General features: G+C 41.5%; 53 protein-coding genes and 1 pseudogene (2 of these 54 running past the window's edge). 31 read left to right on the top strand and 23 right to left on the bottom strand.

The window, feature by feature from the left end; translation table 11 throughout:
* The 3 genes from F2B13_RS09600 to F2B13_RS09610 form a co-directional block, all read right to left on the bottom strand.
* A protein-coding gene (locus F2B13_RS09600) for a TonB-dependent receptor (RefSeq protein ID WP_149274867.1) crosses the window boundary here: on the bottom strand, window positions 1-555 show its 5' portion. The gene continues 1,965 nt to the left of window position 1, outside the view; only the first 555 of its 2,520 coding nucleotides appear in the window; the start codon lies at window positions 553-555; its stop codon lies beyond the left edge, outside the window.
* On the bottom strand, window positions 536-1,447 hold the full coding sequence (locus F2B13_RS09605) for a FecR family protein (RefSeq protein ID WP_149274868.1): 912 nt from the start codon (window positions 1,445-1,447) through the stop codon (window positions 536-538). Before F2B13_RS09605 ends, F2B13_RS09600 begins: the two co-directional genes overlap by 20 nt.
* A gap of 134 nt (window positions 1,448-1,581) precedes the next feature.
* Window positions 1,582-2,094: an RNA polymerase sigma factor gene (locus tag F2B13_RS09610; protein WP_149274869.1), complete on the bottom strand. Its 513-nt coding sequence runs from the start codon at window positions 2,092-2,094 to the stop codon at window positions 1,582-1,584.
* Window positions 2,095-2,201: 107 nt separating this feature from the next.
* Between F2B13_RS09610 and F2B13_RS09615 the strand changes: the two genes are divergently transcribed.
* The 5 genes from F2B13_RS09615 (at window position 2,202) to F2B13_RS09635 (ending at window position 8,005) form a co-directional block, all read left to right on the top strand.
* A complete protein-coding gene (locus tag F2B13_RS09615; protein WP_149274870.1) occupies window positions 2,202-3,575 on the top strand; it encodes a hypothetical protein in 1,374 nt (457 codons plus the stop codon).
* A 33-nt stretch (window positions 3,576-3,608) separates the two neighbouring features.
* The gene (locus F2B13_RS09620; protein WP_232625213.1) at window positions 3,609-4,067 is read left to right on the top strand and encodes a hypothetical protein; all 459 of its coding nucleotides are present in this window, start codon (window positions 3,609-3,611) and stop codon (window positions 4,065-4,067) included.
* 219 nt (window positions 4,068-4,286) lie between these two features.
* Window positions 4,287-5,624, top strand: a complete 1,338-nt coding sequence (gene ffh / locus F2B13_RS09625) for a signal recognition particle protein (protein WP_149274871.1) — start codon at window positions 4,287-4,289, stop codon at window positions 5,622-5,624.
* A 138-nt stretch (window positions 5,625-5,762) separates the two neighbouring features.
* A complete protein-coding gene (gene folD, locus F2B13_RS09630) occupies window positions 5,763-6,647 on the top strand; it encodes a bifunctional methylenetetrahydrofolate dehydrogenase/methenyltetrahydrofolate cyclohydrolase FolD (protein WP_149274872.1) in 885 nt (294 codons plus the stop codon).
* 302 nt (window positions 6,648-6,949) lie between these two features.
* The gene (locus F2B13_RS09635) at window positions 6,950-8,005 is read left to right on the top strand and encodes a sensor histidine kinase (protein ID WP_149274873.1); all 1,056 of its coding nucleotides are present in this window, start codon (window positions 6,950-6,952) and stop codon (window positions 8,003-8,005) included.
* A gap of 14 nt (window positions 8,006-8,019) precedes the next feature.
* Here F2B13_RS09635 and F2B13_RS20395 read toward each other — a convergent pair whose 3' ends face one another.
* Window positions 8,020-8,166: a hypothetical protein gene (locus F2B13_RS20395; protein WP_198439731.1), complete on the bottom strand. Its 147-nt coding sequence runs from the start codon at window positions 8,164-8,166 to the stop codon at window positions 8,020-8,022.
* A 119-nt stretch (window positions 8,167-8,285) separates the two neighbouring features.
* On the opposite strand from F2B13_RS20395, the gene F2B13_RS09640 reads away from it, so the two are divergent.
* The 10 genes from F2B13_RS09640 to F2B13_RS09685 all read left to right on the top strand — a co-directional run bounded on the left by F2B13_RS09640 (window position 8,286) and on the right by F2B13_RS09685 (window position 18,494).
* The gene (locus tag F2B13_RS09640; protein WP_149274874.1) at window positions 8,286-9,590 is read left to right on the top strand and encodes an MFS transporter; all 1,305 of its coding nucleotides are present in this window, start codon (window positions 8,286-8,288) and stop codon (window positions 9,588-9,590) included.
* A gap of 69 nt (window positions 9,591-9,659) precedes the next feature.
* Complete coding sequence (locus F2B13_RS09645) at window positions 9,660-11,387, top strand: alpha/beta hydrolase-fold protein (RefSeq protein WP_232622935.1); 1,728 nt, start codon at window positions 9,660-9,662, stop codon at window positions 11,385-11,387.
* An 8-nt stretch (window positions 11,388-11,395) separates the two neighbouring features.
* Window positions 11,396-12,013: a DUF2306 domain-containing protein gene (locus tag F2B13_RS09650; RefSeq protein ID WP_149304062.1), complete on the top strand. Its 618-nt coding sequence runs from the start codon at window positions 11,396-11,398 to the stop codon at window positions 12,011-12,013.
* A 218-nt stretch (window positions 12,014-12,231) separates the two neighbouring features.
* Entirely contained in the window at window positions 12,232-13,029 is a 798-nt protein-coding gene (locus tag F2B13_RS09655; RefSeq protein WP_149304063.1) for a 3-keto-disaccharide hydrolase, read from the top strand.
* A complete protein-coding gene (locus F2B13_RS09660; protein ID WP_149274877.1) occupies window positions 13,030-13,689 on the top strand; it encodes a 3-keto-disaccharide hydrolase in 660 nt (219 codons plus the stop codon).
* A 22-nt stretch (window positions 13,690-13,711) separates the two neighbouring features.
* Window positions 13,712-15,157 (top strand): Gfo/Idh/MocA family protein, encoded by a 1,446-nt coding sequence (locus F2B13_RS09665; protein ID WP_149274878.1) that lies wholly within the window; start codon window positions 13,712-13,714, stop codon window positions 15,155-15,157.
* Between the two features lie 29 nt (window positions 15,158-15,186).
* Window positions 15,187-16,236 carry a glycoside hydrolase family 43 protein gene (locus F2B13_RS09670; protein WP_232625214.1) on the top strand — a complete coding sequence of 350 codons (1,050 nt, stop codon included), beginning with the start codon at window positions 15,187-15,189 and terminating at the stop codon, window positions 16,234-16,236.
* 212 nt (window positions 16,237-16,448) lie between these two features.
* Complete coding sequence (locus F2B13_RS09675) at window positions 16,449-17,309, top strand: alpha/beta hydrolase (protein WP_232625215.1); 861 nt, start codon at window positions 16,449-16,451, stop codon at window positions 17,307-17,309.
* A 28-nt stretch (window positions 17,310-17,337) separates the two neighbouring features.
* The gene (locus F2B13_RS09680) at window positions 17,338-17,523 is read left to right on the top strand and encodes a hypothetical protein (protein ID WP_149304065.1); all 186 of its coding nucleotides are present in this window, start codon (window positions 17,338-17,340) and stop codon (window positions 17,521-17,523) included.
* The gene (locus F2B13_RS09685) at window positions 17,523-18,494 is read left to right on the top strand and encodes an aldo/keto reductase (RefSeq protein WP_149304066.1); all 972 of its coding nucleotides are present in this window, start codon (window positions 17,523-17,525) and stop codon (window positions 18,492-18,494) included. The genes F2B13_RS09680 and F2B13_RS09685 overlap by 1 nt, the downstream gene beginning before the upstream one ends.
* Window positions 18,495-18,514: 20 nt before the next feature.
* Here the strand turns inward: F2B13_RS09685 and F2B13_RS09690 are convergent, their stop codons facing one another.
* The 10 genes from F2B13_RS09690 to F2B13_RS09735 all read right to left on the bottom strand — a co-directional run bounded on the left by F2B13_RS09690 (window position 18,515) and on the right by F2B13_RS09735 (window position 29,068).
* Window positions 18,515-19,024 carry a DUF3124 domain-containing protein gene (locus F2B13_RS09690; protein ID WP_149304067.1) on the bottom strand — a complete coding sequence of 170 codons (510 nt, stop codon included), beginning with the start codon at window positions 19,022-19,024 and terminating at the stop codon, window positions 18,515-18,517.
* A 188-nt stretch (window positions 19,025-19,212) separates the two neighbouring features.
* The gene (locus tag F2B13_RS20400; protein WP_198440101.1) at window positions 19,213-19,638 is read right to left on the bottom strand and encodes a VOC family protein; all 426 of its coding nucleotides are present in this window, start codon (window positions 19,636-19,638) and stop codon (window positions 19,213-19,215) included.
* 6 nt (window positions 19,639-19,644) lie between these two features.
* The gene (locus F2B13_RS09700; RefSeq protein ID WP_149304068.1) at window positions 19,645-20,433 is read right to left on the bottom strand and encodes a polysaccharide deacetylase family protein; all 789 of its coding nucleotides are present in this window, start codon (window positions 20,431-20,433) and stop codon (window positions 19,645-19,647) included.
* Window positions 20,434-20,756: 323 nt separating this feature from the next.
* Window positions 20,757-21,482: a LicD family protein gene (locus tag F2B13_RS09705; protein ID WP_149304069.1), complete on the bottom strand. Its 726-nt coding sequence runs from the start codon at window positions 21,480-21,482 to the stop codon at window positions 20,757-20,759.
* On the bottom strand, window positions 21,479-22,846 hold the full coding sequence (gene tagD, locus F2B13_RS20765) for a glycerol-3-phosphate cytidylyltransferase (RefSeq protein WP_149274885.1): 1,368 nt from the start codon (window positions 22,844-22,846) through the stop codon (window positions 21,479-21,481). Before tagD ends, F2B13_RS09705 begins: the two co-directional genes overlap by 4 nt.
* Before the next feature lie 395 nt (window positions 22,847-23,241).
* Window positions 23,242-24,060, bottom strand: a complete 819-nt coding sequence (locus tag F2B13_RS09715; RefSeq protein ID WP_232625216.1) for an alpha/beta fold hydrolase — start codon at window positions 24,058-24,060, stop codon at window positions 23,242-23,244.
* A 31-nt stretch (window positions 24,061-24,091) separates the two neighbouring features.
* Window positions 24,092-25,066, bottom strand: coding sequence for a YitT family protein (locus F2B13_RS09720; RefSeq protein WP_149304071.1), 975 nt, complete (start codon window positions 25,064-25,066; stop codon window positions 24,092-24,094).
* 94 nt (window positions 25,067-25,160) lie between these two features.
* Window positions 25,161-25,748, bottom strand: coding sequence for a hypothetical protein (locus tag F2B13_RS09725; RefSeq protein WP_232622939.1), 588 nt, complete (start codon window positions 25,746-25,748; stop codon window positions 25,161-25,163).
* A gap of 8 nt (window positions 25,749-25,756) precedes the next feature.
* The gene (locus F2B13_RS09730) at window positions 25,757-27,256 is read right to left on the bottom strand and encodes a helicase HerA-like domain-containing protein (protein WP_149304072.1); all 1,500 of its coding nucleotides are present in this window, start codon (window positions 27,254-27,256) and stop codon (window positions 25,757-25,759) included.
* A gap of 147 nt (window positions 27,257-27,403) precedes the next feature.
* Window positions 27,404-29,068 carry a PQQ-dependent sugar dehydrogenase gene (locus F2B13_RS09735; RefSeq protein ID WP_149274889.1) on the bottom strand — a complete coding sequence of 555 codons (1,665 nt, stop codon included), beginning with the start codon at window positions 29,066-29,068 and terminating at the stop codon, window positions 27,404-27,406.
* 140 nt (window positions 29,069-29,208) lie between these two features.
* Here F2B13_RS09735 and F2B13_RS09740 point away from each other — a divergent pair, with 140 nt between their 5' ends.
* A complete protein-coding gene (locus tag F2B13_RS09740; RefSeq protein WP_149274890.1) occupies window positions 29,209-29,841 on the top strand; it encodes a 7-carboxy-7-deazaguanine synthase QueE in 633 nt (210 codons plus the stop codon).
* Between the two features lie 13 nt (window positions 29,842-29,854).
* Here F2B13_RS09740 and F2B13_RS09745 read toward each other — a convergent pair whose 3' ends face one another.
* Together F2B13_RS09745 and F2B13_RS09750 are read right to left on the bottom strand one after the other, a co-directional pair.
* The gene (locus F2B13_RS09745) at window positions 29,855-30,778 is read right to left on the bottom strand and encodes a hypothetical protein (RefSeq protein ID WP_149274891.1); all 924 of its coding nucleotides are present in this window, start codon (window positions 30,776-30,778) and stop codon (window positions 29,855-29,857) included.
* 50 nt (window positions 30,779-30,828) lie between these two features.
* On the bottom strand, window positions 30,829-31,536 hold the full coding sequence (locus tag F2B13_RS09750; RefSeq protein ID WP_149274892.1) for a class I SAM-dependent methyltransferase: 708 nt from the start codon (window positions 31,534-31,536) through the stop codon (window positions 30,829-30,831).
* Between the two features lie 76 nt (window positions 31,537-31,612).
* Here F2B13_RS09750 and F2B13_RS09755 point away from each other — a divergent pair, with 76 nt between their 5' ends.
* The gene (locus F2B13_RS09755; protein WP_149274893.1) at window positions 31,613-32,110 is read left to right on the top strand and encodes a YkgJ family cysteine cluster protein; all 498 of its coding nucleotides are present in this window, start codon (window positions 31,613-31,615) and stop codon (window positions 32,108-32,110) included.
* Between the two features lie 74 nt (window positions 32,111-32,184).
* Entirely contained in the window at window positions 32,185-33,015 is an 831-nt protein-coding gene (locus F2B13_RS09760; RefSeq protein WP_149304073.1) for a sterol desaturase family protein, read from the top strand.
* 51 nt (window positions 33,016-33,066) lie between these two features.
* Here F2B13_RS09760 and F2B13_RS09765 read toward each other — a convergent pair whose 3' ends face one another.
* Window positions 33,067-34,329, bottom strand: a complete 1,263-nt coding sequence (locus F2B13_RS09765) for an exo-beta-N-acetylmuramidase NamZ family protein (RefSeq protein WP_149274895.1) — start codon at window positions 34,327-34,329, stop codon at window positions 33,067-33,069.
* A 3-nt stretch (window positions 34,330-34,332) separates the two neighbouring features.
* Between F2B13_RS09765 and F2B13_RS09770 the strand changes: the two genes are divergently transcribed.
* The 7 genes and pseudogenes from F2B13_RS09770 (at window position 34,333) to F2B13_RS09795 (ending at window position 41,051) form a co-directional block, all read left to right on the top strand.
* On the top strand, window positions 34,333-35,574 hold the full coding sequence (locus F2B13_RS09770; protein ID WP_149274896.1) for an ABC transporter permease: 1,242 nt from the start codon (window positions 34,333-34,335) through the stop codon (window positions 35,572-35,574).
* 26 nt (window positions 35,575-35,600) lie between these two features.
* Window positions 35,601-36,183: pseudogene (locus F2B13_RS09775) on the top strand (pyridoxal-phosphate dependent enzyme); the annotation flags it as partial.
* Between the two features lie 190 nt (window positions 36,184-36,373).
* Window positions 36,374-37,165, top strand: a complete 792-nt coding sequence (locus tag F2B13_RS09780) for an aldose epimerase family protein (RefSeq protein WP_149304074.1) — start codon at window positions 36,374-36,376, stop codon at window positions 37,163-37,165.
* 280 nt (window positions 37,166-37,445) lie between these two features.
* Complete coding sequence (locus F2B13_RS09785; protein ID WP_232625217.1) at window positions 37,446-38,483, top strand: cytochrome-c peroxidase; 1,038 nt, start codon at window positions 37,446-37,448, stop codon at window positions 38,481-38,483.
* 112 nt (window positions 38,484-38,595) lie between these two features.
* Complete coding sequence (locus F2B13_RS09790) at window positions 38,596-40,332, top strand: SulP family inorganic anion transporter (protein ID WP_149304076.1); 1,737 nt, start codon at window positions 38,596-38,598, stop codon at window positions 40,330-40,332.
* A gap of 242 nt (window positions 40,333-40,574) precedes the next feature.
* The gene (locus F2B13_RS20405; RefSeq protein WP_198439732.1) at window positions 40,575-40,712 is read left to right on the top strand and encodes a hypothetical protein; all 138 of its coding nucleotides are present in this window, start codon (window positions 40,575-40,577) and stop codon (window positions 40,710-40,712) included.
* Window positions 40,713-40,868: 156 nt separating this feature from the next.
* Window positions 40,869-41,051 carry a hypothetical protein gene (locus F2B13_RS09795; protein WP_149274900.1) on the top strand — a complete coding sequence of 61 codons (183 nt, stop codon included), beginning with the start codon at window positions 40,869-40,871 and terminating at the stop codon, window positions 41,049-41,051.
* Between the two features lie 91 nt (window positions 41,052-41,142).
* Here the strand turns inward: F2B13_RS09795 and F2B13_RS09800 are convergent, their stop codons facing one another.
* A complete protein-coding gene (locus F2B13_RS09800) occupies window positions 41,143-42,534 on the bottom strand; it encodes an exonuclease domain-containing protein (RefSeq protein ID WP_149304077.1) in 1,392 nt (463 codons plus the stop codon).
* A gap of 127 nt (window positions 42,535-42,661) precedes the next feature.
* Here F2B13_RS09800 and F2B13_RS09805 point away from each other — a divergent pair, with 127 nt between their 5' ends.
* Window positions 42,662-44,275, top strand: a complete 1,614-nt coding sequence (locus tag F2B13_RS09805; protein WP_149304078.1) for a sulfatase family protein — start codon at window positions 42,662-42,664, stop codon at window positions 44,273-44,275.
* A complete protein-coding gene (locus F2B13_RS09810; RefSeq protein ID WP_149304079.1) occupies window positions 44,272-45,825 on the top strand; it encodes a sulfatase in 1,554 nt (517 codons plus the stop codon). Before F2B13_RS09805 ends, F2B13_RS09810 begins: the two co-directional genes overlap by 4 nt.
* Window positions 45,826-45,845: 20 nt before the next feature.
* On the opposite strand, the gene F2B13_RS09815 is transcribed toward F2B13_RS09810, so the two are convergent.
* Entirely contained in the window at window positions 45,846-46,280 is a 435-nt protein-coding gene (locus tag F2B13_RS09815; protein ID WP_149274904.1) for a hemerythrin domain-containing protein, read from the bottom strand.
* Window positions 46,281-46,695: 415 nt separating this feature from the next.
* On the opposite strand from F2B13_RS09815, the gene F2B13_RS09820 reads away from it, so the two are divergent.
* A complete protein-coding gene (locus tag F2B13_RS09820; RefSeq protein WP_149274905.1) occupies window positions 46,696-47,982 on the top strand; it encodes a DUF2254 domain-containing protein in 1,287 nt (428 codons plus the stop codon).
* A 148-nt stretch (window positions 47,983-48,130) separates the two neighbouring features.
* Entirely contained in the window at window positions 48,131-48,811 is a 681-nt protein-coding gene (locus F2B13_RS09825; RefSeq protein ID WP_149304080.1) for a head GIN domain-containing protein, read from the top strand.
* A 326-nt stretch (window positions 48,812-49,137) separates the two neighbouring features.
* On the opposite strand, the gene F2B13_RS09830 is transcribed toward F2B13_RS09825, so the two are convergent.
* The 4 genes from F2B13_RS09830 to F2B13_RS09845 form a co-directional block, all read right to left on the bottom strand.
* Window positions 49,138-51,036, bottom strand: a complete 1,899-nt coding sequence (locus F2B13_RS09830) for a CHAT domain-containing protein (RefSeq protein ID WP_149274907.1) — start codon at window positions 51,034-51,036, stop codon at window positions 49,138-49,140.
* Between the two features lie 3 nt (window positions 51,037-51,039).
* Complete coding sequence (locus F2B13_RS09835; protein WP_149274908.1) at window positions 51,040-51,789, bottom strand: hypothetical protein; 750 nt, start codon at window positions 51,787-51,789, stop codon at window positions 51,040-51,042.
* Between the two features lie 189 nt (window positions 51,790-51,978).
* Complete coding sequence (locus tag F2B13_RS09840) at window positions 51,979-53,544, bottom strand: toll/interleukin-1 receptor domain-containing protein (RefSeq protein WP_149274909.1); 1,566 nt, start codon at window positions 53,542-53,544, stop codon at window positions 51,979-51,981.
* A gap of 2 nt (window positions 53,545-53,546) precedes the next feature.
* Window positions 53,547-54,704 carry a tetratricopeptide repeat protein gene (locus tag F2B13_RS09845; RefSeq protein ID WP_149274910.1) on the bottom strand — a complete coding sequence of 386 codons (1,158 nt, stop codon included), beginning with the start codon at window positions 54,702-54,704 and terminating at the stop codon, window positions 53,547-53,549.
* Between the two features lie 408 nt (window positions 54,705-55,112).
* Between F2B13_RS09845 and F2B13_RS09850 the strand changes: the two genes are divergently transcribed.
* A complete protein-coding gene (locus tag F2B13_RS09850; protein WP_149274911.1) occupies window positions 55,113-56,261 on the top strand; it encodes a patatin-like phospholipase family protein in 1,149 nt (382 codons plus the stop codon).
* Window positions 56,262-56,264: 3 nt separating this feature from the next.
* Window positions 56,265-57,671: the 5' portion of a tetratricopeptide repeat-containing protein gene (locus tag F2B13_RS09855; RefSeq protein ID WP_149274912.1), read on the top strand. 597 nt of this gene lie beyond the right edge of the window; only the first 1,407 of its 2,004 coding nucleotides appear in the window; the start codon lies at window positions 56,265-56,267; its stop codon lies off the right edge, out of view.

The following is a 57,671-nucleotide window of genomic DNA, read 5'->3' on the forward strand; positions in this document are numbered from 1 at the left end:
CTCTTCTAATTGTTGATAGAATTGAGCCAATAGTAGGGTGGCACAGGAATCTCTTGAAATGAGCGCTTCGACTGCGACGAATAATGTCTTAAACCCCATAAATTTGATTTGAACATAGGCGTCTCTAGGTACGTTGGTTAGATAAAAATTACCATTTTCATCAGTAACCGTAGCTTTTGCCGTGCCCAAGATCTCTACGGTGGCACCGCTAACCGTATTCTGTTCAAAATTGTCCAATACCTGGGCACAGATATTTACGGTCTTGGTCTTGGTCACCGCATAATAGCGATCGTTAAGTTTTTGAATTTGAAGCTGTGTCTGATATTCGATGTCGTTTAAGGTGGCATCCAAGGTAGAGGCCTTAGGGACACTGATCCAAATATTCTTCAAGTCATTGTCGGCATAGGAAAATTTGACATCGAAATTGTGTTCCAGTTCTTGGATGAAATCAATAAGTGGAGTTCGGGAGCCGTTTTCTTGGCCTTTCACGATGGTAACGAGAAAAAGCGCTATACCCAGAAGGGGAAGAAAAAAATTATGGTTTCTTATCGCCATAGAAGAGCACTTTGCCACCCTCTAAGGTGTACTTAATTTGCGAGGGTGCCGCTATACTCTTTAACGCAAGATTTTTATCGGTATTGCTAAAAGTACCTGTAAACAGTTGGTCTGTATCTACATTTTTTGTTTCTACCGAAATATTATGTTGACGCTCAAATTCATCGATAACAAATCGAAGCGGAACGCTTTTAAATGAGCTTTCATGGTTAACCCATGAGGGTTGTGTGGTATTTGGTGCGGCGCTTTCCACAATTTTACCGCTGATGGCCATAAACGAAGTGCCTGCAGGTAATTTGGTTTCGTTGCCATCGAAGGTTACACTCACCAAACCTTCGAAACAAGTGACTTCAAAGAAATCCTTTCTATACACTACATTGAACTGGGTGCCCAAAACGGCTATAGTACCGGCCTTTGTGTCAACCGTAAACTTTTTGCCCTTGGCCACTTTGAAAAACGCCTCTCCCTTCAGTTTGACATTTCGTTCTTCATCCCATTTTCCATCGCTATAAGACAGTTCGGAATCAGCATTCAACAATACGGTCGAGGTGTCGGGGAGTTCAATTTGTTCATTCTCTGCATACTGCGTAGTATAATGTTCATCAAGTGTGTTCAGATAAAAATAGGAGGCTGTAATAATAACCGCTATAGCAGCTGCGATTCGCAAGAACTTTTTGAAAGGATGCAATTGTACCACTTTCTTACTATGCAAGGTTTGCTTGTTTTTAATAGCACGTAATGCCTCCTCCATATCGTAATCGGGGGGCTCCAACGTACCTGTGACTTGTAGAATTCGCTGATAGGAGGCATACTCTTCGGATTTTTTGAATTCCGAAAGCTCCTCTTCAGTGAGTTCGTTGTTCAGCCATTTTGCCAAGTAATTTTCTTGCATGATCTCTACCTTTGTACCTTAATAACAACTCATTATGAAAAAACCCTACCCAAATTCGTTTTTGAAAGTTTTGGGATTATATCTCTAAATGCATTTTAACTAGGGGCAAGGTTTACTATTTAATCTTGTAAAGTCTAAATGCCATCGATTTGTTCCCGTAAGGCTTTTAAGGCCAGATGCATTCTTTTTTCGATGGCCTTTATACTTACACCCTCCATTTCCGCAATTTCCGCATACTTCTTTCCGTCGATACGGTTTAACAAAAAAGTGCTTCGCTGGTTTTCGGGGAGACTGTTCAGCGCTCGGTCCAACTTCTCTTTGAACTCATTTTCTTCCATAATAAACTCTGGTGATTCATGAGTCGTTTTTAAGGTTTTGTCGGCATACTTCAAACGCACCTTTTCAGCCTTAAGTACATTTAAATACAGATTGTTCGCTACCGTATATACATACGCCTTAGCCTTCTCGGGTGCAACCTTTGCACAGTTTTCCCACAATTTAAGAAAAGCCTCCTGAACGGCATCATGGGCTTTTTCTTCGTTTCCGAATTTATAATATATGTAGTTGAAAACCGTTTTAGAATTACTTTTGAAGATGGTATCGAACACCAGTTCTTCACAAACATGGTCTGTTTTTTCGGTTTTCAAAGACGTGGTTTTCCCCAAAGATATTTGAAAAAACCCAAACAAGGCAAGTAGGGTATTTTAAAATTGGGTTGTTTTAGGGTTGAAGTAATAATAAATTCCAAATCATTATGAAAAAGTATTTTAAATTTTCGCTGTTTGCCTTCCTACTGGGTACAGCATTGACATTTATCGCATGCCAGAAAGAAGAGCCTTTTCAGGAAGACTTTGATGAAGAGCAAACGCTAACCGCCACCTCGGCCACCGTTAACTTGATGAAACGTACCGTGGCCAATGACGGATCATACGATAATATTATTGATGGTGCGAGTTGTTTTGATATCCGATTTCCCTATACCGTTGAAGTTAATGGCCTAGAGGTCAAAATTAACGAAATGGAAGATTTGGAAACCGTAGAGAAAATTATGGATGCTGTTGACGGTGTCGAAGCCGTAATGGAAATATTCTTTCCTATCACCATAACGATGGCTGACTATACAGAGCTTACAATCAGTGGTATCGAAGAGTTGGAAAAACTTGCCGAGAATTGCGTCGAAGGGGGGAGCGATGATGATATTGAGTGTATTGATATCATCTATCCCGTAACACTCTTCACTTTCAATACCGGCTTACAACAGACTGGAAGTGTAACTGCAGAGAGTGACCTACAGATGAGACGTTTCTTTGCCGGGCTCGGGGAGAATGAGCTGGTAAGCTTCGATTTCCCCTTGTCGTTTGAATTGTACGACGATACAAAGGTGACGGTGAACACTAACGCAGAATTAGCGGCGGCAATCGAGCGGGCCAAGGAGGCCTGTGACGAAGATGATGATAACGATCATAATGACGATGATTTTACCGAGGAGCGTTTAGACAATCTGCTGATGGAATGTCCTTGGGAAGTTGCCAAGTTGGAACGGAAGTATTATGATAATTCGGACCAATATAGGGAATATATACTCTTATTTAAGGAAGAAGGTGTAGTACTTGCCGACAACGGATATGGCCACACTATGGAAGGGCACTGGAGTACTGAAGTTTCAGATTTTAGGGTCGTCCTTAATGTCGAATTCGAAAATGCCCCTGATTTTAATGAGAACTGGTACGTCTATGAGATGGATGAAGGAAAAATCAAACTCTTTTCAGGAGACGAAGACGGAATCGTATTGGAACTATACTGTGAATATGAGCCTGAAATATGTACGGCCGACGCCATTCGAGATCGATTGAGCTATTGCCGATGGAAAATTACCGACCAGGAAGGTAGTTTCTTTGAGGACCTCAATATCGATTTTTCAAATAACAATATTCATGTGCACACTACTACTGACGTCGTGGTCGATGAAGGAAACTGGTCGCTCTCAGGTGAAACGGTAACCTTTGCCGATTTAAGTATGACCCTTTCGAATTATATCGGTGATTGGATCGTTATCGAATGCGCGCTCGAACATTTGAAATTAAAGCGTGGCGATGAAATTATTATGCTGATCAGAGATTGCGAGTAAATACTTGCTAAACCTTAATTTAAATCGAATACGATGAAAAAAATAATTTATTTGACCCTTGGAGCCATTTTGTTTCTCGGATGTTCCAAAGATGATAACGATACACAAGGAGAGATTACCTCGGGAGATATCGATGCGATAAAATCTACGGCCCAAAGTGGTGAATGGCATGTTTCCAGTTATTTGGATTCCGGTAATGACGAAACCAACGCATATGCGGGGTATCGTTTCACATTCGGACCCAATGGTGTTTTGGGCGTAACCGATGGAAATACTGCACTTTCAGGGGCGTGGTCGATTACTACATCCGATAGCGATGATGATAGTAGCGAAGATGATATTGATTTCAACATCATCTTTAACGGCTCAGAGCTTTTTGAGGAACTCAGTGACGATTGGGATATGGTAAAATATTCCGATGCCAAAATAGAACTTTTTGATGTCAGTGGTGGAGACGGTACGACCGACTATCTGACGTTCGAAAAAATGTAACCGCATTCTTTGCCTACTATTTTTGCCCCACTTTTGTAAGTAAGGCACCCATGTCGTCATGGGTGCCTTCTTCTTTTTAGCACCTATTTTTTTATTATATGGTATATCTTAAGAACAATTATTGGGATTGTCGTATACATCGATGTACTTTTTCGATAATGCCTCTTTTTTTCCCTTGGTTATTCTTAAATTTGCCTTTCTTCAAAAGCTAACAATACGATGTTCGATAGTCTAAGTGAAAAATTGGATAAAGCCTTACACACCCTTAGGGGACATGGGCAGATCACCGAAATAAATGTAGCGGAAACCACGAAGGAGGTCCGAAGGGCCTTATTGGATGCCGACGTCAATTTTAAAATAGCCAAGGAATTTACCAATCGGGTAAAGGAAAGGGCCCTGGGTCAAAACGTACTTACAACCTTGCAGCCGGGCCAATTAATGGTCAAAATCGTCAAGGATGAGTTGACCGAGTTGATGGGTGGGGAGAGCGAAGGGATACATCTTGCCGGCTCCCCTTCGATAATTTTAATGTCGGGCCTTCAGGGTTCTGGTAAAACGACTTTCTCAGGGAAGCTTGCGAACTTTCTAAAGACCAAAAAATCGAAAAAGCCATTGCTCGTGGCCTGTGATGTCTACAGACCTGCGGCCATCGACCAATTGCACGTGGTCGGCGAACAAATTGGGGTGGAAGTCTATTCTGACCGTGAAAACAGCGATCCAGTCGCTATTGCAGAAGCTGCGATTGCCAAGGCTAAGGCTGAAGGTTTTAATGTGGTGATTATTGATACCGCTGGGCGTTTGGCTGTGGATCAGAAGATGATGGATGAAATATCGAACATCCATTCGGCAATTCAGCCTCAAGAGACCTTATTCGTTGTCGATTCCATGACCGGTCAAGATGCCGTCAATACGGCAAAGGCCTTCAATGATGTACTTAATTTTGACGGGGTCATTTTAACGAAACTCGATGGGGATACTCGTGGCGGGGCGGCGATTTCTATTAAGTCGGTTGTAGACAAGCCCATAAAGTTCATCGGTACCGGTGAGAAGATGGAAGCTATCGATGTGTTCTACCCTTCCCGTATGGCCGATCGAATCTTGGGCATGGGCGATGTGGTTTCTCTTGTAGAAAGGGCACAAGAACAGTTCGATGAGGAGGAGGCCCGGAAAATTCAAAAGAAAATTGCCAAGAATAAATTTGGCTTTGATGATTTCCTTTCGCAGATACAGCAGATCAAGAAAATGGGAAACCTCAAAGACCTGATGGGTATGATTCCTGGAGCTGGAAAGGCATTAAAAGGACTCGATATAGACGATGATGCCTTTAAACATATCGAGGCCATTATTCATTCGATGACCCCTGACGAACGGTCGAACCCCTCCATATTGAACCATAGCCGTAAAAAACGAATTGCAAAGGGAAGCGGAAGAGATGTTAAGGAGGTCAATCAACTCTTGAAACAGTTCGATCAGATGGGCAAGATGATGAAGATGATGCAAGGAGGCGGCGGAAAGAAAATGATGCAGATGATGGGGGCCATGAAAGGCATGAAGTAATTTTAAAAGTTTAAGTGCGAGAACGAAATAGCGACTAGAATTTTGGGATTTCTCCCATAGCGTTCATATGACAGGGTCATATGGATACGAATGATTTTATGATCGATAGGCCACCGCCATGAATACTAAATATTTAGAATGGTAATTTTAGACGGAAAAAAAATATCTAACGAGATCAAGGAAGAAATTGCTGCAGAAGTTTCTCAAATGAAAGAGCGCGGTGAAAAGGTGCCCCATTTGGCAGCGGTTCTCGTGGGCAATGACGGTGCTAGCTTGACCTATGTAGGGAGCAAAGTACGCTCGTGTAAAAAAATCGGTTTTGAATCCACGCTGATTCATTTACCGGAAGAAACTACCGAGGACGAATTGTTGAAAAAAGTACATCAACTGAATACGGATGACTCGATTGATGGATACATCGTTCAGCTTCCCCTACCTAAGCACATCGATGAACAAAAAGTACTTATGGCCGTAGACCCCGATAAGGATGTGGACGGGTTCCACCCGGTGAATTTTGGAAAGATGGCCCTGGATATGGAGTCTTTCATTTCCGCAACCCCTTTCGGTATCATGGAGCTTTTACGACGCTATAAGGTCGATACTGAAGGTAAACATGTAGTGGTAATCGGTAGAAGCCATATCGTAGGCAGACCTATAAGTATTCTTATGAGTCAAAAGGGAGAGGCAGCCAACTGTACGGTTACATTAACCCATAGTAGAACAAAGAATATGACCGAGCTGACCCTGCAGGCCGATATTATCGTCTCCGCTTTGGGCGTTCCCCATTTTTTAAAGGAAGATATGGTTAAAGACGGGGTGGTCATCATCGATGTTGGTATTACTCGGGTTCCCGATGAAAGCAAGGAAAGGGGATATTACATTGCCGGAGATGTTGATTTTGAGTCAGTAAGTAAAAAGGCTTCTTTTATTACTCCAGTTCCTGGGGGTGTTGGCCCTATGACCATTGCCATGCTGTTGAAGAATACCTTATTGGCTCGGGAAAGGCATAGAAACATTAAATAATATAAGCTGTACGCTGGCTGCTCTTCCGACTTAAACCTTTTAATTTTCTAGTTTTGTTGTCTTAGCAAGGGTGAGGCACCGTCTTTTAGGTACTAGGGATAGATTGCGTTTCTTTACTTCTTAAGATTCGATGATATCATTTCGATTCAAGAATGAATTAAATCTTTTGCCGAAAGACTAATATGAAGGTTTTGAGCGTTATTTACCCAAGCGTGGTGGTGAGGTCTTGTATCCAACTTGAGAACAACATATAACACGCTTTAAATGAGTACTAATAGGAGTTCTCGAATTACTAGATTTCTATGAACCTTCAGCTCGAACCATTCTTTGACCTCTCCATGGATTGCCTCTGTATAGCCAATTACGAGGGCTATTTTCAGAAGGTTAACCCTGCTTTTAGACAACTTTTAGGGTATTCAGAAGAAGAATTGCTTTCCACATTGATAGCCGACTTTATTTATGAAGACGATAAAGAACGAACGGCGGTTATCAGGCAAGGTTTAAAAAATAACAGGCCCTTGGTCAATTTTGAGAATCGGTACATTAGTAAATCGGGTGAGAAGGTCTGGCTTCAATGGACTTCAATTCCATTGCAGAATGAGCAACTGATATATGCAATAGCGAAAGACGTGACCTTTAAAAAAGAATTGGATAATGAGCGTAACTCTCAATTGAGCCATCTATCTAAAGTCAATAACGAGCTAAAACAATTAAGCTATACAACTTCCCACGATTTAAGATCACCGGTCAATAATTTACTTTCAATGGTAGATCTGATTGATATGACTAAAATTGATGATGAGGATACTATCGAATTGTTGAGTTTTATACGTCTATCGGCTGATGGACTGAGGTCTTCCCTGAATTCTTTTGTCGATGTCTTAAAAAAAAATGAAGGGTTGAAGGAAAAAGTGGAAGAAGTTTTTTTTGATGAAGTTCTTTCAAAAGTAAAAAGCGCAATTAGCACTTTGATAAGACAGACAAACACTACCTTCAATGTGGATTTCTCAGGGTTGAGAAGTGTGGCCTTCGTTTCCGCTTATATGGAAAGTATTTTTCTTAATCTGATAACAAATTCTATTAAATATGCCCGCCCTGATGAGGCCTCTATCATTAATATCAAGACAACAGTGAAAAACGGCGAGAAGACTTTTACATTCTCTGATAATGGTCTTGGTTTCGATATGGCTAAAGTAGGTCATCGGATCTTCAATTTGAACCAAACCTTTCACGATAATGAAGATAGTAAGGGAGTGGGTCTGTACTTAGTACATAATCAAGTTACTAAGCTAGGTGGTACTATCGACGTTAATAGTAAGGTTAATACCGGAACTACCTTTACCATCAAGTTTGAATGAAAGTCTAGTCATTCTTAGGAAGGCTGTCGAGGAGGGTTCATGCCGGTAATCACCGTGTCGCCTGGCTTGATAACTTCTATATCGTTACTGTCATCTATACTGCAGTTGCCCATAGTCAGAATTGTGATGAAAATAAAGGCTATTCGTAGTGCTTTTTTCATTGATTCCAGATTGAGATCTAATATACCATTAACGCCCAAACGTCAATTTCAGTATAGATTTTCCCTAATCTTGGCGCCTTAGATTCACAAAAACGATACTTTTGCAGCTTTTCCAATAGATGTCTAGTAACCGATTTTCACTTGTCGATCCATCGAAAAGCCCCATATTCTATGGCTATGTGATTCTTTTGGTGGGAACCCTAGGGATTTATTGCAGTATACCGGGGCAAACCATTGGGGTATCGGTATTTACCGATCCCGTAAAGGATGCGCTAGGCCTATCGCGCAATCAATTCAGTAATGCATATATGATTGGAACTATTTGTAGTTCCTTGGTCATCGGCAGGGCGGGGGTCTGGTTTGACCGCTATGGTGCGCGATACGTAGCGTTTTTTGCGGCGCTTGTTTTGGCCCTAGCATTGCTCCTCTGCTCTTGGTCGGTTCACATGAGCGAATTTGTTAAGCGGGTTTTGGCCGTTGATACTTGGGTCGTTCCCTTTACCATTATAACAGTGCTTTTCTTTATGCTTCGATTTTCTGGTCAAGGAGTACTCACAATGGCTTCCCGCAACGTGATTATGATATGGTTCGATAAGAATCGTGGCAAGGTAAATGCTATTAGCAGTGTGGCCATTTCCTTTGGGTTTTCATCTTCACCGTTGTGGGTGAACGCATTGATCGAAGGGTACGGTTGGCAAATAGCATGGCAGCTATTGGCAATGGGCCTAGTAGCTTTTAGTTTTTTAGTACTTCAGTTCTACAAGAACAAACCAGAGGAACACGGTTTGGTGCCTGATGGTTCTAAATTTGTAGATAATGCAACCGAGGAGAAAACCGCACCACTAGCCAAGCAATATACGCTTAAGGAAGCGCAGGGAACCAGGGCTTTTTGGATGTACGGCCTTATGCTGGCCTTCAATAGTTTTTTCATCACCGGACTTACCTTTCATGTGGTCTCCGTTTTTGCAAGTGAAGGATTTCCTAAAGAGGATGCCATATCAATTTTTTTGCCTGCCTCGGTAGTGGCCGTATCCGTATCTACCATCTTTAATTTTTTGAGCGATTACCTCAAATTGAAGCTGTATCTGTATCTTATGATTCTGGGCGGCATAATGGCTTCCGTAGGATTTTTATTGTTGTCGACCGCAATCGGTGTACCTTTATTGATTGGAGGTTTCGGAATTTTGGGTGGTTTTTTCGCCGTGCTCAATGCCATTGTTTGGCCTCGGTTTTACGGAAGAAACCATCTTGGAGCGATTACAGGTAAAATCATGTCTTTTCTAATTTCTGGAAGTGCCTTGGCTCCGCCTATCTTCAGCCTTTGTTTTACCACCTTTGGGTCCTATCGCTTGCTAGGATATCTTGGTTTGGCCTTTTTGCTTTTTTTGGCTTTAGCGTCTATACGGGCGAATAATCCCCAATAGTGTAAACTGCGCACGAAAGGGTTTGCTTTTTGGCTAGAAATCGCTACCTTTTGATGAAATAACCATCCTGTGAAAATAGTGACACTTTCCATTTTAGTGGGGCTGCTTAGTGCATCGGTAAAGGCCCAGAATTCAAACCTCTCGGAAATTAAAGTGTCTTTTTCGAAAGACTTGGCAGCTACAAAGAAAGATGGTCGATTGTTATTGATGCTTTCCAACAACGACGAAAAGGAACCGCGATTTCAAATTAACGATGGTCTGGATACCCAGTTTATTTTTGGAATGAACGTAGAGAACATGGCTCCTGGAGAGATAAAGATATTCAACGATACCATCTTTGGATATCCCTACCCAAGTATTTCACAAATACCTGCGGGGACATATATCGTTCAGGCCCTTCTTCATGTGTATGAAACATTTGATCTCGCCTCAGGCCATCGTGTCAAATTACCAATGGACAACGGGGAGGGACAACACTGGAACACCTCCCCTGGGAATCTGTATAGCAAACCTTTTGAGGTTAAGATCGACGAAAATGGCATTCGGAATGTTCACATTATAATCGATCAAGTCATTCCGCCGATTGAGGAGCCCGAAGATACCGAATGGGTGAAACATATTAAGATCAAATCGGAAAGGTTGTCTAAGTTTTGGGGAAGGGATATGTACCTTGGAGCACATGTACTTTTACCAAAAGGATTTTCAGAACATCCCAATGCCAAATATCCATTGATGATTTTTCATGGGCACTTTCCAAATGATTTCGGAGGTTTTAGAACCGAGCCGCCGGAAAAAGATATCAAACCTGAATACTCCGAACGGTTTTCTTTAGATGGATACAATATAATTGAACAGCAAGAAGCCTATGATTTTTACAAGCGTTGGATCGAACCCGATTTTCCACGTATGTTAATTATCGAGATACAGCACCCCACCCCGTACTACGATGATTCCTACGCGGTAAATTCTGCAAGTCAGGGGCCTTACGGAGACGCCATTACCTATGAGCTTATACCCTACATCGAAGCTAAGTTTAGGGGTCTCGGGAAAGGTTGGTCCCGTTTTCTTTACGGGGGATCTACCGGTGGCTGGGAAGCGCTGGCTGTACAGGTCATGTATCCCGAGGAATATAATGGGTGTTTTGCAGCCTGTCCCGATCCCGTCGATTTTAGGGCCTATTGCCTCACCAATATTTATGAGGATAAGAACGCGTACTATTATAAAAGCGCACATAAAAACTTGGAGGTGCCTAGCCACCGCAACTATCTGGGGCAAATTCAGTCGACCTTGCGCCAAAGCAATCATTTAGAGCTAGTTTTAGGCGATAGATCACGTTCAGGGCAACAATGGGATATCTGGGAAGCTACTTTTTCGCCTCAAGGTGCGAACGGGTATCCGATACGTATTTGGGATAAGATGACAGGTGCCATAGATCATCAAGTCGCTGAATATTGGAAACAACATTATGACCTGCGATACATTTTGGAAAGGGACTGGGACAAACTAGGCGATAATCTAAAGGGTAAAATACATATTTACTGCGGTGATATGGATAATTATTATCTAAATAACGCAGTGTACCTAATGGAAGATTTCTTAGAGCAAACCACCGACCCGTATTATGCAGGCGAGGTTTTGTACGGGGACAGGGCAGAGCATTGTTGGAATGGTGACCCTACCTTGCCGAATGCCATTAGCCGTTTGCGCTATAATACCATGTATGTACCTAAAATAATGAAGCGTATTGCGGAAACCGCCCCAGATGGGGCTGATCTTTTAAGTTGGCGCTACGAATAAAGCATAGAATGAACACAACGAATAGGGTAGCTTGGTTTGTATTTGTCGCTTTGGCCATTATCATTGGCCTCTACCCATTAGTTTATGTGTTTAATGGTGAGTTTGGTTTGTTGGTTTCCAAAAGTGATACTTTGAAAGCCGACCTCTTTTATAATATAGGGTTCTACGGCCATATTCTTTTTGGGGGATTGGCTTTATGTATAGGTTGGTCGCAGTTTAGTAAACGTCTTCGCACAGCCAATTTGAAGCGACATCGGATAATCGGTAGAATATATGTCATCGCGGTGCTTATCAGTGGATGTTGCGGTATTTTCATCGCCCTTAATGCGAATGGAGGCCTTATTTCGACACTCGGTTTCATATCCTTGGGTCTCATCTGGTTATTTACTACACTAAAAGCTTATAGGGCTATACGGAAAGGCGATCTATCGCTGCACCAAGGTATGATGATTTACAGTTATGCCGCTTGCTTTGCAGCGGTAACACTTCGTATTTGGTTGCCATTGCTGTTGGTTGTTATTGAAGATTTCACTACCGCATACAGGGTTGTAGCTTGGCTTTGTTGGGTTCCCAATATGATTTTTGCCTTTTTTTGGATACGAAGGAAGGGCCTTATTATAGATTGAGTTGAAGTAGACGGAGACCGTCTGGAGTATAGGGCAAAAAAAGCATAAATGATGGCAAAAATAACAGTATTGTACCAGCTGAAAATTGGGTATTTTTCCGCCTTTAAACCACTCAATATATAGTAACTTCCGTTCGTCGAAAGCGATTGGACTATTATTTTAGCATTGAAAAATAATGCTACGAAAATCGGATTACAGTAATCAAATCGAAAATTCAAATGAAGAGAATCATATTCTTTGTGCTGGCAGGGGCACTTTTGGCTTCCTGTAAGTCAAAAGAAAAGGTGGTAGAAAGTCGTGATATGGCTCCAACCGATACCAAAGATAGCAATGGGGATTGGGTCTATCTTTTTGATGGGTCAAGCCTCGACGGATGGCGTGGATATAATATGGATTCGCTACCACCGGGTTGGACGATTAAAGACAGTACGTTGACCTTTGATACCGAACTGGGCCTGGAACAGAATTATACAGGAGGAAAAGACCTGATCTACGGGGCGGAAGAATTCGATAATTTTGAGCTGTATTTAGAATGGAAACTGCCCAAAGGGGGTAACAGCGGAATTTTTTATCACGTGAAGGAAGGATATGACGGTATTCCGCAGGTATCGCCCGAATACCAGTTGATCGATGATGAGAACTATGCGAGCATCCATGATCTGACCGAGTACAATACCAGTCTAGGCTACACCGAACACCCTGAAGAATTAAAACCGTTACAGCAAACGGCCTCAGACTATGCAATGCATCCAGCAGATGCTTCGAAAAAAACGCTACATCCCGTAGGGGAATGGAATAGCTCTAAAATTGTATTTACCCCTGAAAAAGTAGAACACTGGCTTAATGGTAAAAAAGTACTATCTTTTGTGCCTTGGGATGATGCCTGGTACGAAAAAAAGAATTCTGATAAATGGAAGAACAGTGCCGATTATGGTAAATTTAAAACCGGGTACATCGGGCTTCAAGACCATTCAAGTCCTATTTGGTTCAAAAATATAAAGATCAAAAAACTATAGATGAAAAAGATAATCGCCGCGTTTTTTGCGTTGGCCGCGTTTGGAATTATTTCGTGCAAGAGTCAAAAGGAGGCTACCGAAAAAGGGTTTACTACACTTTTTAATGGAGAGAATCTAGAGGGTTGGGTAGGTAACAAACAAATGTACAAGGTCGAAAACGGTAATATTGTCGTTGATCCCAATGGAGGGGGCCACGGTGGTAACTTATATACCGCTGAAGAATACGATAATTTTAACTTCAGGTTCGAATTTCAACTGACACCAGGCGCAAATAATGGCCTAGGCATCCATGCCCCCCTCGAAGGAGATGCTGCATACGCTGGAATAGAACTTCAAATTCTGGATAATACCGCTGCGAAATGGGCAAATTTAGAACCATATCAGTACCATGGTTCGGTATATGGTGTAGTACCGGCGAAACGAGGATTTTTAAAACCAGTGGGGGAATGGAATCAGCAAGAGGTCATTGTAGAGGGGCCGAAAATAAAGGTAATACTCAATGGTACGGTCATTGTAGATGCTAACGTAGTAGATGCGTCAAAAAACGGTACGATGGACCATAGGGAACATCCCGGCTTGTATAATGAAAAAGGGCATGTAGGTTTTTTGGGGCACGGTGATGTGGTACGCTTCAAAAATATTAGAATCAAGAAATTATAGAACTAAACATAGATTAAAGAACATGACAAAAAAAGCGAATAATAACCGAAGGGATTTTATCAAAAAGAGTAGTGCGGGTGCCTTCGGTATGATGCTGGCCCCTTCATTATTGAACACGGCATTCGTAAAAGATCGTTTGCGAACTGCGCATATTGGCGTTGGGGGTATGGGAGCCGCCGACTTAGCGGATATTTCTTCACATGAGGCGGTAGATGTCGTTGCATTATGTGATGTAGATTCCATCAACCTGGCCAAGGCTCATAAATTACACCCTGGTGCACGCATATTTTTTGACTATCGAACCATGCTCGATGAAATGGGTGATGAAATAGATGCGGTGGTTGTTTCAACTCCAGACCACACCCATGCACCGGCGTCGCTTTTAGCCATGGAAAAAAATAAACCCGTCTATTGCCAAAAACCTTTGACACATTATGTTGAGGAATCGCGAAAAATGATGAAGGTTGCCAAAGAAAAGAATTTAGTGACCCAAATGGGTATTCAAGTACATTCTTTCTACGATTACAAATTGGCTACTCTTTTGATACAATCGGGAATCATCGGAAAAGTACATACCGTGCGTGCATGGTCTCCCAAATCATGGGGGTATAACGGTACGGCGCCCCAAGGGGAAGACGAAGTGCCGCCACAGCTAGATTGGAACCTATGGTTGGGAACCTCCAACGAGCGACCCTATAAAGAAGGTTTTTATCATCCCGCCAATTGGAGAAAACTACTCGACTATGGATGCGGTACCCTTGGTGATATGGGGGTGCATATTTTTGATACCCCTTATAACGCCCTTGAATTGGATGTGCCTTTGACCATAAAGAACGATTGTAGGGAACCGAATGGATTTGGTTATCCTGAAAACAATACGGTTACCTATGAGTTTCCCGGAACCCCATATACAACAAAAACCCTCAAATGGGTATGGTATGACGGGCCTGGTATGCCTCCCGCTCATGAAGACCTGGTGTTACCTGGGGGGGTAAATCAAATGGGAAAGAAAAATAAAGAGGAAGAGAGCATGGAAGATAAAATATCACTTGACTCCGGCCAAGCCGGTGAGGGTGAACTTCCGGATCAAGGTGCCATGTTCATAGGCAAGAAGGGCCGTTTGTTATTACCTCATTTTATGCAACTTCCCAAGAAAATAGTGAAAGGAAAGTATGTCGATATATCTTCAGAGATCGCCGAGATTTCCAAGGAACATAATCTAGGGGAGCCTGTCCGTAATTATGAATCGGAAGGACCAAAGCACTATCACCAATTCGTTGATGCCTGTTTGGGTAAGGACAAAACTACTGCGCCATTTTCGTACGCCGCGCGATTGACGGAAACCATACTTTTAGGGACTATAGCAGGCCGTTTTCCGAATCAGGTGTTACATTGGGATGCTGAAAAAGCAAAGTTTGCCGAGGAAGAGGCTAATCAATATTTATCAGGAGAGTATCGTGATTTTTAGTGCTGAACGAGGAGAGATACAATATGAATATGAGACCAAAACTTCTTTCTCTTGCTAGTATGGCCATGTTGATAATGGCTTGTAAGGGAGGCACTAAAACGCAAAACAGTGCTGAAACGGAGTCTAGAGTGGAGACTTCCGGCAATCCTATTTTCGAGGGTTGGTATGCCGATCCCGAGGGCGTGGTTTTCAACGATGAATATTGGGTTTATCCGACCTACTCCGATGATTACGAAAAGCAGGTTTTTCTCGATGCTTTTTCTTCCAAAGATTTGGTCACCTGGCAAAAGCATCCACAAATAATTGATACGGCCCGTATCAAATGGGCCAAGCAGGCTATGTGGGCCCCTTCTATAATCGAAAAGGACCGGAAATATTATCTGTTTTTTGGAGCGAACGATATTCAGCGTCCCGGGAGGGATTCTTATGACCCGAACAACGATATCAACCATTTTGGAGGTATCGGAGTGGCCATAGCCGATAATCCTGGAGGTCCGTTCAAGGATTATTTGGGCAAACCTTTGATTTCAGATTTTTACAATGATGCACAGCCAATTGATCAATTCGTTTTTAAGGATACCGATGGTACCTACTATTTTTTCTATGGAGGGTGGAGTCATTGCAACCTGGGAAAATTGAACAATGATTTTACGGGCTTCGAACCTTGGGAGGACGGTGAACTTTTTAAGGAAATTACACCCGAAGGTTATGTCGAAGGACCTTTCATGTTCTTTCGAAAAGGAATTTACTATTTCATGTGGTCGGAAGGCGGTTGGACCAATGGCACTTACAAAGTAGCCTATGCCATGGCCGACAAACCTACGGGACCCTATAAGCGTATCGGAACCATTTTGGAGTCAGATCCAAAGGTGGCGACCGGTGCTGGCCACCATTCAGTAATCAATGTGCCTCAAACGGAGGAGTGGATTATCGTGTATCACAGGCGTCCCATACCCAATGAAGATCGTGACCACCGTGTAACCTGTATGGACAAGATGGAATTTAATGCCGATGGAACCATTAAACCCGTACAGATGACCTTTGAAGGGGTTCAAGCTGCACCGCTAGACAAACCTTAGCGATTATATTTCTTTTTGCGAGCGTAAAAAAATAACTCATTGGTTTTCAATGGGTCTCGGCTTTTATAATTCGAGTTTTTTTGTGTATCCGATACCCCCGAATTTTGCATAGCGAAGAACCCGATGCTCCGCAATTTATAATTGAAGATGGTATTGCTATCGAAGTGACCACTACATTTGTTATCTTGTGTTCAATTTTTAAAATATGACAAATGAAAAAGACCATTGTTCTATTTGTTGTATGCTTCTCACTGATCTTTCCCGCAGTAGGCCAGACCGGTAAAGTATATGACAATCTATCGATGACGAGCAAAATATTAAAAAGCGAGAGAAAATATGCCGTTTATCTCCCTCCAGATTACGATACCAGTCAACGCTCATATCCCGTTTTATACCTACTGCATGGTGCCGGGGACGATCAAACAGGTTGGGTTCAGTTCGGGGAAGTTCTTAGAATCACGGATAATGCCATAGCGGATGGAACCGCGACCCCTATGATTATTGTCATGCCAGACGCCAATACGGGCAAAAGAGGATACTTTAATCAAGGTGACGATTGGCGTTACGAGGATTTCTTTTTTGAAGAACTGATGCCCTATGTCGAAACGCAATATAGGATTAAAAAGGAAAAGCGATATCGTGCAGTAGCCGGACTGTCAATGGGTGGTGGCGGCACATTTATGTATGCACTTCACCATCCCGAGCTCTTTTCGTCCGCTTGCCCCTTGAGCGCCTATATTGGACCTCTGACTATCGATGATTTTAAAGAGCGTTTAGAACGTGGTAATATGAACCTCGCCGAAGAAGAAGTTAACGCTTACTTTAAGAGACATAATGCCATAGAACTTCTAAAGACGGTGTCCGTTGATGACATTAAATCGGTTAATTGGTATATAGATTGTGGCGATGACGATTTTTTGTACGAAGGCAATAGCCTTGTCCATATGGCTATGAGAAAAAAAGAGATTCCCCATGAATACCGTGTACGGCAAGGTGGGCATACTTGGACCTATTGGCGCGAATCACTTCCCGAAGTTTTGAGTTTTATCTCAGATACATTCCACCAGCATTAATAATACCCGATGAAAAGGTAGCAGCTTTATGGATATCAAAAAATTGGTTTCGCAAATGGTGGCCGCATTTTTATTGTTTACCATAATTTCGGTAATTCTTGAAAAGGAGTATACTAAAGAGGTTATATTTAACAAGGCTGTAAACGGATTGATTTTTGGTCTCATCTATGGGGTATTTCTATGGGCACGAGAAAAATTTAAAAACAGAAAATAATGAAATATAGAAGATTCGGAAGAACGAATTGGCAAGTAAGTGAAATTGGATATGGCATGTGGGGTATGGCCGGATGGAAACAATCAGATGACGAGCAATCGGCCAAATCATTGGATTTGGCCGTCGAAAAAGGGGTGAACTTCTTCGATACGGCATGGGGTTATGGAGAAGGGCACAGTGAAGAACTGTTAGGTGAACTGGTACGTCGACACCCTAAGTCCAAATTATATACGGCCAGTAAGATACCACCAAAGAATTTTCAATGGCCGGCAAAGCCCGAATATACTTTCGAGGAGTCTTACCCCACGAACCACATTACTGAATATGTCGAAAAGACCCTTGACAATTTAGGTATGGAGCGTATTGATCTTATGCAATTTCACACTTGGGATGATAGTTGGTCACATCGCGAAGAGTGGCAGCGAGCTGTTGAAGACCTGAAAAGAGCTGGAAAAATTTCGGCTATGGGTATCAGTGTGAATCGCTGGGAACCTGAAAATGGAATGAAGGCCCTTAAAACCGGATTGATCGATGCCGTTCAGGTTATCTATAATATTTTTGATCAAAATCCTGAAGATGAACTTTTTCCATTATGTGAGGAACTGGATATTGCCGTTATTGCTCGCGTACCTTTCGATGAGGGTACCTTGACGGGTACTATTACGAAAGAAACTACATTCCCTGAAGGAGATTGGAGGGGTACTTATTTTGTGCCTGAAAACCTGAATTCCAGTGTGGAACATGCCGATGCGCTACGACCACTGGTACCCGAAGGAATGACCATGGCCGAGATGGCTTTACGTTTTATTTTGGAAAACAATACGGTGGCTACCACCATTCCTGGAATGCGTAAACAACGAAATGTATTGGCCAATACGGAGACTAGCGATGGTCAACCCCTGTCGCCCAAATTATATGAGGAACTCAAAAAGCATCGTTGGGTCAGGAAGCCAACTTCTTGGTCACAATAATAGGTTGCGGTGTGACTGCGCTACTTTATTCTACGTGACTGTGTGGTAAAAGAAAGTCCCTGTTGTCCCATAGTAGAATTCATCACCCCTTCGAACAAGGGCTCGGGAGCGTCGGTAGGGGATTGCCATTCAAATATAAAGTTGGAACCCGTTCCTCCTGCGACATCAGTTTCGTCGATGATTATTTCAACGGTCTCCATTGGAGCCAAAAAAATGGGATGGTCGAAGTAATTACGGACCTTTTTCCCATGGGTGTCGAAGTATTGGGCCTTCAATATATAAATGGTATCTAAGTCGCTTGTATTGCGCAGACTTACCATGGCCGTAAGATTATGAGTTTTATGCTCAGAAAGGCTATATATCTGCGAATAAATCGACAGATATGATTTACCATATAATAGGGAATCTTTCTGGCTCATATCGGCTCTTCTCCCTAGCCAATTTTCAGGGTTTATGGAGCTAATTTCCTTTTCCTCCTCACAGCCCATGGTTAGGCATACGAACATTAACAATAGTATATATCTTCTCATTTTACCTATATTTTCTTTACCGCTATTTCCAAAAAATTATCTGTGATACGATTTTGATCTGGGTTTGGGCAAAATTAGCAGTTTTAAAGCTTATCCGAGTACTGTTGTGTGGCTATATTTAAGCTTTTCATGTCTATCATAAGCAATATGGATGTAGCAAGTCGGTCTTTTAAGAATACGAACTTGTTTTATTTTGCGAATAGCTGCCCTATATCCTTAAAGGCCTTAAACTCCAATGCATTTCCTGCTGGATCTAAAAAAAACATAGTAGCCTGTTCACCGACCTGCCCTTCAAAGCGTATATAGGGCTCAATAATAAATCGCACTTCTTTCTTTTTCAATTCTTTTGAAAAGATATTAAAAGTGTCCCAAGGCAGTACTACGCCATAATGTGGTACCGGTACGTTGTGACCGTCGACAGGGTTATGGTGTAGCGTTTCATTTTGGGTTTTAGGTTTGTAATGAATGACCAATTGATGCCCGAAGAGGTTAAAATCGACCCATTGGTCACTGCTACGGCCTTCTTCACATTGGAGTACCTCGCGGTAAAATACACGGCACTCGGCAAGGTTGTGAACGGGTATGGCGATATGAAAGGGAGATATTTTTAGCATAAAAAATTAATTTTTTAGGGTTTTCGCAAGGTCGGGAGCGATTATTTTTTTGGCTTCTTCAACATTGATATATTTTTCGAGGTCTTTAAGTGCGATAACCTTGTATCCGTTGTCCGATAGATGATTGAGATACTCTTTAAAAAGCTGTGGGGGTGTGGTTACCCATGGATGCTCTATGTCGGGTACCCCATGAAAAGTCAAAACTACAATGTTGCCATCTTTAGCTGTGCGGAGGGCGTCCAATATTTCCTGTTTGTTTTCGGTGTTTGTGGCCCAACTTGGGATGAGGTATGGGTGATCGCTCAAAGGGTCATAGGGTCTACCTCCTCCGGCCCTGGCAAAATGATACTCTTTCCCTTCTAAAAAGTCGAGCGCCTTGGCATTAAGGCCGTAGCCCGGATAGGCAAAATTATGTGGTTTAGGTATGCCAAGGGAATCGCATTTCCTTTCGATGTATCCTAATTCATTGTTGAACTGGGATTGGGTCAATTTGGCCACGTTGGCATGGGTTTGCGTATGGTTGGCGATTTCGAAACCCATTTCATGCAGGGTACTCATCTGGCGCCAGTTCATATATAGTGTGCTGTCTTTGTAATTTGGCGGAAATTCGCATACAAAAAAGGTGGCGCCGAAACCAAACTCTAATAGCCAGGGAGCCACTACTGAATATTGGCTTGCCGGAGCATCATCAAAGGTCAGAACGACCAATTTATCGGGTATCGGCTTTTTTAAGATTTGTGACCTCACCGAACAGCATAACAATAGTATTAAGGGCAATATATAATACCGGTACATTTTAATAGATTTCTTTGTGTCGTTCAAATCGCCTAGGGCCTAAGATTTTACTTCAGCCTAAACATTTTACCGCCCGGCGTATTTAGCTTGGCCCATTGGTAAGGTAATATACCATTACCGATTATCCCTATTTCTTTAGGCACACCAATGTAATAACACTAAAATAAGTATAAAATGTGAATACTAGAGCTTCTATAAACCCCTTGATTTAAAGGTGAAAACTGGATTCCTATATAGTATTGTATTAGTACATGCAGTGGAGTTAAAAGGTGGGAGTTAGTATGAGATTTCAGTTTGGAAGGATCTTATATATTCGTGCAAACTCAATCAAAACGGGCCAAATTACCGTGAACCGGCTTTTGCATTTCTTTTGGAGGAAGCTTCATATAATCTCCATAAAATTGTTTCAGATACGCATCATAACCGGTCATTATCTTTAAGGACGTATTTTCAAAATCCACTTTTTTATAAGATATGACAACATCTCTCGGCAGCACATGTCCAATATATTTAAACTGATCTAATGATGAAAAAATGTATCCCGTGGGCCTGTTTTTGAATATCCGTGCTATTGAATCATAGACTCTAAGTTTAAAATTGTGGGTAAACAGCAAGCCTATGATATATGTAAAAAGGGAAACTGTAGCGCCGATGAACCCCCTCTTCGTAGTTACTTTCTTTTTGATGGTGCCCTGCATCGCCTTTAACCCGAGTCTTTGCATTTTTTGCGTAATTTTTGATTTTGGAGCCACGTCAAACACAAAAATGTCAAGGTAGATGTTGGGATTGTCTTTATGCGAGAACCGCTGAACCCATGACTTTCTGAAAACAATAAGATTTTCTGGTAATACCTTAAGGAATTTTTCATATTCCACTCTTTCGAAAACGACATCCGCATCGTCGTCCCAGGGAATAAATCCATTATGGCGGATAGCACCTATCATCGTGCCCCCGAATAAGCTATAATTAATTCCATGCTTATCACAAATAGCATCCATTTGCTTTAAAAGAACGAGCAATTCTTGTTGAAATTCTTCTAGCTTGGTCATTTCCGTAATTTCTTTAATTGCGAAGTAGAAACACCTTTAGTTCGTGCCAAATATATCACATCACAATATTCTTCTAAAAAGTCGAATTTGCCGCTCCAATCATCTCCCATAACAAAATAATCTACATTGTACTTTTTGACATCTTCTGTTTTTTGCTCCCAATTATCTTCAGGTATGACAAGATCAACAAAATCGAGTGATTCTAAATATGCTTTTCTTTTTTCGTAGTTAAACTCGCAGACCTTTCCTTTTATCAAGTTGAATTCATCTGTAGACAAGCCTACTATCAATTGATGGCCATAGTCTTTGGCACGCTTGAGAATCTCCAAATGCCCATAATGTAGCAGATCGAAAGTTCCATAGGTCAAGACCGTTTTAAATTTATTGCGCAACAGCTCTTTAAAGTTAATGGTCAAAGAATCGGTGGTCTTATGAATAAAAAAGTCAAATAAGGCATTCAAAATGGGCAAATTTTTCTTCAATTTAGGATCGATCAAGCTGTTTAAAAGCTGCAGTGTCTTGACGCCTTCGAGTACTACACCATTAAGATTGTCCCCCATGTTAAAAAACCCTTTTCCAATAATTAAGCCCAAGGTTCTATTTCGGCTTAAATCAGATAATGATGTGAGACATAAATCTCCTAGACCACAGCCTAGATTGATGGTTTTAGAATCGCAGTTAAGATATTTTAGTAATATACCCATCTCTTTGAAACACTGCGTGAGAATAAAATACCTGGTATTTATAGAATTAAACTCACCATCGATATTACCCATGAAGATGGCGTAGATATTCTTTAATGCACTAAGGTATTCAACGCCGTTAATGTCGGTTGTAAAATCGAGGTAGAAGTTGGTGCCTTTGAACAATTCCCGTACTGTGGTGACTTGATCGTTATTACTATAACCTAAAGTCAATAAGGTCGGATGATTGCCAATTACCTCAGAACTGAAAGAGGGCCCTTTTAGACTTACTATATTTTTTATGTGTAATTTTTTTTGAAAGTAGTCGTATATCGAAATGCCACCATCGGCCAATCCTTTTGACATATTGATGATTAGGGTCTTCGGATCTAAATTCTCTAAAAAAACGTTCTCGTAATCCGTGAAACAACCACTTGGTATCACAAGAATTACCACATCATAATCTTTAAGTTTGGATAGCTTACGGGAAGAAGTAATGTTTGAGTTGAGTTTGAAATCTTGTAGATACTCTTTATTTTGATGTTTTTTATTGATCTCTTTCTTTTGCGCTTTCCTTCTAACGAACAAAGTAATCCTGTTGTTAGCATTAAAGGACAATTGTTGGGCCATTGCTGAGCCGAATTTGCCAGCACCAAGAATAGCTATATTTTGCATTTTCATGATTAAGATTCAGGTCAAATTTTTCCCCTATTAGGAAGGGTTTTCACTAGAATAACAACTTTATGTGAACATTATTATAAGGTTGCTAAAATGTTATGCGCAATTTAGCGAATGATGGGAATAAAACTAACGCAAACCTTGAAAACAGTTGTCTCAAAAGTTTTTATTTCGAAGTTAGAATGGTCGTAAGCATCTTATTTCTAAATATTTACTTTTGCAATTTTTTTGTTAATTGGGTTGGAACGGCTAAAATTAAGCAGTGCTCTTTATCTATCTTATCTGCCTTTTCTTCATTATTGTGCATATGCCCAATACAAATTCAGACTACTTTAGAAATAGGGCACTACCCCTAAAAGAAAATCAAAAGGTGTCAATAAAGAGGTCAAAGGTGAGCTTCATGAGGTCAAAAATTCCACTATCTTTTCGTTGATTTGTGGCTGGTGCATCGAGTGTCCCAGACCTCTAGTGCGTATAAATGTGCTGTTTTTCCATTGGGCATGTACATTTTCCGAGGCATGAAATGGCGCAAGCATATCCAGCTCATCATGAAGGATTAGTCCTTTTTTTGTACTGCCGGCAACAAAGCGTGACGATGAAAAGTGAGCTACGGGCGAACCGAAACGCTCAATAATGTAGTTTTCAAAAGCTTTTAAAACATGGCGGTTGAATCCGAGTATCTTTTGATAATGTGCCAATATTTCATGAAATTCAGATGGGGAGCCTATTGTTACGATTTTTTCAATACCGTCATTATTATTCCTGAATTCATTGAATAAAACAGCCATGCCGCCAAAAGAATGTGCTACCAGATGATGCGGATTGTAGGTCGTAATGAGTCGCTGAATGCTATCGGCATAAAGTGTTAGGTGTAACTCTTTGCCCGATGAATAGCCGTGTCCCGGAGCATCGAATGCGATAATATTATAATCGAACTCTTGAAGTTTGGCGATAAGGTTACGCCATCGAAATGTATTGCTTTCCCATCCGTGAACCAAGAGTACGGTCTCCTTTTTCCCGGGCCAATGATAGACCTGCAAACGGTACTTTGAACTATTTATAAAACGCTTTCTTGCCGTGTCTAAAAATACTTTTTGGGGGGGTAATACCTGCCCTTTTCGTACGGTCGTAAAAATCTCAAAGGCTTTTTTGGCAGCCTTTTTCTTTGAAAAAATAGCCAAGATGTTGAGATAGCTTCCGTAAGCTTTATAAAGCAATCTGGTAACAAATTTTTGCACTGTGAAACTGTTACTTTAAAGGTTTCTTTTTGATCATCCCTCCCTTGATGTCTTTGACTACTCCCATCACTACAAAAGCCTTTTTGTCGATTTTGTCTATTTCGGTACTAAGTCGGGCGAGCTCCAAGCGCGTCATGACCGTGTAAATAATGTTGGTCGATATAGGTTTTCCATTAAGTTGACCGTAGCCCCCTTCGCCCTTATAGACAGTGCAGGCCCTACCCATTTTTGTGATCAGCATCCGACGGATTTCTTCGTTTTTGGGAGAAATAATGGTAACGCCAATATATTCTTCTACCCCATCGACCACATAATTGACAGTTTTGGCGGCTACCAAGTATGTTAGAATGGCATAAAGGGCTACTTCCATGGACAATAAATAGGCCCCTGCCGAAAATATTATTAAGTTGATCATCAGTAATACATCGCCAACGGTCAAGTGCCATCTTCTACTGAGATAAATTGCCAACACTTCGGTGCCATCGATAACACTACCACCACGCATGGCCATACCTATGCCTAAACCTAGGAAGAAACCTCCGAAAACGGCTATTAATAGTTTGTCGCTGGTAATTATTGGGTAGGCCACAAAATGTACGACCAATGCGAGCGATAGGATAGCAAAAATGCTCTTGATTGCAAACTTTTGACCGATTGTTTTTGCGCCGAGTATCAGAAAAGGGATATTGATAACGACCAATAAAAGTCCGAGAGGAAATTCGGTAATGACCTGAATCAACAGCGAAACCCCCGTTACCCCACCGTCAATAAATTGGTTAGGTAATAAAAAGCCTTGGAGACCGAAGCCGGCCGAAAAAACTCCAATAGCAATAAAAAGTGCTTCTTTTAGGGCATGGATCAATTCAACTTGGCCAGACCGTATTTCTTTAACAAGTTGCCGCTTGCCAATTTTTTGGTTTCTGCTATTACCTTTTAACTTATTCTTTGCACGTTCGACCAGTAAATATTGTAAAAGTGGATTCATGGGACGTGCTTTTTTTCAAAAGACGAAGATAGTCGATTTTGCGTTACGGGCCAGAATGAGGAAGGGTGTTGTTTATTACGTTTTTGTAATAGGTTTAATCATCACCCCATGCCACCATCATATATTTGATCTTGGCGTCGTCAGGAATTTGAACGGCCTCAATATTCACACTTGAGGAGTAGCGCAAACTTGATGGTAACTGCTCTTTGCTTATGGTAAAGTAGGTACTACTATCGCGCAATAATATAACGACATTATTCATTGAGGTAATTACCTTTTGAATTTGATAATTGTCCTTAATATCCTTAAAGGTACTGTTGAGTCCGATTCCTTTTTCGGTTGAAAAACGCGGGTCTTCTATTCTTATATTCTCTATCGTTGGAATGCTATCTGATGAAGGTGTGAGCGTTAACAATAACCTCCCGCCTTTTTCGAAAACCCTTACTTTTTTGCTTTTATTAGAAAGGTTATGTATGGTACTATCCTTTACAATGGAATCGTTGGCGTAAATTACCTCCAAGTCTCTCGCCAAACTTATCTTATCTAGCTTTCCAACACTGTCATTGGTAATTAAAAATTCGGTATCGGGTTGCTTTTTGCACTGTTGGAAGAACACTAGTGCAAGGATGCACATACTATGTGTAATCAGATACCATCGGATGTTCTTTTTGCTTTTGGCCATAGTCGACTTTAACGAATAACTTTTTTAAGAACGCCAAGTACCCCCCTGATGAAAGTTGCGCTTGTAAGCACTTTGATGATAGGGTTTTGGCGGGTGCTTGTTCTTCTACTTGTGGTTCTTGGTTTTTCTTTTTCGTTTTGTGCTGCTGCTTCGGCCTTCTCGATTTTCTCGTTCAGAATTTCGTAGGCACTTTCGCGATCCACCACGTCATTATATTTTTTTACCAGTTTCGAACTATCTATGGCCGATTTTAATTCATCGTCTGTCAGAACGTCCATACGGCTCATGGGAGCCCTGAGCAAGGTAGCCGCCAGCGGTGTTGGCCGACCTTTCTCGTCCAGGGCCGAAATCAGTGCTTCACCGATACCTAAGGAAGTAAGCACCTCTTTGGTGTCGTAATAATCGGATTCTGGGTAGTTTTCGGCGGTTAGTTTGATCGCTTTACGGTCTCGAGCCGTGAAAGCACGAAGGGCATGTTGAACCTTAAGCCCGAGTTGTGCCAATACTTCGTTGGGTACATCGGTTGGGTTCTGTGTTACGAAATAGATTCCTATACCTTTGGAGCGTATTAGTTTTACAATATTTTCAATCTGGTCTAGTAGGGCTTTCGACGCTTCGTCAAAAATCAGATGGGCCTCATCTATAAATAGAACAAGTTCTGGTCTATCACTATCCCCCTGTTCAGGAAAAGTACTATAAATTTCTGCCAAAAGGCTCAGCATAAATGTTGAGAATAGTTTTGGTCGATCTTGAATATCGGTAAGCCTTATGATATTGATAAACCCTTTTCCATTTTCATCGATTCGGGTGAGGTCATGTACTTCGAATGACTTTTCTCCAAAGAAAAGATCGGCACCTTGCTGTTCGAGTTCTATAATCTTTCTAAGTATAGCACCTGTGGAACTGGTCGAGATGCGTCCGTATTCTTTAGTGAACTCCGCTTTACCAGACTCGGTGGCATATTGCAGCACCTTTTTAAAATCTTTCAGGTCTAATAGGGGTAACTTGTGATCATCACAATATTTGAATATCACCGCAACAATGCCCTGCTGTGTTTCGCTTAGGTCAAGGATTCGGGACAATAGGATAGGCCCGAATTCGGATACGGTCGCCCTTAACTTGACCCCGTCTTGTTCCGAGAGCGATAATATTTCAATAGGAAAACGTTTCGGTTCAAAGGGAATTCCTATTTTCTCGTGCCGTTCATCGATTTTGGGATGTCCGGGACTAGGTTGGGCAATACCGCTTAAATCACCTTTGAGATCCATAAGCAAAACGGGTATGCCCTTGTCCGATAGATTTTCTGCCAGTACTTGTAAGGTCTTTGTTTTTCCAGTTCCGGTAGCTCCTGCGATGAGACCGTGGCGGTTCAATGTTTTTAAGGGTATTTTTACCAAAGCATTGGTTACGGCTTCGCCTTCAAGCATGGCCGCACCCATGACAATGGCATCGCCTTTGGTTTCATATCCTTTTTTAATAAAGTCGAAAAACGCTTCTTTTGACGCCATCTGAAAATTTTTGTTAAAAATAGCAGATTTCTACCCAATAGAAAAGTCCGTTTTTACCAGTATCAAAATTATATAGGGAAACTTGACCTGAAATTCGATTAGGTTTTGTCATAATCATTTTTCGCTTATCCTTTACATAGGATAAACTTAGTCCATCATTTTATAGATTTTACCATCGGCCTTGGTAAAAAGATACCCTGAACCTGCACAGTCGCTTCCAAGTCGAAGGTCGACCCTCTTCGCACCTGAAATCGCGGCGAACGTTTTGATTGTATCGTTTAAGGATACATTAAGTCTGTATATACGGCCACTGTTCACATCGCCCTTGTAGACGTATCCCGTGGGGATATCACCGAAAATATAGCTTTGGGGATCCGAACCTTTTTTGACAAAAAACCCTCCACTAATGGCGGCCCCCTCAGAGTGATCGTATTGCAAGACTGGATAGGTAACTCCACTCTGTTCATCGTCTTCGGGCAGTGGATATAGTTTGTCCATAGCCTGATCTGGATTTAGAAGGAAAGTACCTTCTCGAATAGGCCATCCATAAAAGTGGCCGGGAAGAATACGATTTAGTTCTTCGATATTGTTGTGGCCGATATCGGTAGCGTAAAGAGCTCCGTCCCCATCCCAGGATAACCGGTTTGGATTGCGAAAGCCATAGGCCCAAACTTCCCCGATCTTTTCGCGATGCTTTGCAAAGGGATTGTCTTCGGGTATGCCATACATGTTATTCGATGAATTGTTGCCTAAGGGGTCGATGCGCAATATGCTACTCCACACCCCATTGCCATGGTGATGAGCGATTTCTTTATGGCCATTTTCAACGCTCGATCCATCGCCTAGACCTATGTATAGTTTGCCATAATCTATTGATTGTCTATTCGCGTCGGGGTTAAAGGCAATCTCTTGCATGCCGTGAATGGTTCCGTAAAAATCTATGCGCAGTAGCTCTCGTGATTTTATCGCAATTTTTGGGGTTTGAAAATCTTCTACTTTCCATTCCTTCAATACCCACTGCAAGCGCTTGGGTATAGAATCGGCATAGGTAAAGTCTGGGGTGGCCGTTCCCTTAGGTTCGGTATGGGTGGTATACAGTAGGCCGTTGCGTTCAAAATCGGGGTGAAAGGCAAAGCTCCCAAAGCCAGTGGCCAGCCCCGGCTCACTGATAAAATGTGGTTGCCTTTCCCTTAAATTGAAAAAAGGCTTGGCTACAGTATCTGTAATTTCATAGAGTATACCTCTAAGATCATTCGTGAAGAGTCTGCCACTATTGGGTTCGCAACCTATTTTATTGATACGGGCCAAAGGCGATTTCTCACTGCTTGCGGGTACTTGAGCCAAATATTGAATGGTAATTGGGATAGAATCGAAAGAGATTTGGTTCGGTATCGGATCGGTCAAAGCACCGGGTTGGTCTACACCTTTTATGGAATTCTTTTTTTTGGTATGCATGTAGGCCAATAAGGCATTTAGTTCGGTAGAGTCTAAGTTCGTAAAGCTGGGCATAACGGTCATGAAGCGCTCTTTCAATGTTGTTGCTCTAGAATCGTTCGCAGCAAGAAGCGCACTGGCATCGGTTATCATTTTTTTTAGCCATTCTGTAGATACTTCGGTCGTTATTCCACCTAAAGCTGGACCTATACCGGTATTCTTAAAATTATGGCAAGCACTGCAATGTTGGGCAAATAGGGTCTTTCCTTTGCTAATGTTTGCAGGGTCTTCCGATATGTCCGATCCAAATGCCGACTCTTGCCCGTCCTTACAGCCGAATACGATACCGAGGAAGAGCAAAAAATAAACATATTTCATGATTTCTGGTGGGTTTGGTCTTGAGAATCGCGGCAATTTATGACAAAAAATTAGAACAAAGGTAATGTGCTCAACGGGAGGAAATAAGAAATTATGGGGCCAGGTCTCGAGTACTTAAGTTAATGCATATCTTTGCCCCCATGAAAAAAAAGGATATCATGAAGCGCGTCGATGCAGGTGAAATGCTGCCCTTGATGGAGGAGTTTTACACCATTCAAGGGGAAGGGTATCATAAAGGGACGGCAGCTTATTTTATCAGAATCGGCGGTTGTGATGTGGGATGCCATTGGTGCGATGTCAAGGAAAGCTGGAATGCCGAAACGCATCCGCCTACTGCAATAGAACAAATCGTTGAGAACGCCGCAACCTATTCCAATACCATCGTAGTAACTGGGGGTGAGCCCCTAACTTGGAACATGCAACCCTTGACCGACGGTCTGAAAGAAAAAAATCTCCAAACCCACATAGAAACTTCCGGGGCGTATCCCTTGACTGGTACCTGGGATTGGATTTGTCTCTCGCCTAAGAAAAATAAGTTGCCTACTAGTCAAATTTATGGAGTAGCCAACGAACTCAAAGTTATTGTTTACAATAAACACGATTTTGTATTTGCCGAAGAACAGGCGGCAAAAACGGATGACTCCTGCATTTTATATTTACAGCCGGAATGGAGCGTGCGTGAAAAGGTAACTCCTTGGATCGTCGATTATGTAATGCGTAATCCTAAGTGGAAGGTGTCGTTGCAGACCCACAAATATTTGAATATACCTTAAGGTTACGAATATGTTACCTACCTCCTTGCGAGGCAAGGTCTAACAGACATTCACTATCTAGACCAGGTGGGGCCGAAATACCTTTAGATGCTTGATGTTCGAGCATTTTAAGCACGCTTTGACCGCTTAGTGCGCAGGCAACGTCTAACGAGTTTCCCGATTTCTCTAAGAGTGAAGCAGCCTTACTTGAAGGGCCGCCGAATTGCAGTTGTGCCCGCATTAGGCACCCATCAACAGAGCAATGGCTATTGCCTGTTGTGTTACCGTCACCGTCGATTACAGGGTCGCCATTCGTGTCCCTTTCTACATCTTCATGGTCGTTGATCGGGTCTGTTCCCAAATTGACCAACCCGAATAAGTGACCGAATTCATGGTTCAGGGTAGCAAGTTCGACTTGGGCATTGGAAATAAATATGCTCTGCCCTGCCAATTTGCGTACGGTGACCTCATGAATGATCATAGAGGTGTTGCGGTAGACCGCTCCTAAGGTAACCAGGCCTTCATCTTCATCGTCACCCTCGGCAGGTGCATCTGAAAAATAGATAAATACGGCCATGGTATCACCCTCATTATAAATGGTTCTGTTGTCTTCTTCAAGATCGGATATCTTATCGACTGTAAGGCTTTCCTCGCCAGGTGACTCAAGTCGGTTGTAGACTACTTCGATACTTTCCTTAAAAGTACGTTGATTCAGAAAGTCAACGAAAGCACCTATAGCTTCCTGTGTAGGCCGAAATCCGTCGACATAACCGATTTCTATTTTCAATTTTGAAAATTTGTCGTTGGATAGAAGATCACGGGCCGATTGACCGGTACCCAATAGATTCGCGGTTTTATCGACCGCCTTTGGGGTTTTGTCGGGATTTTCAACCGAACTTTTGGAGCATCCCAAGAACACCAAAAACAATAGGAGAATAGATTTTTTGATTTTTTCCATTCGATTCTTTTTATCTCTATGAATGTAACGCAAAAATTGAGCCAACCGTATTAAGAGGGCCATAATCTTGCCAAGTAATCGTAATGTTCACCATGCTGTACAAGTTCACAATTAAGGCCATTGGCGCGAGCCTCGAATTGCAATGTACGATAATCTATGTATAGCCATTTAAAAGGGTTGCTTTTTTGGTTCCTATATTCCATATAGAATTCGACTTCCCCGTAGTATGCTCCGGTATCTGGAACCCAGTATCCACCATCATCGTCTTTTTCGAACATGTAAATAATGTCGCTAGAATCCAGAAGTATTTGGCCGTCATGATTTAACAGAGACTTCATGCGCTGAAAAAAAACGCCTAGTTTGTTCATTTCTCCAACTATACCGATGCCGTTCATTAGCAGGAGTAAAGTGTCAAATTTTTCATTTTCGAAATGATATATATCGGCATGCACCGTATTCTTAATTCCTCTAAGCATACAGGTGTTCACGGCCCCTTTTGAATAGTCTAGCGCAGTAACGTCATAGCCTTTTTTTTGCAGAAAGAGGCTATGACTTCCGGCACCCGCGCCAATATCTAAGACCTTTCCCTTGCAAAGGGACAAGGCCTTCTGCTCAAGCTTTGGCATACCGTCGAAATTCCTAAAAAGATAAGGTACTGAAAGTTCATCCTCTTCATCAAGTGAGGAATAGATTGTGATATCTTCACTATAACCTCCCTGTTGATAATCCAGTAAAGCCGACCCGAATAAATCATCCATCTGATTTGTTTAAGGGTACAAAAATGGATTTTTTTATCGATATCTTGTGTAGTTTTGAATGCTTAAATAGACAGTTATGATTGACGATATAGCCAAGCTTCCACAACGGGCAAGGGAAAAACACCAAGATAACAGAACGTTTTTTTCGAAGCTCAAAAAGAAACCACCGAAAAATCTTGACTACATCATGCAAGAATTGCACGAGGCTGAATTTGAACGTACCGATTGCCTGAAGTGCGCAAACTGCTGTAAGACAACAGGCCCATTGTTCACCAAGGCCGATATTGAGCGTATTGCCAAATTCTTACGTGTAAAGCCACAGGGTTTCATAGAAAGCTATCTTCAAGTGGATGAAGATAACGACTATGTGCTACAACACTTACCCTGCTCTTTTTTAGGGGCTGACAACTATTGTTCGATTTATGAGGTACGTCCGAAGGCATGCCGAGAATTTCCGCATACCAATAGAAAAAAATTCCAGCAAATTTCACAACTTACACTTAAAAATGTGGCCATCTGCCCAGCCGCCTTCAATATTGTTGAGGCCATGAAAAAGAGAATAGAACTTAGATAGGTCCTTGAAAATAAAATTTAAAAGACCTTAGTTCACCTTCGCTAAATGGTCCTCTACTTTTATATCTTTAGGGGATGGAATCGATACTTTCCTACTTTGAGACTATTCCCTCATCGCATCGATCGTTGATCTTGGTAGGGGGCATAACGTTCTTTTGGATTTTGGAAGGAGCCGTACCACTGTTTAAGTTCAAGTATAAAAAATGGAAACATGCGGGACCCAATCTTTTTTTTACCCTAACAACCGTCTTAGTGAACTTTGCTTTGGCATTTTTATTAGTGAAAACAGCAGATTGGACTGCGGCATACGATTTCGGCATATTAAACTGGTTGCCTACCATGCCGCTATGGCTACATATAGTGCTTGGGGTGCTTTTTTTAGATTTAATCGGGGCCTATCTTCCACATCTTGTCGAACACAAGGTGAAATTGCTTTGGATGGTTCACTTGGTACATCACACCGACCACCATGTCGATACGACTACCGCAAACCGGCATCATCCGTTGGAAAGTATGGTCCGATTCTTTTTTACGCTGATCGGGGTTTTTAGTATTGGAACACCTATCGGAATTCTAATGCTCTATCAGTCTTTATCGGTCGTAGCCGCCCAGTTTACACATGCGAACATTAAGTTGCCGGCTGGATGGGACAAAACTTTAAGTTGGATTCTGGTATCCCCTGATATGCATAAAGTACATCACCATTATAGGTTACCTTATACCGATAGTAATTACGGAAATATTTTTTCTCTATGGGACCGTCTTTTCGGAACCTATCGTCAATATGATCGCGAGGCCATTATTTATGGAGTAGACACTTTTCCCGATCCTGAAGAGAACGGGAGTCTTACGGGACTGATCAAACAGCCGTTTCACAAGTATAGAAAACCTAGTTCTTTAGATTAAATTGATTGTGTATCATAGTGCTGCTGGACAGCCTTTTTCATCCTGGTACGATTAAGGATACAATAAATACTTTTCCCGTATCTGGTTGAACGTGCCAAGGTCGTTTTGCCAAGTCTGTTTGATTTCTTCCTCAGAAAGTCCCGCTTCGATTTGCTTTTGTAGTTTTTCGGTACCTGCATGTTTGGTGAAACCACTTGTATTGAATACCTCGGCCTTATTAAGAGCATTGGAATAGGCATCGATAAGCCATTTCAAGGAAACTTCACTAATTCTGGGAAAGTCGGATAAGTCTTTTCCAAAACATTTTTTACCCTCTTCTTTAGGATGTTTAGACCCGAAATTGGGCGCTGGAACATAACTAAAGCTGTATTGTGTACTATCGAGAAACGAGGCGCCATAACGTTGAAATTGTCTTTCGGTTCCTCTACCTGCGTTGATGTTCGTGCCCTCGAAAAGTCCTAAGCTGGGATAAAGGTTGACGGACGTATCATTGGGCAGGTTTGGAGAAGGTCTCACCACTAGACTATAAGGGGTGTCATGTGTATAGTTCTCTAGCCGTATGATTTTTAAATCTGCTTTTTTTTGGGAGCTGAGCCACTTTTCTTCATTGATCATTCTTGCATATTCCCCGATGGTCATGCCGTATACTAGGGGTATTTCGGTCAACCCGAGAAAACCGGTATGTGCGGCTTCCATGGTCGGCCCGTCAACATAATGTCCATTTGGGTTCGGCCGGTCTAAAACAAGCATGGGAATATCGTTTTCGGCGCAGGCTTCCATAACAAGCTGCAGGGTAGCTATGTACGTGTAAAACCGTACCCCGACATCTTGTATGTCAAAAACCACAATATCGAGGTCTTGTAGTTGTTCCGTCGATGGTTTTCTGTTTTTGCCATATAGTGAAATAAGGGGTAACCCGGTTTTGGCGTCGACGCCATCACTCACTTTTTCACCTGCATCCGCTTCTCCCCGGAACCCATGTTCAGGGGCGAAAACCGTTTTTATTTCCACATTTAAAGATAGCAATGAATCGACCAAGTGTACGTACAAAGAGGAGGTCGGACCACTCATTTCGGCATTCTTGAAAAGTACACTGGTCTGGTTGGCGACGACGCCGACTTTCTTGCCCTTTAACAACGGTACATATTTATCCGTTCTATTAGCGGCCACCACCACTTGTTTTAAAAGGTGGGGAATCACAGCAGGAGCTTTATGGCTTGCGATAATTTTACCCTTATTTTCTTGGTTTCCGCAGGCGACCAAGACCAAAAACCAAATGAAAACTGTACTTTTATACACCTTAAAAAAAGCCATAGATTGAATTTTGAATATTTTTTGGCCAAGCGCCTTATTAAGGGCGAAGGGCATAAAATTAGTATTTCCGCACCAATAATAAAAATAGCAATTACCGCAATTGCATTAGGTGTGATCATGATGTTGGTGGCTATTGCCACAGGCGTGGGGCTAAAGTATAAAATACGCGAAAAGGTCGCTGCTTTTAATGGGCATATTCAGATTTCGAACTATGATAACAATGCGTCTGGGGTTTCGGTGACCCCTGTTTCTAAAGAACAGAATTTTTATCCAAAATTCGAGACTGTCGACGGTATTTCACATATCCAGGCAGTAGCAAGTAAAGGGGGCATAATTCGTACCGAGGATACCTTCGAAGGTATTATTGCAAAGGGTGTCGGTAGTGACTACAATTGGTCTGTTTTTAAGGAGTATCTGGTCGAGGGCGATTTGCCCGATTACAACGGGCCATTGAACGATCAAGTTTTGATGTCACGATTGATGGCAAAACGATTAAAGTTCAAGACAGGGGATAGTTTTTTCGCTTTTTTTTTGAAGGATGAAAATGTCGAAAATCTTCCAAATCAGCGAAAATTTACGATCACAGGTTTATATGATAGCGGATTTGAAGAATTTGACGCACTGTATCTTTTTACCGACATTCGGCACATACAACGCATGAACAAATGGAAGGAAGACCAAATAGGTAATTTTGAGGTATTCTTGGATGACTTTGATAAAATTGACGAAAAGAGTATAGCGATATATGAATCTACCCCTCCTACACTTGATACGAGTACAATAATTGATAAATATTATAAAATATTTGAATGGATCGGTCTTTTCGACTTTAATATTTTTCTGATTATCGGAATAGTAATTATCGTTTGCGGTTTTAATATGATTACCGCGCTTCTGGTTCTGATCTTAGAACGTACACAGATGATAGGTATTCTGAAGGCTCTTGGGTCGGCAAACTGGAGTATTCGAAAGTTATTTCTTTATAATGCCGCTTACTTGATTGTAATCGGACTTTTTTGGGGTAATTTTTTGGGTCTGGGTGCCATATGGCTGCAAAACAAATTTAGATATTTGAAGTTTCCGAATCCAAGGGAATACTATATTGAGTATGTGCCCGTGCATATCGATTTAATTACCGTATTGACTTTGAATGTGGGCGTTTTATTACTTTGTTTGCTCATGCTGATTTTACCCTCATATATTATTACCAAGATAACACCGGTCAAGGCCATTCAATTCGAGTAGCCGTTGGAAATCCAATGGACTAGAACAGCTACTATGAGACCGCAAAACGTTTGTACGAATAAATACCGAGTGCCTGGTATGTCAATAAATATGATAATCCATCGAACAATCAATCCCATTTTGCGGATACAGGTTCTGTGATCTGGGAACAGACAGAGGGCAAAGTTCCGCACTTTGTGGCCGGGTTAGGTACAGGCGGTACCATATCTGGTATAGGTAAGTTTTTGAAGTTAAAGAATTCAAATATTAAAATTTGGGGGGTAGATGGCTATGGCTCCATCTTTAAAAAATATCACGAAACCGGAGTATTCTACGAGCGGGAAATTTACCCTTACATCACGGAAGGTATAGGAGAGGATATTTTGCCCGAAAATGTTACTTTTAATATTATTGATAGTTTACCAAAGTAACGGACAATGATGCTGCAACATATACCCGGAAACTGGTATAAAAAAGAGGCCATGTTCGAAGATAATTCTGCGGCTGAGGCTATTAAGGGAGTACTTCAATTGAAAAGTAATTTTACAAAAGAAGCCCTGGTGGTGGTACTATTTCATGATCACGGTAGTCGCGGTAGGTAAGGTGTTCGACGACGAGCGGATGCGTTAAAATGAATTTCTAAAATGATGAATTACTTATGGGCTCAAAAGTTAGATTATTTTCTAGTTTGGTCTTTACCATTTTTCTGCTAAATTTTAAGTTCATTACTTATTCTGGTACAAGTAGTGCCCAGATCATCGCTTTGTAATTCGATCAATGGGTAAAAGAACCGATCGTAATAATTTGAAATGTTAATGATATGCTTACACTTAATTATCAAAATCAAAGCGTAAAAATCGATGGAGGGGAACTTATAGGCTACAAAGTCAGCGGCCATGAATACATCCATCAAAAAGGAAGTGCCGGATGGCGAAATTCTGATACCGAAATGTTTCCAATTATAGGACCTACTGCAGCGGCCGGATTTCAGGTGCAAACACCGCGGGATATTGCAGTTCAAGATCAGCATGGGCTCTTGCGCGAACTTGATTACGAGCTTCTTTCAAAAACGGAAACCTCCGCTACTTATAGAAAAACGTATAAGGCTGGAGCGCCTGTGACGAATTCTAAATATCCTGAAAAATCGAATAAGAAGTTCTTATTTTTCACTTATGATTTTGAATTTCGGAAACATTTTGAAATAAGCGAAAATGGATTGGAAATTACCTTCATCGTTTCTGGGGAACGGGATATGCCCTTTATGTTGGGATATCATCCTGCCTTCAAAATATATACGAACAGCCCCATTATTGTGGCCCATTCAAAAGAGATTTCCCTAGCTGAGATATTAAGTGCGGGGAGTAGGGCACTTGAGGTGCCCGATTGTCAAGAGATTCTACTAAAGGATTTAAAAGAGCTTCATATTAGAACCGAAGGTTTTGGACATTTTATGTTATGGACTGAAGTCTCTAATATGTTATGTATCGAACCTATTAGTTTTTATCCTTATTCGGTTGCGCAGAGCAACTTACATGAGGGATTTCGGTACCTAAAAGATTCAGATGAGGTATTCCGTGTTTTTTTGGATCCCCAGCTTAAGGAGCTTTCGTAATTTTATTGATGCAAACGATTTCTAGTTTTGTTGAACGACACATAGTAAAACCAGAAAATATTTTGGCAGTTAGATTATATGAACCTTGGTATTCATATAGTAGTATTTTTAACGTTAAGCATTTTTTCAAGGCATGCACCTAACCTTAAAGCGGATATTATTTTTTGTTAGTGCTGTTTGTCTAATGCTATCTTGCGGTGATTCGACTTTAGAGACTAAAAAACCTTCTAAGAGACACATTCCCATAGTTCGTTTCGAAGCCCTACCGGAAACAGTCAAGATGCCAAAGGACAATCCGACCTCTCCTGAAAAGGAGGAATTAGGGAAATTACTCTTCTATGATCCTATTTTGTCGGGTAATAAAGATGTGGCTTGCGCCAGTTGTCACCATCCCAATTATGGGTATTCAGAATTTTTAGATATAAGCATCGGACCAAATTCGCATGGGCTGGGTAGCAAACGCAGGTTTGAACAGCCCAATGATATTCCTTTTGTAAAACGAAATGCCCAGACCATTCTAAATACGGCTTTTAACGGTATTGATATGTATGGGCGTTATGAGCCTGAAACTTCCGAAATGTTTTGGGATGACCGTTCGCATAGTCTTGAAAAACAGTCTTTAGAACCTATAAAGGCTTTTGAAGAAATGCGAGGCCATGGTATTGATGAATCTGAAATATTGCAAGTAATTATGGCCCGTTTAAAGCAAATACCGAAGTATCAAGAACTTTTTGCCGCCGCTTTTAAAGAACCGAACGCAATAACCATAGATAATATGGCTAAGGCTATTGCAGCCTTTGAACGTACTTTAATCACCAATAATTCTCGTTTTGATAGATATATGAGAGGCGAAGAGGATGCAATGTTGCTATCGGAAAAGGAAGGCTTTGCCCTGTTTAAATCGGTCGGATGTGCCAACTGTCATCTTGGGCCAATGTTTTCCGATTTTAAAATGCATGTTTTGGGCGTTCCTGAAAATATGAAATTGCCCAGTCCGGATATGGGAGTAAATGATACTTTTGCATTTCGAACCCCTTCTTTGCGCAATCTTAGGTTTACCGCACCCTACATGCATAATGGAAGTCTACCAACATTAAGACGTGTCCTTGAATTTTATGAAGATATTGCGAATCGTAAAGTGCGAAATGAACATGTTCCGGTCGAAAAATTCGATCCTCTCGTACGTGAACTCGAGCTAAGCGTCAAAGAAATGTCACTGATTATTTCTTTTCTGAATACCCTGAACGACGATAGCTTTGACAAATCGATTCCTGACGCCGTTCCCAGTGGACTTCCCGTTGGAGGTAACATCGACTGAATATTCTTGATTTGCCCACCATGTGTTGAATTATTTATGGAGCTTCTGTTTATTAAGTATGTCGGTAACCAAGGTAACTTATTGATTTTATATTTAGCATTACCTTTGCGCTATGCAGAGGTTTCTACCGTTTTTAGAATGGCTTTCCGACTATAACAAGCGGTGGCTCTCCCGTGACCTTTTCGCTGGGCTTACCGTCGGGGTCATTTTGATTCCCCAAGGGATGGCCTATGCAATGATAGCAGGTTTACCCCCGGTTTATGGGCTGTATGCATCACTAATTCCCTTAGTGGTATATGCCTTTTTGGGTACTTCCAGACAATTGGCCTTGGGACCTGTTGCAATGGATTCATTACTGGTAGCGGCCGGATTGGGTACATTGACTATAACAGGTTCGGAGAATTATATTGCTATGGCCATTTTTATCGCATTTATGGTCGGCACTATTCAGCTTTTCTTGGGTGTTTTTCGAATGGGATTTTTGGTAAATTTCTTATCAAAACCGGTAATTAGCGGATTTACCTCTGCGGCTGCCTTGATTATTATATTTAGCCAAGTAAAACATTTATTAGGTGTCGATATTCAAAACAGCAATCATTTTCATGAACTACTCACCAATGCCTTTGTAAAAGTGCCAGAAACCAATCCTTTTGATCTCGCCATAGGCATAGGGGGAATCATTATAATTTTGGCACTGAAATGGTGGAATCGGAAGATTCCCGGAATTTTATTTGTGGTAATTTTCGGCATTATGGCCGTTTATTTTTTAAAGTTGCCTATGCACGGGGTCAACATAGTCGGAGAAATACCCACTGGACTGCCCCATTTTCAAGTTCCTAGAATACATCTTAAAAGCGCCCTTGAAGTATGGCCGATTGCACTTACCCTGGCCTTGGTAGGATATTTGGAAGCCATATCGATCGGTAAGTCGATTGAAGAAAAAAATAGGGAGGAAACCGTAGATGCGAATAAAGAATTGATTGCCTTGGGCGCTTCGAACATGGTCGGATCTTTTTTTCAGGCGTACAATGTAACCGGTAGTTTTTCTCGGTCTGCAATTCATAATTCAGCCGGGGCAAAAACACCGATTTCCTTACTGTTTAGCGCTTTGACCGTATTGGTGACCCTTCTGTTTCTAACCCCGCTTTTTTATTATTTGCCGAATGCTGTTTTGGCAAGCATTATTATGGTTTCGGTATATGGGCTAATCGATGTGGCCTACCCTAAAAGCTTATGGAAATACCGAAAAGAAGAACTGATAATCCTTCTTATCACTTTTCTTACCACCCTTTTTATCGGAATACCCGAAGGTGTGGTCGTCGGTACCCTTTTATCTTTGTTGTTAATGGTTTATAAGACTTCGAAACCCCATTTCGTTGAACTTGGAAAGATTGAGAATTCCGAATATTACAAAAACGTAGATCGTTTCGGTTCTGCGGTAAATGTACGCGAAGACCTATTGATATTACGTTTTGATGCACAGTTATATTTTGGCAATAAAAACTTTTTTAAAAAAGAGCTCGTCAAATTTATTCAAAGAAAGGGTTCGGCCTTAAAATGCGTCATTTTAAATGCCGAGTCAATTAATTATATAGATTCAAGCGCCGCGTTGATGTTGGTGCAGGTCATTGCTGATATGCACGAACGTGGGTTACAATTTTATATAGCGGGAGCAATTGGCCCGACCCGAGATATTATTTTTACCAGTGGAATAAGCGATGCTTTGGATAAGAAATATTTATTTGTCCAAACTAAGGAAGCCGTTAACTATTTTGACCATACGACTATTCCCTCCGAGGTAAGTGCAAGGGTGGCCTACGAAAACCGCAGAAGAAAGATTGACGACTAGAGGCTCTATCATTGGATAGGGTTCTGTTTACTTTCGATGTATGCCAAAGAATATCCTTGGATTCTTTTTTCTAGTGTCTTTTACGTACGTACACAAAACTCTTTTTTTAAGGATCAACTTTTCTTTACTGCATTACTTTGAAGATTTTTAAAGTCTAATTCAGCTCTGCTTATTATGTATGATAGATGTCATAGTATTGATAATGATAGGGAGATACTTTTGTAATTTAACCCATATAAATTATGATACAACAGGTTTTACCCCTTGTGAATTGGAGTAACGGAATCATCATGATAGCCGTTTTCGCCCTTGTCAGCATTGCCTTGATCGCGGCCTTATTGCTTTTTATTAAAAGTGGTACGAAAAGAGATGGCAAATAAGTAACGTTTTGCGCTTTTGAGATAATTTAATTTGCGAATGAGATAAGTATTACGGCCGTATTTTGTCATTTTTAGAAATGTTAAAAAAAAGCTAAAAAATCAACATCTATACTTATATTTTTTAGATATCTTTAATAGGAATATTAAGGCAATTAAATGATAAAGGATTTTGTGGAGCGCATAGGAAAGATGAACTTTGTTCTGCTTTTGGTCGTATTTTCTATAATAATAGTTTCGGAAGCAATTTTCTTTTTCGGAAATAAATTGGATGCGGTTTTTATCGGTCTTTGGGCACCGACTATCTTAGGTTTAATGAATTATCTCAAATACAAAAAGTAGTGGTTTACATATTTCTATATTCTGTAGCCGTTGCCATCATATTCTTGATTTGGCTACTTTTTGTTATTCGTATGTACCGTAAGATGAAAGACTAAGAAAGTAAGGCCGACTGTTCGAGCTTTATGGTAATTAGGTCGCTTCCAGCTTTATGAAGATAAGACTGAACGATCCGCTGACATTCCAAGGTATTTTTTTGTGGGGTAAGATAGGGTTCGATATCCTCTAAATAACAAATAGGGGTATCCCCTTCGACGAAACCGTAACCCGAATAGTTTCCGTCACGAATTAAAATAAACGCATCTTCCCCATATTTTCTTCCCTTTTCCTTTATGATCAAATCTTTCGGCTTTTGTAAAATAAAGGTTATGGCTTTCCGTACTCTTTCATTATAATCAACAGTTTCTTCCTTCTCTCTACAGATGCCTTTACAACTTTGCAATCGAAAGTGCGAGCACTGGTTTACGGCCTCTTGAAGATGGCAGTACTTTGGGCAGAGTTCGTAGGTCTGGCATACCTCTTCCAAAAATAGGCGACAATCGGTCGGGCTGTAAAAAATGAGTAAGGGCTTTGGTGCAATTTTGGCCTTGTTAAAACCAAGGTGAAGAATCCCTTTCCGATCTTCGTAACTGAAAATGGCATAGGGCACGATGTTTTTCTTTTGGGCCCGGTTGAATGGTGGGTAGTGTTGCTTAATAGCCGCGGATTCCATCAAAAGAGCCAATAGTTCGCTTCCTGAAAGCTCAAAATCAATTTCAGCGGTTTTGCGGCAAAGATGTACTTCTTTAGTGGCTTTGTCATAGAAGTGACCTAGCACCCTCTTCTTGATATTGATGGCCTTGCCCACATACAGTATCTCTCCTTTGCCATCCTTGAAATAATATACCCCGGGTTTGGCCGGCAATTTTTCAAAAGATTCTATAGGAAGTGCTGCGGGAAGGGTCGCTTCTTGAGATCTGGCATTTAAAAAGGTCTTAAATACTTTCTCGGCCCCTTCGCGATGCAATAGCTTTTCAAACAATAGGGTGGTCGCATGGGCATCTCCACGGGCGCGATGTCTGTCCTTGAGGGGAAGGTTCAGTGCAGAGCAAAGTTTTCCTAGGCTATAGGAATGATAGCCCGGTAACAGCTTTCTTGAAAGACGTACCGTACAAAGTTTTTTTCTGCTAAACTCACGACCGAGGGCCCTCAGTTCATTTTTAATAATATTGTAGTCGAAGTTGACACTATGGGCCACAAAAATGGTATCTGATGTAAACGCCAAGATGTCATCCGCAATTTGTGCTATGGTTGGCGCGTCTCTGACCATATCACCATCGATGCCCGTAAGCCTAGTAATGAAATAAGGAATCTCGCATTCAGGATTGACCAATGAGGTATACTCATCCACAATTTCATGCCCATCATGTTTAAAGATGGAAATTTCGGTGATTTTATTCCCTTTGATACCGTTTCCGGTGGTTTCTATGTCAACAATACAGTACAACTTTTGAGCCGAGCTAAAATGAACTTTAAAGTTAGGGCAAAGTTACGCTATGTCAAAAATACTTTTGTCGTACTGGTGAAATAGCGTTGATTGTGTACTTTTAAGAAATTTCTAATTTTTTTTTGTAATGGTTGACCTAAGAAATATGTTCAAATATGCTTTTACCCTTGTTTTCGTGATGGTAGTCGGATGTAAGGAACAGCCTGATGAAATAGCGGTGCAGGGTGCTAAATTGCCTAACATTATTTACATTTTGGCCGATGACCTTGGTTATGGTGATATCGGTGCCTTCAATCCGGAAGGGAAAATAAAAACACCCCATATCGACGGCTTGGCTTCTCAAGGAATGAGATTTACCGATGCCCATAGTCCTTCGGCTGTCTGCACACCGACACGTTACGGTATTCTTACAGGTAGGTATAGTTGGCGAAGCCCGCTAAAAAATGGGGTGCTTACCGGTAAATCGGAAGCCCTTATCCCTAATGAACGCACTACCGTTGCTTCACTTCTTAAGCGCAAGGGGTATCGGACTGCTTTTATAGGGAAATGGCATTTAGGTTGGAATTGGGCCTTAAAAGATACAACAGAAGTTGGTGGGGAAGGTTGGAATGCCGAAGATTTTGAAAACATCGATTTTAAAGGGCCCGTCGAGAATACCCCAAACGATTTAGGCTTTGATTATGCCTATGGTCATTCGGGATCTTTGGACATGGCACCTTATGTCTACGTTGAAAATGGCCGTATAACCGCTGAGGTTGACCGCGTCACCGAAGATACCGGAAAATATACATGGTGGCGTAAGGGGCCTACCGCCTCCGATTTTGTACATGAGCAAGTCACCCCACATTTTTTTGAAAAATCCATTGACTACCTGAACGAGGCCTCTAAGGAACCATCGCCATTTTTTATGTATCTGGCGTTGCCTTCACCCCATACCCCCATATTACCTACTGAAGAATGGTTGGGTAAAAGCGGAATCAATCCGTACGCAGATTTTGTAATGATGGTCGATGATTACGTAGGGCAATTGTTAAAGGTCTTAAAGGAAAAAGGACTTGAAGAAAACACCATGGTCGTTTTTACCAGTGACAATGGTTGTTCTCCTCAGGCAGATTTCGAAATTCTTGCCGAAAAAGGCCATCATCCCAGTTACATTTACCGGGGCCATAAGGCAGATATTTATGAGGGTGGCCATCGGGTACCCTTTATAGTTAAGTGGCCTGGAAAAGTAGCGGCCAATTCCATATCCGAAGCTACTATATGTCAGACCGATTTAATGGCCACTTGTGCGGAGATTGCCAAGGTAGGGTTAGATGACGACGAAGCTGAGGATAGCTTTTCAATTCTACCTCTATTGAATGAGGATACTGCGTCTGAATATGGGAGAAAAGCTACGGTCCATCATTCTATAAACGGGAGTTTTGCGGTACGCCAGGGTGATTATAAACTAATTTTTTGTCCGGGCTCGGGAGGTTGGAGTGATCCTAAGCCTAACTCAATCGGCATTGATGCATTGCCCGCCGTTCAATTATTTAACCTGTCCAAAGACCCGGGAGAAGAAGAAAACTTATACGCTGAGTATCCTGAAAAAGTAAAAGAAATGAAAACCCTTATGGCTTCTTATATTGAGAATGGTAGAACGACAGCGGGTACAAAACAACAAAATGCGCCGTTAAATTTACAAGGTAAACCTTGGACACAGATTCTTTCTATAATTCCAGAGCAAAATAAGCGACCATGAAAAGAAGCTTTGTTGTTGTACTTTTAATACTACCTTACCTTATCTCGTGTGAGCCCGATGAGATTGTGGAAGTACCGCCCAATATTATTGTTTTTTTGGTCGATGACATGGGTTGGCAAGACACTTCGGTTCCATTTTGGACAAAAAGAACGGCCTTCAACGACCGATACCATACTCCGAATATGGAACGTTTGGCCCGTGAAGGAATGAAATTTACGCAGGCCTATGCGACCCCTGTTTGCTCGCCGACTCGCGTGAGCCTGATGACGGGCATGAATACGGCCAGGCATCGAGTTACGAACTGGACCCTGCGAAGGGATTCGTTGCAGCCCATGGAAAAAAATCACGACTCTTTGATTTTTCCGCTTTGGAATGTAAACGGTATGAGTCCCGTGTCGGGGGATTCACTGGCGGTGCATGCGATGCCTTTGGCGCAGGCCTTGAATGATATCGGCTATTATACCGTTCACACAGGAAAGGCTCATTTGGGCGCTAGGGGAACGGCGGGCGAGAATCCGCTAAATCTCGGTTTTGATGTGAATATCGCAGGCCACGCGGCCGGGGCACCGGAAAGTTATTTAGGTACAGAGAATTTTGGTAATGGTAAACCGGGGAAAGAGATTTGGGCCGTTCCGGGATTGAAAAAGTACCATGGTAAAGATATTTTTTTGACTGAAGCCCTTACTCAAGAGGCCATCGAGGCACTTGACACCGTTTTGACGACTAAAAAGCCTTTTTTCCTTTACCTGGCACACTATGCCGTACATACCCCGATAATGGGTGATGAACGTTTTCTTGCAAAATATCTCGAAAAAGGTCTGGATTCAACAGAAGCAAAATATGCTTCAATGGTAGAAGGCATGGACAAGAGTCTTGGTGATATCATGGATTATCTTACAGAAAAAAACCTAGCGGACAATACGGTTATACTTTTTATGTCTGATAATGGAGGATTGAGCGCCCATGGCCGTGGAGGTGAGCCCCACACCCATAATAAACCGCTATCAAGTGGTAAAGGTTCGATGCGTGAAGGGGGTATTCGCGAGCCGATGTTGGTAAAATGGCCTGATAAGGTTGAACCCGGATCAGTCTCCGATTATCAGATTATTATTGAAGATTTTTATCCGACCATTTTAGAAATAGCTGGAATAGATAGTTTGAAAACCATACAAAAAATTGATGGTGAAAGCTTTCTGTCGGTGCTTACGGGTGAGCAAGAATATCAGGGGGTCAGGCCTTTATTTTGGCACTATCCAAATGAGTGGGGCCCCGACGGACCAGGTATAGGGGCAGCAAGCACGATCAGAAAAGGAGATTGGAAACTCATATACTACCATGCATCAAGAAAGATGGAACTTTTTAACCTAAAGGATGATATTGGAGAAACCTCGAACCTTTTTAAAGACCATCCTGAGAAGGCAAAGGAATTAGCGGAAGATTTGACGCAACACCTAATCGATGTTAACGCCCAGATGCCAAAAGACAAACATACCGGAGAACAAATAGAATTTCCTATAGCATTATTTGAGATAAACAATCCTGAACCTTAAGGGCCATAGTTAAAAGGCCACTATCGATTCTCTTTCATATGCTGCCTGTAGTCCGTACCTAATGTTTCTTTTTTTGAATCGGAAAGTACCTTACCGGCCATTTGAAAAAATTGGTGTTCTTCGTCCTCAAGATGATGTTCGACCTTGTGTTGCAGGTCCTTGACGATTTTAAGCCAGGCCGAAGAAGAATATTCTGTAGCTTCCAGCGCTTCGATGAGTTCATCAATTTCATGATGCTCAGCGATACCGTGACGTGCCAAATCCTGGGTTTTGTCACTATCTATCAGCGGTTTGTAAAAATACCTTTCTTCCCCATCGGCATGATTTTCAAGTTCACTTTTTAGTTTTTTAAAAAGCTCATCCCTTTTTTCGGTATCTCCTGACGTAGCAACAAGTTTGTCCAATAACTCCCTCTGAATGTCGTGATCCTCCCGTAATGCTTCGAAAATATTCATATTATAATTTTAAATAAAAATGGCCCCGATTTTGTAGAGTATCGAAACCATTTTCTAACAACCAACCAAACTGAGTTTAAACTTAAGTATATTTTGTTTTCGTATTTTTCTTTTTCTAATGCTGAATACAAATTTAGGATAATCGACCTCTGGGTTTTTGCTCTATCCGTTTTTAGGTTGACGTAATAATCGACAATTGAAAAGGGGGCGCCCGCTCATTAATGCCTTTAAGAAAAAAGGCAATAATTGGATAGATTGGGTTAAATTGATGCTACAATTGGCCTATCTTCACCTGTGCCGACTGAGTGTTTTCTACAGTCTAGGATACGGTCAAATGTTTCAATACATCATTGTGCATGTACATCGTACAACTTCTTTGATGATTTCGTAGTACTCACTAATTATAGCTGTAGTAATGAAGAACATACTTAAAAAAATCAAACATGTCTATCGACAGGTTTTACAAAGTATAGCCTTCTATCCTGTGTTGATCAGTTTTATCTTCTTTCTTGCCGCGGGTACTGCGCTGGGTGTTGATAGCTCTGTTTTGGCTGACACTGTAGAAGAGGAACTTCCCTATTTGTTCATACAAGACTATGAAACGGCACGATCGATCTTGTCTACTTTGCTCGGAGGAATTTTATCGTTGACCGTTTTCAGCTTTACAATGGTCATGGTTGTCTTGAATCAAGCTTCCTCAAACTTTTCGCCGCGCTTGCTTCCCGGATTGATATCCAACAAAAAGCATCAGATTATTCTGGGAATCTATATTGGAACCCTTTTATTCTGTACCATTATTCTGATTTCTTTGGGAGCGGCCGGTGTCGATAAAAGCGCTTTGGGTTTTTCAACTATGTTGGCCGCTTTGTTCGGTTTATTGTGCATTGGTCTGTTCGTCTATTTTATCCATAATATTTCAGGAGCCATACAAATTCACAACATTATCGATCGAATTTATGAACGCTGTGATCATTATTTGGAGACCCAATTAAAACATGAACCGGACGAAAAGGTGGCTCTTCAATATATAGATACTGAAGATTGGCAGACCTTTTCAACCGATAAGACCGGTTATTTTAGGGGATTTGATGTTGATTTGATGTTGAATTCATTAAAGGACAAGGAGATGCAAATTGTGGTTTTGCCTTATATGAATCAACATATCTGGAAGGGTAGCCCCACCCTCAAGTGCAAAGGGGATATTTCCGAGAAAGAGAAGAACAATTTGATATTCTGTCTTAACATTTCTTCGGATAGGCACGAGGAGGACGAGGGGATCGGTGGATTGATAAAGCTGATGGAAATTGCGGTTAAGGCGATGTCCCCAGGTATTAATGACCCTGGTACAGCCATTGATGTGTTGACCAAGCTCGGTGTCTTGTTATCAAAATTTCTTCAATTGCCGTCTTTGACTTCTACACCTTTTAAAGGCCAAGAACTCATTTTAGTGAAGAACAACATTGATGCGGAAGAACTTATGCGCGTTATCATACAACCGATACGTTTATATGCAAAAAAGGATGGTTCCGTAATGTACGAACTTATAAAAGCGTTGCAATATATTTCTAAAACAGCGAATATATCTTCTGCTAAAATTCAAGTCATTCATCAAGAAATGAATGCGGCTCGCTCTGACTTGGAAAAAAATATCGATAATGAAAGGGATAAACAGCGTATTTTAAGCCTATTCGAAGACATTTGATCAGCGAAGCAGATATGATTGTCTATTTTTATAGGGCATGCCTGCGCAGAAAATGAAGGTAATAATTTATTGTTTGGCATCAATGGACTAGTAATGATATACTTACTTTAACGACCGTAATAGAAATATAATCTTAAATACTATAAAGATGAAAAAATTAAGCATACTGACAATAATTTGCCTTTTTGTTTCCCTAGGAGCATGGGCTCAAAAAACTACAATAGATTTAGAGCCCTTTAACGAACTGAAAGTTTTTGATAGAATTAATGTAACCTTGGTGAAATCTTCCGAGAATACGGCAATCGTTACCGGTGATGATCAAGACGGGGTAAAAATTTCCAATGATAATGGCCTTCTTAAAATAAGAATGGATGTGACCGATTTTCTCGATGGTGACGAGACTTTTGTCGAATTACGCTATACTGAGAATTTAGAACTTTTGGATGTCAATGAAGGAGCCAAGATTACCTCTTCAGAAACACTGCACAATAATTTTTTGAACCTTCGATCGCAAGAAGGGGGTCAGTTGAACATTGCCGTTGATTCACGAAACTTGAATGCCAAGGCCATTTCAGGAGGTAAGATTATGGTAACGGGCAAGGCACCGAACCAAGAGGCCTCCATTCGTTCTGGAGGGGAGTATGATGCCAAAAACTTAAGCGCTAAACAAACCGAAGTAACGGTTTTCGCTGGCGGCAAGGCCTATGTGAACTCCGATGAATATGTGGCGGCCAACGTAACGGCAGGTGGACGAATCGAAATCTTCGGAAACCCTGAAAAGGTCGATGAGGATAAAACCTTAGGCGGTACCATCATTATGAAAAAATAAGACTTTCTGTATTCCACGGGATACAGAGACGGTGTTTTTGTGGTCTTGAACATACCCTTTATGCTTTTATTGAAAGAAAGGTTTGAAGATGGCTTAAATTGACAAGGTTAGAACTGAACGGGATAGGTATGTAAGGTGGCTTTACAGCCACTCTTGCCGTTATGTTAGTTACTTCAATGCTATGAAATAGTGTGGCCTCCCACATAATAGTTGGTGAACCTTTCCTTGCAAATTAAAATAAGGTAAAAGAGCGTGTCAAAAGCTATGAAAACATTACGGATACCATATAATTAATAATAAGCTGAAGGGTACTTTGATATGAGCTGTCAGACTTTAAAAGTGAGTTTTTCAATTATAGATTCCAAAAATTCTTTGTTCCCTACAAAGAAGTCCTTTGGTATTTTAAAGTCATTATCCCCCCACCATTTTAGGTAGCGCTGCAGTTGAAATCTTGTAGAGTCGATCGCCTGTGTTTTACCCGAAGCTTTGGCATTTGAGACTAAAAGTTCCATGCACTTTTCGATGTCTTTTTTTGAACTTTGGGTCTGTGCTGGTGAGAGTAGATAGAGCTCCAAAAGTGTGCCGTACGGCCACACGCTTTTCTTTTCTTTGGCTTTGTCGAGCTCGATTTCGGTATGTACCGCAAGTCTGGCCGTGTTCCAATAATCTGATTCCCCATCGGGCAATCCGCCGTCAAGAACCGTACTGAGCGAGATATATTGGACAATGCTCCAGTGGTGGGAGAGATTTCGGTGGGCCGCTTTTTTATACCAAACTTTTGCTTCCCGCAAATACGTTTTTTGTTTATCTACCGTATCGACCTTTAAAATCCGAGATTCTTCGTAAAAAGTTTCTGCTAGCCGTTTGTAAGCACTACCCAATAACCCACTATTTTCAAGAAAGGCAGCTTCATGAGCTTTTTCGTGTTCTATTTCGACCAACTGTTCCCGAAGGTCGGCAATCGATCTTTCTATTTCCATTTGGGCCCTAATAAAATCGTCTTTATCCGGTACCTCTTCAGCATCATCCACGCCGACTTGGTTTCTTATACTGTTCAAAATGGCAAGTTGAAATTCCAGTTTTAACAACAAGCGCTGAAAGTCATAGTCGTTGGGCAGGTCGAGATAACTTACTAGGCTGATCCAATCATGTTGGTCCTTAGGGAAATTCGAAAAAAGTTGGGTTCTGATCGAACCTAGTATAGTACGGATATCATCTCCTCGAAATAGGTTTTTATACAATTCCTTGGTAATAAGATTTGAGCCCTTCATCGATAATGGGAATTGTGAACCCAATACGACAGGAACACCAGCTTCAAAGGTAGCCTGAACCGGATTTTTATCGGGTTTGGCACCGTTGGTGAAATTTGCTCCGTCGCATACCATATAGTTGACCATATGAGGTAGGTTGGGTAGGGTACTGAACAGTGCTTTGATATCTTTTGTGGGTGTGGCACGATAAGGGGTTTCCAAGGGTTCGTCAGAACGGAACGCTATTCCGTATTCAAAATCAGAAGGTCTTTTAGGGTCGAAAATCAAAGAGCCGTGGGCCAAGACATGAATGTGTGTAAACGGATTTTTACTTTCGGATGCCTGTGATACAAGTAGTTTGAACTCTTCGAAAGTGGGATTTTCAGAGATCGTAAGCTGTTTATCGACCTCCCAATGCCGTAAGGCATATCGTAAAGATTGTAGGTGGTTTTTGAAGGGAACATCGGGAAAGGGAAGCCCCAAAAAATTCTTATGGCTAGGTTTAGTGTGAACATAGAGTACACGTGGCGCTTTGGGTAGTATGACTTGAGATGGTCTTTTCTTTCTAAAATTACGGGTCAGAACAAGGCTTTTGCCTTCTTTATCAATAAATCTGGGTAACCCTTTTTCGTCGAGCAACAGTTCAAACGGAATCAAGGCCAGTTCCGATGGGTTTAAATAAATTTCAAGATGCGAAACATCCTTATTTAAATGCGAAAAATCAATGAAGAAAGATTTGATTTGCGCACTGCATTTTTCGATAGCCTTCCACTTTTCTTCAGTCGTTTGAGCTGCCTTCGAATCGTACCGTAACTGGTCGGCCAACTCGTCTAAAAGCTCGATCTGACCCACTGGGGTTCGCACCTCCCGTAATGAGCTGAAATCGCCCTCCACAAGAATATAGGGCTTGTCGCCCATGAGTATTCCAGTTTTAAGATCATCGAAACGGATATATTCGATCTTCTCCGAAACCATACCTTAAAAATCGTCCTCAATTACCCCTTCGGCATCGCTATTGAAATCTTTTATTATTTCGATATCATCTTTTGTCAGTTGGTCATCTCCCAATAACTTGGTCTTGTTAAAAAGATTGAGTTTGAATAGGCGAATTGCGATTACGCCCGACTCGCCTATAGAATCATAGGTGCTCGCTTTTGAAGAATTCGTCGTAAAATCACCTCCGGCTTTTCCCCCTTCGATTTCGCTCAAAATATTGGCACTTGCTGTAATCGTGAAGTCCGAATCCGATTCGCGGGCACAGATAATCAGGCAATTTTGCCCAGTGTATGTGGCAGAGACAATTTTGTATTTTTTGCGCCAGTCCGACTTGGCCGCCAAGGCCATAGCAACCTCGTCGATATTCTGAAGTTGTTCTACTTCGACCTGGTCCACTTGGAGCACCATTGAATTTTCATTGCTGAACTCGTACTTTAAAGAGGCTTCCATATCGCCCAAGGCAGCAAAAGAATCCGTGGTTTTTCCTCCAACCCCTATTTTGCTGACACGGGTACCTTCGGTTGTAAACTTCAGTTTGGTCGCTGGGCCCGGTGCAATATTCAAGACAATGTCGGAATATTTATCTCTTAGGTTGCCTACCGATCTGAAAACACCTCCTTCGAAATAACCGAAGTCGCCTACTTTTAGTGTATTGGTGACCGGTAACCAGGCCGCATGTGCCCCTAGTTCTTTTTTTACGGCTTTTTCGTAACTGCGTGCTAATCCGCTCATAATTTTATGGATTTTTGGTTCTTACTATATTGAAAGTGCCCATTTGGGGTTTATTAGCTATCTCGCCAATGGTATGGGCTCTAATTATGGGGGATGAATGACGTTTTTAAAGTTAATAAAATTCCGGCTGCTTTTTAGAGGTAAAGAAAATATTATGCGGAAAGGGTGTTTTAAGTTTTACATTTTCATTTACGATACCAATTCATTGCATAGCTTTTCGATGAAGTCCCTATGGACCGTAATGTCCAGAAAATTGACATGGGTATAAATTTGGGGAACCGCCTCATAAGAGAATGCTATCGGTAAAATTGTAATCAGTTTTTCGACCGACCGTTTATAGGCAAGGTCCATTTCGTTTCGACAGTGGTTCTTGCCATAGTATTCTTCTGAAAAAATAGGTATGAAGTAACGTGAATCAACGATGGCCCACATATATTTTGCGGTAAAGGCCTCTCCGATACCTATACTATCACGGTCAAAGAATATATTGAGTTTCTCACCATTTGGTTTCCGGAATTTTAACAAGGGTTCGTACACATTCTTGATGACCCAGTCGCCGTTTCCTCGGGAATAGCTGATGAACACATCGTATTTCTGGGCACCCTCAACAACTCCGGTTACCAAAAATTTGTAAGCAAAACGCCAAGCCAGTAGAGAAGCTAGAATCATGGAAATCAGCGGTAATGCTATAGGGATAACTTTGCCAAGTGAAAGTACGGCGGCCCCGACCCCTAATAACAATAGCGAGCCCGCAAGGAATGACAATAAGGCTATCATCACAGGTGAAGTTCGTAATCTTTTAAGATACTTAAAGAACAACGCAAAGAGCAATGTGGTAAAAATACCGAAGAAAATCACTAATCCAATATAGACCCAGGGTTGGGTCAGGGGTTGTTTTGCCGTTAGATTGCCCTTAAGTTGATCTTGCAAGGCCCACCCCAAAAGATAGGTGCCGGCCTTATTTAGTTTGGCTATTCTGTCGGCTTCCAAACTACCCACAATAATAATTGTATCATCGATATTAAAAGGAGCTGAAAAAGTACCGCCAGTGGTCTGATCTTTGGTATGCACAAACTTAACCGTTTGTCCGTTGATGCTTTCTTCACTGCCTAATGGGAGTATAAATGCTCGGGGTTGATTGTACAATTCTTGTTCTCCTATGATATCTTTGGCGACCTTTACAGCCAAGGCCTGTATGAGTTCAAATCCACCATGCTCCCTTGGAAACTTCAATTCGGATTCATAAGATAAAACCCCCATCTTTTCGTCAAAAATGGTGTGTAGCCTATGACCATCCAGAACATTCTCGTAAATTTCTACCGCTTGGTTTTCTTCATTTTTTTCGAAACTGATGGTTTGATATTCTCGCATATCGTATACGCCATACACCTTTGTTTTTGTGCTAAGCTTTTCAATAGCTTTTTGAAGGGTGTTCCGCGCTTGGGGTTCGTTTTCAAAGAATATATCTAGAACTACCGCTTTAGGACGGCCTTTTCGGCCAGTTAAGGTGTCTAAAAGATTACTTAATCGTCTCCTATAATTTTCTCTGTCGTAGTGATCCGCATTCTCGGCCTTATGAGGCAGATCAATGATTTCAATTGCTTTAGTAAAGTCAATTTGATCGGGTCTGTCTAGATAAAGATGGCGATATGCATAGTAGTCAACAGCTTGCCAGAAACTGGTGAGGGTGGTAATCGCACCCAATATGACAACAAAGATAAGCACATAGATCGCCAAGCGTTTTAGGGAAGTCATTTTTAGTCGTAAAGGTTAAGCTGAGCCTTAAGTTCATCCGCCATATCATAATATTTGTTGCTTTCATCGATGTTCGATAAAACCTCATAACACCAAGCCAGGTCTTCATAGTTGTCGACTATAAATAGGCCGATACCCCAAGCGGTTGTATAGTCCTCTTCATTAACGAAGTATTTGAAATCTTCCCGGTTATAGGCTAGGTCTTCGTATATGATTTCCAAAGCGCGGTTGCAATACTCGAGTCCAGTATCGTAATTGCCTAGCCCATATAGGGCTTCGCCCAAACCTATATAGTTGACGGCAATTTCAGGATCGCCGGGGTCAAGCTCCTCTTCATAGAGTTCAATGGCCCGTTCAAAGGCATCTTTGGCGTAGGAAGGGCTTCCGGCGTCGAGGTAAAGTTCTCCCAAAAGGTTGTATTGATCCACCAAAAACTCTGCATCGACTTCATCCATATAGGCCTGTTCCAAATAAGCTCTGAAAAAGGTTATGGCTTCTTCATATGATGAATAAGTGAGCTCCTCTTCATATTCGTGATCAAAATATTGTTCCGGTTCTCCGGCGCTGAGAACCGTAGTTTGAATAGAGGTAAGCTTGCGTGATTTCTTTAAATGGGTTTGGGCTTGTTCACCAATTTTGACGTTTACTTCACGCTCAATAGCAACATTACCTTCCTGCGTGGCGAACTTCACGTCCTTACCGACCGCTTCGACTGTAAAAACAGTTCCTTTCACTGCTCCCTGATGCTTAGTACTCGGCCCGCTCGCTTTATAAAAATTGAGCTTGTTCGTCACAAAATGCTGTACCTTTCCCCAGAATGTTTGATGGGACTCCCCATTCGCACTCACAACAGCGAGATGCTTTGAACCGGGACCCAATCGTTGCTGGTTACCATTGCTCGTAAGCCAAACCACCGTGTTTTCAGGTATAATAAAAAGGGTGCCTGAGGCAAAACCTTGGTTCACATTGACAATTGTCGACACAGGACTTTGCTTCGGTAGGGTATACGATATGTTGGTGCTCGTTACCTCCGCTCCATTAAATTCAAGTTTGGCTATGGTTGTCTGTCCTTGTATCGAACAGATACCAAAAAGGCAGCCTACCAGTACAAGAAAAATACGTGGAATAAAAAAAGTATATCGGTCATTTACTTTGTACATAGTACTCTCTGGTTTTGCATGTAAATCGAACTAAGGTTCGTTATTTCAATTTTCCCTAAGAAATTAAAGCTTATTCTTCAGGCAATTTGACACATCGAGTAAGGCGAGCCTCACGTCGGGTTGCGTTATAAAATGCGAACATCGGTTAAAAAAACTACTTGCCGCTTGAATGCTGAATGTTGGGGGGATTATGGTTTAAAGATAGAAAAAAATATGCTGAACAGCTTATTAAGACCTCAGCATTGTGCTTGTAGATGTTGAAAAAAAAATCTATCTTGAAAAGATATTTAATATTGCGAAACTAGCACCTCGCATCCTCCCCCAGAACAGCTTTAAAAAAAATCAACCAGGGTAGCGTCGAAAGGTATCGACCCTTTTATGCTATCCATAACAAAGTAGATAATTATTATGGCAGACGCTACGACTTCGCTTTGGGGCAATCTAGAAAACCGCTATGCAAAACCTTCAAACCGCAAAATATTGGCTCTCGATGGCGGTGGCATACGAGGGGTCATAACCCTTGAAATTCTTAAAAAGCTGGAAAACGATCTTAGAGAAAAATTAGATAAGGGCCCTGATTTTAGACTTTGTGATTATTTTGATTATTTCGGAGGTACAAGTACGGGGGCCATTATTGCAGCCGGACTTTCTATAGGCATGTCTTCAAAAGAGCTATTGGAATTTTACACGAAGAAGGGAAAGGATATGTTCGACAAAGCGTTTTTACTGAAGAAATGGAAATCGCTGTATGAATCAGGACCCTTATTGAAAATGTTACAAGACACCTTTGGAAAAGATACGAATATGGATATCGCCAACGGCAAATTCAAAACACTGCTTACCGTGGTTACTATGAATAGGACCACAGATTCGCCCTGGCCCATTAGCAATAATCCGTTAGCGCGCTACAATGATAAAAAAAGACCTGACAACAATCAGAAAATTAAACTTTATCAACTGGTACGTGCAAGTACTGCTGCACCAGCCTATTTCCCTCCCGAAACCCTGGAGTGGGATGCAAAAGACCCCAAAAAGACTTTTGTTTTTGTAGATGGCGGGGTAACTCCCTACAACAATCCGGCATTTCTTCTATATCGTATGGCCACGCATCCGGCCTATAAGCTAAACTGGGAAAAAGGGGAGGATAAACTCTTAGTGGTGTCCGTCGGCACAGGTAGTGCACCTTCAGGAGGGGAATACCGAAATTTGGGCAATACGCTGATGCAATTACCGAACAACCTTATGTATGCCATGCAAGTAGATCAAGATATCAATTGCAGAACTTTTGGAAGATGTGTTTTTGGGAATGTCATAGACCGTGAACTAGGAGATATGATCCCTGAAAACGCGACAACCCAGCGTGATTTTCGCTATGTTCGCTATAACGCCGATTTGAGCGAGCACGGCTTAAAAGCTTTGGGTTTAGGCGATCTAGATCCTGAAAAGGTTAGTCAGATGGACTCCGTAAAATATATAAAGGACCTACAGCGCGTAGGGTCAAAAACGGCAAAGGCCCAAGTGAACGTTGATCATTTAGGGCCTTTTTCACAGGCTTAGTGTATGGAAGCATTCATAGTTCGCCCATTTGGAGTAAAAAACGAGATAGATTTCGATGAAGTGGAACAAAAGCTCATTCTACCCGCATTACTAAGGGCGGGTATCAAGGGCTATACAACGGGCAAAGTCTTGGAGGCAGGTAACATACGTCAAGATATGTTTCAGTTCTTGCTGACAAGCGATCTGGTCATTGCCGATATTTCTATACATAATGCCAATGTTTTTTATGAACTAGGAATACGACACGCCTTACGGGCAGCTAAAACCATATTGATCAGATGTAGTAAAGATCAAGTGCCTTTTGACCTAAAAACAGATCGTTACTTGTCTTATGACGAAGCTAAACCTGAGCTGCAAATCGACATCTTAGAAGAGAGCATAAAGCAGACCATGAATTCTGAACGCCCCGATAGTCCTGTTTTTTTGATGTTACCAAAGCTCAAATCCCAAAACCCTGAATACTTCTTGGCAGTTCCTGCCGATTTTTCAAAAGAAGTATTTATTGCCCATAAGATGAAGCACAGTGGGAAATTGGCGCTTCTGGCCGCGGAAGCCTGTTTTTTTGCGTGGCAATTACCTGCACTTCGAATGATAGGTGATATTCAATTTGAATTAAATTTACATGCAGATGCCAAGCAAACATGGGAGATTATCCAGAAATTAAGGCCAAACGATACTGAGACCAATGAACGTCTTGCCACTATATATCAAAGACTTGAATCACATGAGTTAGGCCAACATAATTACGAGTTGGCCAATAAGTTTCTTGCAAAATCAGAGTTGGCCATCAAGAGGTTGTTCGAGCAGTTTAAACATTTACCAAGGGATAAAAAAGCCGAGGCATTTGCATTAAAAGCCCGCAACGAAAAAGCCAAGTGGATTACGAGATGGACAGATGTAGAACCTGAAAAGAGGGAAAGAGAGGCTATTCGATCTAGTTTTTTGGAGGATGCCTATAAAAGTTACTCTTCGGGATATCAAGAAGATTTAAACCATTTTTATTCGGGTGTGAATGCCCTAGGTCTATTAAAGACCATTATTCTTTTGGCCGAACGGAAGAGTGCGGTTTGGAAATCGAAGTTTGAAACCGATCAAAAGGCTGAGTATGCCTTGGCTGAATACAACAATGAATTCGATGAACTCTCCGTGACGGTTCGCCGATCCTTGATGGCTAAAAAAGAGGCCCTTGATCGAGATGGTAAAGCAAATCCTTGGGTCGATATAACGTATGCCGACCTGACCCTTCTTACAAGCAATAATGCCGAACGGGTCGCCAATTTGTATGCCACTGCTCTTGAATTAGGTCCCCACTTTAATTACGATGCAGCTTTAAGACAATTGTTGATTTACAAAAAACTCGGAATAATGTCTGAGAATGTTGAAGCGGCCCTAGGTGAATTTAAAGGTGGT

The organism is Pareuzebyella sediminis (genome assembly GCF_008367235.1).
Lineage (GTDB): Bacteria > Bacteroidota > Bacteroidia > Flavobacteriales > Flavobacteriaceae > Pareuzebyella > Pareuzebyella sediminis.

Coding starts and splice junctions, on each gene's coding strand:
- F2B13_RS09735 (WP_149274889.1), bottom strand. CDS start 29,068: ATGAAATATGTTTATTTTTTGCTCTTCCTCGGTATCGTATTCGGCTGT.
- F2B13_RS09810 (WP_149304079.1), top strand. CDS start 44,272: ATGAAAAGAAGCTTTGTTGTTGTACTTTTAATACTACCTTACCTTATC.
- F2B13_RS09660 (WP_149274877.1), top strand. CDS start 13,030: ATGAAAAAGATAATCGCCGCGTTTTTTGCGTTGGCCGCGTTTGGAATT.
- F2B13_RS09795 (WP_149274900.1), top strand. CDS start 40,869: ATGATAAAGGATTTTGTGGAGCGCATAGGAAAGATGAACTTTGTTCTG.
- F2B13_RS09820 (WP_149274905.1), top strand. CDS start 46,696: ATGAAGAACATACTTAAAAAAATCAAACATGTCTATCGACAGGTTTTA.
- F2B13_RS09835 (WP_149274908.1), bottom strand. CDS start 51,789: ATGAGCGGATTAGCACGCAGTTACGAAAAAGCCGTAAAAAAAGAACTA.
- F2B13_RS09655 (WP_149304063.1), top strand. CDS start 12,232: ATGAAGAGAATCATATTCTTTGTGCTGGCAGGGGCACTTTTGGCTTCC.
- F2B13_RS09620 (WP_232625213.1), top strand. CDS start 3,609: ATGAAAAAAATAATTTATTTGACCCTTGGAGCCATTTTGTTTCTCGGA.
- F2B13_RS09740 (WP_149274890.1), top strand. CDS start 29,209: ATGAAAAAAAAGGATATCATGAAGCGCGTCGATGCAGGTGAAATGCTG.
- F2B13_RS09670 (WP_232625214.1), top strand. CDS start 15,187: ATGAGACCAAAACTTCTTTCTCTTGCTAGTATGGCCATGTTGATAATG.
- F2B13_RS09760 (WP_149304073.1), top strand. CDS start 32,185: ATGGAATCGATACTTTCCTACTTTGAGACTATTCCCTCATCGCATCGA.
- F2B13_RS09850 (WP_149274911.1), top strand. CDS start 55,113: ATGGCAGACGCTACGACTTCGCTTTGGGGCAATCTAGAAAACCGCTAT.
- F2B13_RS09685 (WP_149304066.1), top strand. CDS start 17,523: ATGAAATATAGAAGATTCGGAAGAACGAATTGGCAAGTAAGTGAAATT.
- F2B13_RS09755 (WP_149274893.1), top strand. CDS start 31,613: ATGATTGACGATATAGCCAAGCTTCCACAACGGGCAAGGGAAAAACAC.
- F2B13_RS09830 (WP_149274907.1), bottom strand. CDS start 51,036: ATGGTTTCGGAGAAGATCGAATATATCCGTTTCGATGATCTTAAAACT.
- F2B13_RS09705 (WP_149304069.1), bottom strand. CDS start 21,482: ATGACCAAGCTAGAAGAATTTCAACAAGAATTGCTCGTTCTTTTAAAG.
- tagD (WP_149274885.1), bottom strand. CDS start 22,846: ATGAAAATGCAAAATATAGCTATTCTTGGTGCTGGCAAATTCGGCTCA.
- F2B13_RS09845 (WP_149274910.1), bottom strand. CDS start 54,704: ATGTACAAAGTAAATGACCGATATACTTTTTTTATTCCACGTATTTTT.
- F2B13_RS20405 (WP_198439732.1), top strand. CDS start 40,575: ATGATACAACAGGTTTTACCCCTTGTGAATTGGAGTAACGGAATCATC.
- F2B13_RS20400 (WP_198440101.1), bottom strand. CDS start 19,638: ATGCTAAAAATATCTCCCTTTCATATCGCCATACCCGTTCACAACCTT.
- F2B13_RS09665 (WP_149274878.1), top strand. CDS start 13,712: ATGACAAAAAAAGCGAATAATAACCGAAGGGATTTTATCAAAAAGAGT.
- F2B13_RS09700 (WP_149304068.1), bottom strand. CDS start 20,433: ATGTACCGGTATTATATATTGCCCTTAATACTATTGTTATGCTGTTCG.
- F2B13_RS09825 (WP_149304080.1), top strand. CDS start 48,131: ATGAAAAAATTAAGCATACTGACAATAATTTGCCTTTTTGTTTCCCTA.
- F2B13_RS20395 (WP_198439731.1), bottom strand. CDS start 8,166: ATGAAAAAAGCACTACGAATAGCCTTTATTTTCATCACAATTCTGACT.
- F2B13_RS09650 (WP_149304062.1), top strand. CDS start 11,396: ATGAACACAACGAATAGGGTAGCTTGGTTTGTATTTGTCGCTTTGGCC.
- F2B13_RS09720 (WP_149304071.1), bottom strand. CDS start 25,066: ATGAATCCACTTTTACAATATTTACTGGTCGAACGTGCAAAGAATAAG.
- F2B13_RS09635 (WP_149274873.1), top strand. CDS start 6,950: ATGAACCTTCAGCTCGAACCATTCTTTGACCTCTCCATGGATTGCCTC.
- F2B13_RS09790 (WP_149304076.1), top strand. CDS start 38,596: ATGCAGAGGTTTCTACCGTTTTTAGAATGGCTTTCCGACTATAACAAG.
- F2B13_RS09780 (WP_149304074.1), top strand. CDS start 36,374: ATGCTTACACTTAATTATCAAAATCAAAGCGTAAAAATCGATGGAGGG.
- F2B13_RS09725 (WP_232622939.1), bottom strand. CDS start 25,748: ATGGCCAAAAGCAAAAAGAACATCCGATGGTATCTGATTACACATAGT.
- F2B13_RS09730 (WP_149304072.1), bottom strand. CDS start 27,256: ATGGCGTCAAAAGAAGCGTTTTTCGACTTTATTAAAAAAGGATATGAA.
- F2B13_RS09640 (WP_149274874.1), top strand. CDS start 8,286: ATGTCTAGTAACCGATTTTCACTTGTCGATCCATCGAAAAGCCCCATA.
- F2B13_RS09750 (WP_149274892.1), bottom strand. CDS start 31,536: ATGGATGATTTATTCGGGTCGGCTTTACTGGATTATCAACAGGGAGGT.
- F2B13_RS09805 (WP_149304078.1), top strand. CDS start 42,662: ATGGTTGACCTAAGAAATATGTTCAAATATGCTTTTACCCTTGTTTTC.
- F2B13_RS09605 (WP_149274868.1), bottom strand. CDS start 1,447: ATGCAAGAAAATTACTTGGCAAAATGGCTGAACAACGAACTCACTGAA.
- F2B13_RS09745 (WP_149274891.1), bottom strand. CDS start 30,778: ATGGAAAAAATCAAAAAATCTATTCTCCTATTGTTTTTGGTGTTCTTG.
- F2B13_RS09840 (WP_149274909.1), bottom strand. CDS start 53,544: ATGACTTCCCTAAAACGCTTGGCGATCTATGTGCTTATCTTTGTTGTC.
- F2B13_RS09615 (WP_149274870.1), top strand. CDS start 2,202: ATGAAAAAGTATTTTAAATTTTCGCTGTTTGCCTTCCTACTGGGTACA.
- F2B13_RS09690 (WP_149304067.1), bottom strand. CDS start 19,024: ATGAGAAGATATATACTATTGTTAATGTTCGTATGCCTAACCATGGGC.
- F2B13_RS09785 (WP_232625217.1), top strand. CDS start 37,446: ATGCCAAAGGACAATCCGACCTCTCCTGAAAAGGAGGAATTAGGGAAA.
- F2B13_RS09815 (WP_149274904.1), bottom strand. CDS start 46,280: ATGAATATTTTCGAAGCATTACGGGAGGATCACGACATTCAGAGGGAG.
- ffh (WP_149274871.1), top strand. CDS start 4,287: ATGTTCGATAGTCTAAGTGAAAAATTGGATAAAGCCTTACACACCCTT.
- F2B13_RS09675 (WP_232625215.1), top strand. CDS start 16,449: ATGAAAAAGACCATTGTTCTATTTGTTGTATGCTTCTCACTGATCTTT.
- F2B13_RS09765 (WP_149274895.1), bottom strand. CDS start 34,329: ATGGCTTTTTTTAAGGTGTATAAAAGTACAGTTTTCATTTGGTTTTTG.
- folD (WP_149274872.1), top strand. CDS start 5,763: ATGGTAATTTTAGACGGAAAAAAAATATCTAACGAGATCAAGGAAGAA.
- F2B13_RS09680 (WP_149304065.1), top strand. CDS start 17,338: ATGGATATCAAAAAATTGGTTTCGCAAATGGTGGCCGCATTTTTATTG.